This is a genomic window from Mesorhizobium sp. M0340 (assembly GCF_040321535.1).
In the GTDB taxonomy this organism is placed as follows: Bacteria; Pseudomonadota; Alphaproteobacteria; order Rhizobiales; family Rhizobiaceae; genus Mesorhizobium.
The window spans coordinates 55,134-111,725 of the sequence record NZ_JAMYRR010000007.1; the positions used below are offsets into that span (position 1 = coordinate 55,134).

The following is a 56,592-nucleotide window of genomic DNA, read 5'->3' on the forward strand; positions in this document are numbered from 1 at the left end:
ACGCGCGCCGCGCGCCTAGAGCGCCAGAGCCCTTTTGAGATCGTCATGCTCGAAAGCGCTCGCCATCCGGTTGATCTCCGCCGGTCGCGCCCCCACGGCCTTGGCAACATTGCGCCAGGTCGACGTCACCACGGCGACCTCCTTGATGATCGTTCGCGCCTGCGGGAGCGTCAGCGCGAAGAACCCGGCGGCGGTCTCCAGAAGATCAAGCGAACACGTCCCTTCATCGAGATCGATGTTGGTCGTCAGAACCCGCGGCTTGAGATCCGTCGGGACCGGATTGAGATCGTAGGCAGGCGATAGCGACCATCCTGCCTTTCCCAGCCAAAGGAAGCCGTGATTGCGCAGGTGGTCGTCGACGTTGGAAATCAGCACGTTGAAGGCGACACGGCGATAGAGGGCATGCGCGTCGGTCTTTCCTTGCGCGCCATGTTGGGTGAGCGCATCGACCATCTCAGGGTAGCTGCCGCGCTCGCCGTCCCGGGCACCCATCATCGCCATGGCGGACAGGAATGGAACGCGGATCGCGGCTTCACGATCGAAACGCGTCGAGAGCATCACAGGCTTGCCGGCAACTTCGATCAGTTCGTGTCGTGGCGTGGCGATGCCTGCCTGGCCAGCCAGGCGCAACGCGATCTCCTCCCAGGTCTCAATGCTGTAGTCGTCCGTCTCTTTTGGAAACTTGGCGATCGCGAGGTGGCCATGCTGGTCAATGACCGAGGCCTTCGGCCGCGCTCCGCCTAGGGAAGAACCTGGTGCGAAGATCATTTGCAGATCTTCGTCGGTCTCCTCATCGCGTAGAATTCGCTCGGTGATTTGCAGCAGCCGGCCGAGTTGGATGAGGGCAGGGACGCCGTCACGGATCGGCGCCAGGTAGAGCTCGGTGCCGACCAACCGGAAGCGGAGCGCGCCAAGTCGTGTCAGATCCGCCACGCCGAGAAGATAATCGCTCTCGGTGAGAGTGCGAACGGCACGTTTCTCACGTTCAGCGAGACGCCGCTCGGCGCGTTGCATGAGGCGTCGCCCCCAGGTATCAGGCGCCGAGTCGCCGATGGAGCCAAACGTAGCCAGCCCGGCAGGCGGAGCAAAGGCGCCACGGGTGAGAGCCAGAGCCGGCTCCAGGGAAAACCGGTCCGGGTCGTCGAGCCATGCAGCGTCATACTCGAAGAGGATCGTTTCCGCACCGCGGACCCGATTGCTTCTCGCCAGGCCGACAGGGCGGGTGTGGCCGCCAAGATCGATATGGACCTCAAATTCAGCCATCGCGAGACGTCCTGGCCGGCCGCCTGAGGTGCGTGTGCCTTGGTAGATCGGCGCTCGCCAGCGTCTGACCGACAGTGTCGTTGGCGATATCAGCGATCTGGCTCAGGCCATCGAGCAGGCCGAGCGCCTGAAGAACGCCGGCATATATGCCGATGCTAACATTCGTGTCGCCAGCTTCGACCCGTTGCAATGTCGAGCGCGAGGTGAAGGCCCGCTCGGCCACCACCGCCATTGGAAGCCGCCGCCGCCGCCGCGCGTCATGGATATCCGCTCCCAGCTTGCGCAGGGCGCGTCTGACGGTGGCTGGCGGGTTGTGGGGAGTGGGCATTTTGATACCTTCGCGCTACAAATTACGTCAATATGTAGCACGAAGACTACAATTTTTCCAATCAGGTTCAAAAACAACTTACCAGTGCGCAATCTGCTTGCGGGCGGCGGGAGCAATTCCAGCACGTGCGCGGTGATTGTGCGCTCGCTTGGATTGCGTTCTGGCCAAATACAGGGCGGTGTTCGTGTGATCGCGTCGGGCAGCAACTGACGAGAGATATCCGCGGGGCATCGGCGCGCTCATCATCCATTGGAAAGACATTTGCGGTGGATCAAAGCCGGACTCGTCGTCGTGACGCCAAAGATGGCAAGCGGAGCCCCTGTCGAAGCGATCCGTGCCACCGCGCCGCAAGCCGGCGGCGAAGGGGCCCAACTCGGGCCGAGTCGACGCGGTGATGGGCAACTTCTTCCGTGCCGTGATGGAGCTGAACGAGGCCGCGAAGAACTTCCGCATCGTCGGTCCGCACGAGACGGCCTCGAACCGGCTTCAGGACGACTGCGCCTGCTGGAGCCGCTGGCGCCCATCCATAAAGGATCAATGTCGAGATCGTCGCTCTGACCGCCGACCTCCTGCCGTGAGTGCTTCCGGTCGGATGCTTCGACACGGGATTCCATTCGGCCCGACCGCGGCTCGCCAAGATCTATGGCCTCCCACGCGCGCTGACCAAGGCGGGCATGTTTACTATGGTTTTCACAGCCTTTCCTACAGCCACATCGCTTCGAAGCTGCGCAAGCGTTGCGGCCCGGCCGCCGGGGGCCGGGCGATCCTCGCCCATCTCGGCAGCGGTGCCAGCCTGTGCGCCATGGACGCTGGACGAAGCGTCGCCACGACGATGGGGTTTTCGACGCTTGATGGCCTCGTCATGAGCACTCGCTGCGGCGCCTCGGAATGCGCGCGCGCCAATGGCAGCGGCAGCTTCAGGCTTGCAATCGCGGCGAGGCCCGTTGCTGCGGCAGCGGCAGGCGCGCCGAGCATCTGAGATACGATGTGCTGATCGACCGGTGCTGCCCGCGCGGTCGTTTTCATCGGCGGTGGCGTCATCACCTTCGAACTGGGCCACGTCTACGCGCGCCGGCGATCCTCGAAGCGCTGCCGCATCTGCTGGGAACATTCGATGCCGCTGCCGTCATCCAAATCCTTAGCGAGAGAGAGTGCGTTCATAGCCGCACCCTGGCCTGGGTAGAAGGATCGACAAGATCGACGGACGCTGCCGCCGGGCGAAAAAGTCATCAGCGCTGATCCAGGTGGTCGGCTCACTTCTGATGGTTGGTGCCCAATGCTCGATGTAAAGATCCAATTCGTCGGGCTCAAAGACAACCATCCAGTTTCCGCGGTGGTCCCCGCAAGTCGGTATGTCAGTGTGCTGGAACTGAAATCCCGTCCCTGTGTATTATTGCTGACCCTTCCGCAACCGTTTGGGCTTGAAGCGGCAACGCTTATGGTCTGCCACGCGCGCCAAGTGACCAAGTAGCCTCACTCGCTCATCGCATGAAGCACGTCGTGCTTGATGATCTCGATGCTGCGCAGATTGAGCAGGCGGATGATGCCGTTGTCCTTCAGTCGGGTGAAAACTCGCGACACGGTCTCGATGGTGAGGCCGAGATAATCGCCGATATCCATGCGCGACATCGGCAGTTCGATCTGCCGCAACCCGCCCTGCCGCTCCCCCATGTCGACCAGGAACGCGGCGACGCGTTCGATGGCATTTTGGCGGCCGAGGACCAAGAGATGTTCCTGCGCTCTCGTCAGGCCCTTGAGAGCCAGCGGGAGCAGCTGGCGGGAGATATCCGCACCAGTGGCAAAGCGGAAGACGCGGACACCCGTGGCGTTGATGGCTTCGGCGAAGAAATGATGGGTGGTGTCGGCTTCGAAACCGAATGTCTCTCCGGCCAGATGGAAGGCGCTTATCTGCCTGCGACCGTCTGCAAGCAGGCGGTAAACACGCACGGCGCCAAACTCGACCTGATAGAAGGCGCCGGCCTTTTCACCTTGCGCATAAATTTCCGAACCGGAGGGAAAGAAGCTGACCGGCTGTAGCGGAGTCGGATCGAACGCCGCAGGCAGGTTCGACTGCAAAGAATGTGACGGCAGCGAAATTCTGGAGGTCGATTGGGCGTGCATGGCTGTTTCCCGGTTGATCCGTAACACAGCAATCGCGCGAATCCGCAGGCTGCGAAATTCGGTTATGTCCTTACGGGAAACTACGTATCACTGAAGAGGTGATGCTGCGGCTGGGGAAAGGCTTAGTTGATAGTGTCTCGTCCGACGCGGCCTCGATGGTTCCCGTGCGCGAATTGGGATGAGCGGAGGTGAGACAGTATCATCGTGGGCGCTCCACCGAGGTCACCGTCAGGTAGGGGCCGGCCGATACCTTGTTTGGCCCCCAACAAAAACTGCTCCGAGCTGCCGCGGCCGGACAACGCCCGGTGAAGTCGCGCGGCTAGAGCGATCTGCACTCATTGCCTGGACGACCACGGCCGACTTTGCCGTGGCTGATTGGCTAAAGGGCCAGCCCACCGAGCTTGCGTATTTGTTTGATCCACTTTGTCCGCGTTGTATCGCTGGCGCCCGCGACCATGCCGAACAACGTCTCGCGTACCGGGCTAATGCCGGCAAAATAAAGGATGCTGCGCCGCATGGCGGCAATGCCGTGGCCGAGGAACCAGAGCCGGTAAACAACGGAAGGCATACCCATCGTGACCACGACGCGAGCGGAGCGGCCGCGGAGCAGTTTCCTGGGCAAGCCGCCACCCTTGTCAGGGTAGGTAAAGGCAGTTCCCGGCCGCATGACCTGTTCCAGAAAAGCCTTGAGCAGAGCCGGCACGGTCCCGAGCCACAGCGGAAACACAAATACAATGTGCTCCGCCGAGACTATCGCTTCAGCGGCGTCCTTTAGGCTCTCGGGAATCGCGCCGTGCTCGAACTCCTGGACCGTCCGAAGCATTGGAAAATCGAATGCCGCGAGGTCGACCCGGCGGACGACATGCCCCGCCAGTTCCGCGCCCTCGGCATAGGCTTTGGCGAGACTACGGCAGAGCCGGTGCGGCGATGGATCGGGATGGCCGACAACAATCAAGATGCGCCGCGGCATGAGTTACCTCGGAGGTGGCTTGGCAGCAACCGGACGTGCCGGAATTTCGGGGTGAGACCCTTCAAGCTGATCATGGCGTACTCCTTCGCGGAGTTCATAAAGCGGCTGTCCGTTTTGGCCCTTGATCGGCATCAAAAGAGCGCCGCGGCAATTGCGGGAATGCCAACCGAAGCGATCACGCTTGGCTCGACGATAAGAACCACGGCGCAGACGCCTAGCAAAGAAACCCTGCGGCCAGCGACGCCGCGCCAACGAGCGGCAGAGGATTGCCTCTCGACACGGCGTTGCGGGCCAGCGTCAGGGTTACGGCGGTGGAAGAGACGATCGCGCCGGCGGGCGAGCTGACAAGCAGGCCGCGGGTGGTCCACAGGGCGCGAAACGGCGACATAGCCAGCGAACGATATCGACGCCATCAGAACCGTGAGGAACCAGACTTCCCATGGGTTGAAGCCACCCTTAGGATCAGCGCGGAACGAAGCTCGATCCAGGTCAGCCGCTTCAGGAGGCCGTGCAGGATTTCGCGACTAGCAAGGATGGCCGCGCGTGCTGCTCCTCTCTGCCGAAGCGGCGCGGTAATCGCCAGCGACGGACAATGCACCGAGCGTGAATACGCAAAGGGCTGCTACTACCGATCGGGCGCGTCCCATTCCCGCCAGCCGCGCTCCAGTCCGATGAGCAAGCCCATGGTCAGTGCAAGTCCGAGCCGGGCGATGAGCGGATCCACGATTTGAGGACTTCAGGCGCCGGCCATCGGCAGGTGGTCGCGGATCCACCTGACGATCTGCCCCGCCGTCATTGCGCCGGATGTGCGCGCAACCTCATGTCCGCCGTGGAACAGGATCATGGTCGGGATGCCGCGAATGCCGAGCCTGGCTGAAACGGCCTGCTCATTGTCGGAGTTGAGCTTGATCAGCCGAACATGCGGTTCCAGTTCGTTTGCTGCCGCTTCATATGCGGGCGCCATCATCTTGCAGGGGCCGCACCATGGCGCCCAGACATCCACGACAACGGGAAGGCTGCCTCGCTTGAGCTGACGATCGAAGGTTCGTGCGTCGACGTCCTCGGGGTGACCTGAGAACAGCTTTTTCCCGCACATTCCGCATTTTGCGTTTTTAGCGTCGCGCGCTGGCGGCAGTCGATTGATCCCGCCGCATTTGCTGCAAACCACCCGAGTTTCCTGCGCCATCGCCCTTCACCACTGGCTCATTTCTACGTGCGCAGAGAATACCTATCCCCAAGCTGGCCAGCATTTCCATCTTTTTTGCGCGATGGACGATTAGCATGAAAACGGATTGCCGGCACAATCCACGGCGGCTGTGCCCGCAGTGTTCGGACGGGAAAGCACGCTATTCCTTTGCTTCCCGACCCGACGCCTCCTTGACAATGACCCTGAAGAAAACATGCGGAGTGCTGTCCGAAACAGGAGGCGTAACCGGCTTCAGAGCGCCAGGCTCCCACCAGTCGACGTGTTTGCTCAACACCGACCACGCATGGTCGCGCTGAACCTTGTAGCCGATCCGGTCAGGCAGTTCTTCATAGACACCCTCGACAACCACGCTTCTCCATGCCCGCCCTTGGCCGCGTTCGTCGACCTGGACGGACACCAGCGGATTGGCACGCATCCAGTCGACCTTTTTGCCCGGCATGGAAAATGCATAAAGGTGATTGTCGGCGTGGGCATAGTAGAATGGCACGACGTAGGGCTGTCCATCCTTGGCGCATGCCAAGTGACCGACCCGATTGGCCGTCAGCAATTTTGTACATTCCAAAGCAGAAAGCGTGCGGATCAGCAACGGCGCGATCTCCTGTTTTTCGTGACTGCACGGCGGCGTCGGTGCTACACCGACTCTGATATCCGGCATCGCGGATCGTAGACCTGTCGCCAGAGAGGTCATTGATCACGATCAAGGAAGTCGGTCGGCCGACAGACGAATCGACAACCATGGCTGGGCTCGCCGGTGACTCGCATGGCCGCCCATATCAGTTATCAGCGTTCATGCCGGAGCGGGGATTCGGAAAATGATCCAGATCAAGGCGAGGCCTGCCGCTCCCACCCATCATAGAGGATGATGTGGAAGCCGATCTCAAGCGCTCCGTTCGATCGTGAGCTCGAACTGGCCGTCCTCGACGAGGACGGCGAACATGCGCTTATCTTTCCTTGCATAAAAGAGCGAGAAGGCTGGAAGAACGCCGCCACCCGCGTACGGATCGACGTTCACCCGACCCACTGGCGAGACTGGGTGCGGGATAGGGTTCCGCTAAACGACGGGATGTCTCTCCGTGACGCGCTTTAAGGTTTGGATTCCACAACCAACGCCATGCGCACGAGATGCGACAGACTGCTCGCGGCCATCTTGCTCATGACATTGGCACGATGGATCTCGACTGTGCGCGGGCTGATGCCAAGATCGTAGGCAATCGTCTTGTTCGGCAGGCCGGACACAAGGCCGTCCAGCACTTGTCGCTCTCGCTCCGACAGGGCCGCCAGACGATCACGGATTTCCACGCTTTGTGGGTGTGTTGCCTCCGCCCGATTACGATTGTCCAATGCGGAGCGGATCGCTTCGATCAAGACCTCGTCATCAAACGGCTTTTCGATGAAGTCGGCGGCACCTTCCTTCATCGCCTGAACAGCGAGGGCCACATCGGCATGACCCGTCATAACGATGACCGGAAGCGTATGCCCGCGGGTCCGGAGCTGTCGCAGGAACTCGATGCCGTCAATGCCCGGCATGCGCACGTCGGTCACAATGCAGCCGTCGAGATGGGTCGTGGCGTTAGCCAGAAGGGCTGTCGCCGATTCATACAGGCGCACGGCGAAATCGGCCGTCGCCAGGAGAAAACCAAGCGATTTGCGAACGTCGACGTCATCGTCGACCACGTGCACAAGACGGCTACCGGCCATTGGCGACCTCTTCTCTCTCCACGATGCGCAAGGTGAACCGGAACGCAGTTCCTCCACTCGGCATTGCCTCGGCCCAGATGTGGCCACCATGCGACTCGACAATGGTACGGCAAATTGAGAGGCCGACGCCCATGCCCTGTTTTTTGGTGGTGACAAATGGCTGGAAAAGCTGGGCGGAGACTTCCGGCGCGAGACCAGTACCTGTGTCGATCACGCTTACCTCTGCCATGCCGTCGTCGCGGGCCACGGTTATGACTTGCAACTCACGGCGTGGCACGCCTTGCATGGCCTCTATCGCGTTACGCATCAGATTGAGCAGAACCTGCTGAATCTGGATGCGGTCGGTCAAGACCAGTTCGGCGGCGGGATCGAGTTTGTAGGTGACGCGGACATCAATTTCTCTTGCACCGACCAGGGCCAGGGACGCGGCTTCCTCGATCAGTGTGGGAAGGCGTTCGACCTGACGCTCGCTCTCGCCTCTTGCGACGAAGTCCCGAAGATGGCGAATGACGTCTCCGGCCCTCAAGGCCTGTTCCGCTGCCTTTTCCACGGCCTCCCTCAACATCGGCGCGTTCTCTTCTGTGCTTTTTGCGAGAAGCCGGCGGCTGCCTTTGAGGTAGTTCGTGATTGCCGTGAGGGGTTGATTGATCTCATGCGCCAGTGTCGAAGCCATTTCGCCCAGCGCGGTAAACCGCGCCATGTGGAGAAGCTCCTGCTGCTGCTCCTGTATTCTCGCTTCCGCTCTGTAGCGTTCGGTCAAGTCCCGGCAGAAGCCGGTAAAGAAGCGGCCGGTCCCAGGATGCATTTCACCGACGGCAAGTTCCATCGGAAAGGTTGAGCCATCCTTACGCATTCCAGTGACGGTGCGGCCGAGCCCGATGATGCGGCGCTCACCGGTCGATAGATAGCGGTGCAGATAAGCGTCATGCTCTTCGCGGTAGGGCGACGGCATCAGCAGATTGACGTTCTGACCGATGACTTCGCTCGACTGGTAACCAAACAGCGTTTCAGCAGCCGTGCTGAAGGATTGAATAAGGCCTTGTTCATCGATGACGACCATTGCATCGGGCACCGTGGCGAGGATCGAACGCAAATGGTCTTCGCGCAACCGGAGGGCGGCGTTCGCAAAGGAAAGCTCGCTAACATCGGTGCCTTCGACGAAAATAGCGGTGACGCGACCATCGTCGGCCTTGATGGGCTGATAGACGAAATCGAGGATGCGCTCTTCGACCGGCTCGTCATGGCTGTTGCGAAGCGCGACCTTAACGCCCTGACCTCTGTAGGGTTCGCCCGTTTCGTACACCTGGTCCAGCAGTTCGTAGAAACCCTGGCCTTCAAGCTCGGGCAGGGCCTCGCGCACCGACTTTCCTATCACTTGCCTTTGGCCGATCAGGCGCTGATAGGCGGCATTGGTCAACTCAAAGACATGACCCGGCTCACGCATCAATGTCATGAAACCGGGGGCTTGCTCGAACATCTGGGCCAGCCGGTTGTGTTCGGCCGTGGTCTGCCCCTGGCCGCGAACGTCGGTCGACAAGTCACGTCTTTGTCTGTCGTCCAAATCAAGTCCTTTGATCAGGAAACCCGCACCGCAGTCTAGTTATCATTCATCGCTCTTTCTGCACACGCAAAACCATGATGCCAAATAGTCACGATCAAGCCGGTTGGTAATGCACTTTGACGCGCATCAAGGCGCCGCAGGCCAATGCACCTCATGCTGCATTCAACGGCTCCAGCGAAAGGTGCCTCCAGTGTCTTACAGATCGGCCCGCGCGGCCGACCTCATCGTGACCGGCGGCGACAAAGGAGAAGCTGTCTATCGCGCCGCTGATATCGGTAGCCTTGTGCTCGGCACAGGCCGGCCAGTACTCGCCGCTGCAAGCCAAATCGAAGATGTTATGGCAAAAGCCGTGCTGGTCGCCTGGAAGGACACCAGGGAGGCGCGACGGGCGCTGACCGACGCATTGCCCTTCTTGGCCAAGGCCAACGACGTCGTCATCGCCACAATCGACAGCGAGCGCGACGACGGCATTCGTGACAGCCTCGCAGATGTCGCGGTCTTTCTTGAGCATCACGGCATCATGGCGCGGACCGAGTTCATCCGTGGTGACGCTGACGGTGAGCATCTGTTGGCAGTTGCGCGCTCAATCAACGCCGACCTGATCGTCTCCGGCGCATATGGCCACAGCCGCCTGCGCGTATCGAAGAAAGCAGCATCAACCGCTTCATGTCGTATTGACCTCCGGCCGTATCGCAAGTCCGCCATTTACGGCATTCACGCGAGGATCATCGTCCGCAGAGAGCCCGTTGACCGAGATCAATGCAGCGGTCGCCGAGATGACAATGATATTGCGGGAAACGGGAGTGACCGACATGACTTTTCTCGACTACCTGATCCCAATTGACGCCAGGACCGCCTTGATGGGCCGCATGATGCGGAAGCTGGGCGTCGACAAACAATTGAAGATCGTTCCAGACAATGTAGCCGTCACCAATCGGGCGGTGGACCGCTGCCGCGCCTGCGGGCATCAGGACGAATGCTCGACCTGGCTCGACGAGCAGCAGCAAGCCGACGATCCGCCAGACTATTGCCGCAATCGCGACCTGATCGCGCGGCTGCAGCATGCGGCCGGTCAGCGATAGGACGGCCCCGGCCGAATGGCAGTTTGCGTCACTAACGTCGCGTTGGCCTCGTGGCGGTCAACCAAGACGAGACCATAAGAGATTGTCACTCACGGCACCTCGGCCAGCGATGCGCCCAGGATCACGTCCTGGGTCGTTATCCGCGCTCTGATCTTCATCAGTTTCAACGAATAGTGCCGGCGGCATCGCCATCATGCCGGCACCGCGGAACAAGTCAGCTTTCCAGTCTGTCATCTTGGTCGATGAGGATGCGCTCCGCCGCTCCGTCGAGGTCCTCGTATTGCCCGCTCCTCAAAGCCCACAGAAATCCAGATAGCCCAAGAGCACCGAGGAACAGGGCCACAGGTATCAGATAGACGAGCGTCGTCATGACGATCGTGCCAATGCGCCGAGGGCGGACCGTTTGCCGCGCCTGCCCGCCGTCTCTGGTGCGTTCGTCGCAAAGGACGCCAGGCGTAACGCATTTCCGATGACAAGCAGCGACGAGCCGGACATGGCGATTGCGGCGATCAACGGTGTGACGTGCCCCGAAATGGCGATCGGTACGGCGACGGCATTGTAGACAATCGCGATGGCGATGTTTTGCCGGATCAGTCGTCCGGCCTTTCGCGAGACGTCGAGGGCAAGCGGTACGGCCGAAAGGCTTTCGCGCAGGAACACGAAATCCGCTGCCTTGCGGCCGACATCGGCGGCCGTGGCAGGCGCTATCGAGACGTATGCCGCGCTTAGCGCAGGGGTGTCGTTGAGGCCGTCGCCAACCATCAGCACCTTGTGGCCGTCCTTCGCCAGCGTTTCGATATACTCTACCTTGCCCGAGGGAAGCAGCGCCGGAACAAAGTGATGGATGCCCAATGTCGCCGCGACCTCGCCGCAGGCAGCCGCAGTGTCGCCCGACAGCATTTGCGCGGATACCTTCGCGTTGTTCAGTTGCTCGACGGCCGCTCTGGCGTCTGCACGCAACGCGTCCTCGAAGACAAAGGAAGCCACAATGATCCCATCTTTCGTCAGAACCGTTCCGCCATATCTGCTTTGGCCGCCGCCGGTTCGGGCCTTCCATCCGGCCCATCCGCGCCTACCCAGCCGCCAGGTGCTGCCCGCGGCAGTGGCTTCGATGCCGAATCCAGGGTGCTCGCTGACAACCTCGAGCTTTGGCTGGCCGGCGAAACCTGCAAAGTTTGCAATGGCCTTTGAAAGTGGGTGACGGGAATGCGCGGCCATATCGGCTGCGATTGCCAGCATAGTCGGGTGGATGGACGGTGCGTTGAGGAGCCGGGGCTGTCCGAGCGTTAGCGTGCCGGTCTTGTCGAACACCGCGACGTCGATCGCCGCCAAGCGCTCCATGGCGGAACCGTCCTTGACCATGACGCCAGCTTCGAACAGACGCCGCGCGGCGACAACCTGCACGATCGGCGCGGCGAGGCCGAGCGCGCAGGGACATGTGACAATGAGGACGGCGATGGCGATCGTCATTGCCCGGTGCCAGTCGCCGATGGCCACCATCCAGCCGAGAAACGTCACGAAGGCGGTCAGATGGACCACCGGCGCATAGAGCGCCGAAACGCGGTCGGCGATCCGGCGATAATACGCGCGACCGCCCTCGGCCGCTTCCATTAGTCGGACCATCTCTGCCAGGAAAGAGTCTTTTGCGGCGGCTGTCGCCTCGACCGTCAGCGGGCCCGTGAGATTGAGAATGCCTGCCTGCACGGCTTCTCCTGACGCCACGGTTCTGGGAACGCTCTCACCGGAAACCAGCGAACAGTCGAGATCCGAGAAGCCTCGAACAATCTTGCCGTCGACCGGAATCCGCTCACCCGCCGCGATCAGCAACTGCATGCCGGGTTGTATCTCGCCGACCGGCCGGTAGTCGCACGTGCCATCATCACGCATCACCATGGCGCCACGCGCCGCCAGCCGTGACAGGCCGTTCACCGCGGTCCGGGCACGCTCCCGCATCACGTGATCAAGCGTGCGGCCGATCAGCAGGAAGAACAGCAGCGATACCGATGCGTCGAAGTAAGCGTGGTCGCCATGGTTGATGGTTTCGTAGAGGCTCATCGCGTAGGCGAGCGAGACCCCAACAGCAATCGGCACATCCATGTTCATGCGGCCGTGACGCAACGCGTTCCATGCCGAGCGGAAGTAAATGCCGCCGGCTAAGGCGAGGGCAGGGATGGCAATCAGTGCCGAGATCCAATGGAACAGGTCGCGGGTCGCACCTTCAGCGCCGGACCAGACCGAGACCGAAAGCAGCATTATGTTGCCCGCCGCAAAGCCGGCAACGGCGACGGCGCGGATCAGTTCCGAAAGCGTCTTGTCTTTTTCATCAAGCTCGGGCTCGAAAAGATGCGCTGGGTAGCCCAGCCGCTCAAGCGCAGCGACGAATGGCGGTGCCTCATTCCCACGCCATCGGATCGAAACCCGTTTCGTCGACAAGTTGACCCGTGCGTCTTCGAGGCGATCGAGCTTTTCGAGTGCTGTCTCGATCGTCTGTATGCAGGCGCCGCAGTGAACAGTCGGCACTGAGAGATCGGTCTGGTGAAGATCATCGCCAAGCGAGCGGCTCGCCAATTTGACTTCCTGGTTCGACGGCAAGACGGGTGTGACCCCATCGAGGGCCAGCGCCATTTCAGCGCCCGGCGCGCAGCAGCTCATTGCAGCGCTCCTTGGGAAATTATGATCCGACGGACATCGCGATACGGTTCGGCGAGACCAGCATCGGCTTCGACTTCGACGATCCAGACGCCATCTCTCGGCGTGTGCTGCGCCGCAAATTCCTGGCCTGTAGTTGAGGCCAGAGTGACGGACTTGTCCTCCGCCTCGTAAGCGGGGTGGCGAAACAGAACCTTCACAGAATGCAGGGGAATGGGCTTGCCGGCGGCATCGCTGAGGCTGTAGCGGACCTCGCCCCATGCGATGGTGAGTTTGCTGGTCCAGTCGAGTGCGGCCTGCGCGCGCCCGTCCTTGGCCTTCTTGTTGAATTGCTGGCTCGCCACATAGGTGTTTTCAACGACAAGACCAGTCCAGCTCGTGCTGGCCAGCGTGGCCATGGTCAGATTGACCGCGATGACCACCCCGAAGAAGGCAAGGATGGTGAACAGCATCTGCCTGCCGGTGAATTCGCGGGTCTTTTGTGTTCTGGCAGTCATCTGGCAGTCTCCGGCGCGTTGAAGGTGGCGGTGTATTCGTCCGATTCGAAGCTCGCCTTGTCCTCGACACGGAACGTGAAGGTCTGCGGTGTGCCCTGAATTTGATCCGCCGGCTGGCGCACGAAGACCTTCAGCATTTTCAGGCGGTCGGGTTCGACCGGAATAGCGAAAGAACGGCCTGCCGGGATGTCGCCGCCGACCACGCTCATCTCGGCGCCCTGCAAGCCCTGCATCGTAACGACGATCGTCCTTGGCTCGGGGATCATGTTGAGCAGCTTGACGATGTAGCCGTTGCGGATCGAGCCGTCGGACAGCGTGACGAATTGCGGATTGCGGTCGTGCAACACGTTGACTTCGAGCCGATCGCGCGTCAGCAGCGAATAGAGCAGGCCGAGGCCAATCAGCGACCACAAACCCATGTAGACATAGGTGCGTGGCCGAAAGATCTTACGAATATGGAAATGCGCCACGTTGTCGGAGAACAGGCCATCGGCTGTCCTGACCAGCGACGGATTGACCGAACTGGAGCCGCCCGCGGTCGCCAGCATCATATTGGCGTTGTAGTCGGAGAGCGTCGCGTAGGAGATTAGCCCGCGCTCCCTGCCGAGCTTGTCCATGACGCCGTCGCAGGCATCGATGCAAAGCGCGCAGGTGATGCATTCGAGCTGCTGGCCGTCGCGAATGTCGATGCCCATCGGGCAGACAGCGACACAGGCATTGCAGTCGACGCAGTCGCCGACGGGCTGCCCTGCGGCGAGAACCTTCTTGGCGTGACGGGAGCGCGGTTCGCCGCGCCAGTCGTTGTAGGTGACGGTGAGCGAACTTTCGTCGAGCATGGCTGCCTGGATGCGCGGCCATGGGCACATGTAGGTGCAGACCTGCTCGCGCATCAGCCCGCCGAACGTATAGGTCGTCGCCGTCAGTACGGCGACGGTGATATAGGCGACAGGTGCCGCGGTGCCGGTGAAGAGCTCGCCGACCAGCGTCGGTGCATCGGCGAAGTAGAAGATCCAGGCGCCACCGGTCGCCGCGCCTATGATCAGCCAGATGGCGTGTTTCGATACCCTCAGAACGAACTTGCGGGCGGTCCAGGGACCGGCATCGAGCTTGATGCGAGCGTTGCGATCGCCCTCGATAGCTCGCTCGACGACGAGAAACAGATCGACCCATACGGTCTGGGGGCAGGTATAGCCGCACCAGGCACGGCCGACAGTCGACGTGATCAGGAACAGACCGACGCCGGCCATCACGAGAAGGCCGGCCACATAGTAGAATTCCTGCGGCCATATCTCGATGAAGAAGAAGTAGAAACGCCGGTTGGCGAGATCGAGCAGCACGGCCTGGTCCGGGGCAAACGGGCCACGGTCCCATCGCAACCACGGTGTCAGGTAGTAGATACCGAGTGTGATCGCCATCACCAGCCATTTGAACTGGCGAAAGCTTCCCGTTGCCCGTTTCGGGAAAATCTTCTTGCGCGCGGCATACAGTGGCTGGCGCACTTTGGCGGAGTTGACCGCCTCGGCTTCGAGCCGTTCTACCTGCGTATTGTCCAGCACCTGCATCTCCACTCGCGCCGGCGGCAATCCGCCCATGCCTGGGCTGCCGGCGTGAGCAAGTCTTGCCGCAGCCCAGGGCCGGTCGCGTTGATGCAGGTCAAACCCGTTGCCGGAATGCAAGTTGAGGCCCGGCAATGCCGGGCCTCGTCGCTTGGCCGGCGGAGGGCCGGGAATAGGCCCCTCTTCCTATTCCCCGCCACCAAGCGAATGGATGTAGACGGCGAGTTCCTTGACTTTGGTCTCACCCAGGCGCCCGCCCCAGGCCGGCATCACGCCTTGTTTCGGCGCGCGGACCTGGGCGGCGATGGCTGCCTCGCCGGACCCATAGAGCCAGATCGCGTCGGTCAGATCGGGGGCGCCGAGCTCCTTGTTGCCTTTTGCGTTGTCGCCATGGCAGGCGACGCAATTTTCGGCAAAGACCTTGGCGCCGGGTTTGATCAGACTTGCGTCCTGGACCTTTCCCGACAGGCTGGCGGCGTAGGCGCTGACCTGGGCGATCTGGTCAGCGGTTATGATGTCGCCAAAGGCAGGCATTTCCGACAGGCGCGTGTCCGGATCGGATGCGAAGCGGATGCCATGCGTGATCGTCTGCTGGATCTGCTCGGCTTTGCCGCCCCACAGCCAATCGTCGTCGTTGAGATTGGGAAAGCCCTTGGAACCTTGGGCGCCCGAGCCATGACATTGTACGCAATTGACCTTGAAGGCGGCACCACCGGCAGCGACCGCGAATTCGCGCAGGCCATCGTCCGCGGCAATCTCCGAGACGCTCTTGGATTCCACGGCCGCGACATATTTTCCCTTGGCGGCTTCAGCCGCGGTCAGCTCATTCTTGACCTCGTTGCGGCTGGAGTAACCCAGCACACCCTTCGTCGCCGAGTGCAGCAGAGGCCATGCCGGATAGGCGATGGTGTAGCCGATCGCCCAGACAATGGTGACGTAGAAGGTTACGACCCACCAGCGTGGAAGCGGGTTGTTCAGCTCCCGGATGCCATCCCATTCGTGGCCGGTAGTCGAGACGCCGGAGATTTTATCGATGTGCTCGTCGCTCATGATCACTCGTCCTGAAGGGGAATCTGGGCAGCTTCGTCGGCCAGCTTGCGGCTGCCTGGGCGCAAGGCGAAGGCGATGGCACCGACAAAGAAAAGCGCCATGGCGACCAGCCCCCAGCTGTCCGCAAACTCTCGCATGAAATTGTAATCCATGGATAAAACTCCTCAGCGGTAGCCGGCGGCTTCGTCGTAGTTCTTGAAATCGACCAGCGTGCCGAGCATCTGCAGATAGGCGACGAGGGCATCCATTTCGGTGACCTGTTGCGGGTTGCCGTCGAAGTCGCCGATCTTGGCTTTTGGGTAGCGGGCTTCGAGGCCGGATGTATCGGCGCTGGGATCGGCTTGCGCCATCAGGTCGACATTGGCGTGGGCGATCATGTCATCGTTGTACGGGACACCGACACGGCTGTTGGCGACCAGATGTGTCGAGAAATCCTTCACGTCGATCGGCGTGTCTTTCAGAAACGCGTAGCTCGGCATGATCGATTCCGGCACCACCGAACGTGGATCCGTAAGGTGGTCGACATGCCATACATTCGAGTAGCGGTCGCCAACCCTGGCAAGGTCCGGTCCGGTGCGCTTCGATCCCCACTGGAAGGGATGATCGTACATCGACTCGGCCGCCAGGCTGTAATGGCCATAGCGCTCGACTTCGTCGCGGAATGGCCTGATCATCTGGCTGTGGCAGAGGTAGCAGCCCTCGCGCACATAGATGTTGCGCCCCACCAGTTCGAGTGGCGAGTAGGGGCGCATGCCTTCGACCTTCTCGATGGTGTTGTCGAGATAGAAGAGCGGTGCGATCTCGACAATGCCGCCGACAGTCACCACGAGGAGAGAGCCGATGAGAAGAAGCGTGGCGTTCTTCTCAATGAGTGCGTGTTTGTCCATCAAGGCCATTTTCTGGCTTCCTATTCGGCAGGCTGAAGGGCGGGAACGGAGCCGGGCATCGGCTCCTCCTCGCGCTGGTATCCGAGGATGGTCATGGCGACGTTCCAGGCCATGATCAGGGCGCCGGAGAGGTACATGGCCCCGCCGATGGCACGCATGACATAGTAGGGGTGCATGGCGGCCACGGTTTCAGCGAAGGAGTAGACCAGGAAGCCCTGCTCGTCGTATTCGCGCCACATCAGGCCCTGCATTATGCCGGACACCCACATGACGGCGGCGTAGACGACGATGCCGAGCGTCGCCAGCCAGAAGTGCCAGGTGACGAGGCGCAGCGAGTAGAGCCGTTCACGGTTCCAAAGCTTCGGCACCATGAAGTAGATCGCACCGAACGAGATCATGCCGACCCAGCCGAGCGCACCGGAGTGGACATGGCCAATGGTCCAGTCGGTATAGTGCGACAGTGAATTGACCGCCTTGATCGACATCATCGGGCCCTCGAAGGTCGACATGCCGTAGAAGGCGATGGCCATCACCATCATGCGGATGATCGGATCGGTGCGGAGCTTGTCCCAGGCGCCGGACAGCGTCATAAGGCCGTTGATCATGCCGCCCCATGACGGCATCCATAGCATGATCGAAAACACCATGCCGAGCGTCTGTGCCCAATCGGGCAGGGCGGTGTAGTGCAGGTGATGCGGCCCGGCCCAGATGTAGAGAAAGATGATCGCCCAGAAATGGATGATCGACAGCCGGTAGGAATAGACAGGCCGGTTCGCCTGCTTGGGCACGAAATAGTACATCATGCCGAGGAAGCCTGCAGTCAGGAAGAAGCCGACGGCGTTGTGGCCATACCACCATTGCGTCAGGGCGTCCTGGACCCCGGAAAAAGCCGAGTAACTCTTGGAGCCGAGGAACGAGGCCGGCATCGACAGGTTGTTGACCACATGCAGCATCGCGATGGTCACGATGAAGGAGAGGTAAAACCAGTTCGCGACGTAGATGTGCGGTTCCTTGCGCTTCAGGATCGTGCCGAGGAACAGGATGAGATAGGCGACCCAGACGATGGTCAGCCAGATGTCCACATACCATTCAGGTTCGGCGTATTCGCGGCTCTCGGTGATGCCGAGCAGATAGCCGGTCGCGGCCATGACGATGAAAAGCTGATAGCCCCAGAACACGAACCAGCCGAGATCGCCGCCGAACAGCCGCGCGCGGCAGGTGCGTTGCACGACATACAATGACGTGCAGAGCAATGCGTTGCCGCCGAAGGCAAAGACGACGCCCGACGTGTGCAATGGCCGCAAACGGCCGAAATTGAACCAGGGCTGGATGTTTAGATCGGGGTAGGCAAGCTGCAGCGCGATGACAACGCCGACCAGCATGCCGACGACACCCCAGAACATGGTGGCTATGGCGCCGTAGCGGATGGGTCCGTCCATGTAAGCGGATGGGTCGATCGGAGCGGCCACTTCGAAGCTTGTGTTGCGCATTAGGATGGCGACAAAGCCGAGCAACACAAAAAACAGCACCCACATATGCTGCCGGAACGGCTCGTCCACGCCGAAGCCAGCGGCTACCAGAGCCGCAAATGTGAAAAGGCACAAAGCGAAGATTTGAGTGCCGAACTTCATGAGATGTCCCCGACTTCGGATTCTGGTGCGCGGACGCCAATCCGCGTCGACACCAATTCCGCAGTCGCGGTCTCGCCGCCTTGATCCATGTCAAAGCTCAGCCCTTTCGGATTGGGCAGCGTGGTCTTTGCAAACGACCGGAGGCCGCCGTTGAACCGGAAGAAATGGCAGGGATCGTCGCTGTTCGAAGAAGGCGATGAAAAGCCCATACCAGCTGGTCGATCCAGCAGAGAAGCGATCCCGGCTGCCGTTATGAGGCGCGCACACAGGGAAAAGCTGCAACTCTGCGATTCTTTGGAGACAATTGCAGATGCCTTGCCCAGGGTCGACCGTCTGAAGTGCCTCGGCACGGCCAACGCGATCGTTCCGCTGCTGCGCGACATTCATCGATACGAAGAGACGGTCATCTTCCCCGCCTATGAGGAGGCCACGGCAGGCAGCAATGCGAACCTTGCCTCCACCAAGCGGTTGCGGGCCGAACATGTCGAAGATGAATGCTTTGCCGGCGAGGTGACCGAAATTCTGCTGGCCATCGGTCACGGCGAGACGGTCGAGAACCCCGAAGCAATCGGTTTCATGTTGCGCGGCCTGTTCGAGAGCTTGCGCCGGCACATCGCGTTTGAACGCGAGCACGTCCTGCCGATGATCGGGATCGTCGATTGATCCTAGACGCCAGAGCGTCGTTGTAGCCGGGTCAAGTTGTCGACGGTGACTTCCCGATTGTTCTCGATCCGGATCACACCATCTGATCGCAGCCGGGTTAGCTGCCGGCTCACCGTCTCGATCGTCAGGCCAAGGAAATCGGCGATATCGGCACGCGTCAACGGCAGATCGAAACTTGTCGACTGAGCGGCCGGATCGAGGGTGGGATCGATGTTTCTAGCAATCATCAGCAGAAAACTCGCCACTTTTTCCGCAGCGGTCTTGCGGCCCAGCGTGACCATCCAGTCGCGTGCCTCGTCGAGTTCGTTCAGCGTCTGCTTGAGCAGGCGGTGCTCGAGTTCTGGTGACTCTCTCATCATCCTTTCGATAGACGCCCTTGGAAACGAACACAGGGAAACGGACGTTGCGGCTTCGGCGTTGATTGCGCTTTCCACTTTGAAGGGCCGCCCCAGAAAATCGGGGGCGAACTGGAGCCCGACAATCTGCTGGCGTCCGTCCGACAGGCTCTTGGTCAGCTTCACCACGCCGGAAAGCACGTTCGAATAACTGTCGACGGTCTCGGTGTCACCAATCAGTTCTGCGCCCGGTTCAACGGTATGCTTCGATGAGGTTTTGGCCAGACCCACCAGTTGATCGGGATCGAGCGCACCGCATACACCATGGTGGCGCGCTTCGCATGATTGGCAAAGCACGGGAACGCCGGCGCTGTGAACATCCTGACGCACTGTCACCAACGATGGTCCGAGAAATCTGAAGATGCCAGCAGGATATAACATCCGCCCGAAAAAGCCTTGCGGCAGTTTGTCCGCGGCAAGATGGCATTGACCGAAATCAAGGCCGCCGGGCGTCCAATGTGAGCAATGTCGCGCCATGCAAACTGGAGCGGATAGAGACATGCGGCCTGAATTAGTTGCCAGACTTGGTGAGAACGTGCCGCGCTATACAAGCTACCCAACGGCGCCGCATTTTCATACAGGCGTCGATGCTGCAATTTGTCGTGGTTGGCTGCAGGCGCTCAACGATGGCGATGAGATCTCGCTCTATCTGCACATCCCGTATTGCGACAAGCTTTGCTGGTTCTGCGCTTGCCATACCAAGCAGACACGCCACTACGAACCAGTGACCACATATCTGCGCTCACTGCATGCCGAGATCGCCACCATTGCCGATCTTGTCGCAGGCAAGGGCCGCGTGCGTGCCGCCCATTTCGGCGGCGGTTCGCCGACGATGCTCAAACCGCAGGATATCGTGGCGCTGGGAACCGTCCTGCGCAACAGCTTCACGTTTCTCCCCGGTGCAAAGATCAGCGTTGAGATCGAACCCAACGATATGGACGATACCCGCCTCGATGCACTTGCCGAAATCGGTATGACAAGGGCGAGCCTCGGCGTCCAGGATTTCGACCCGAAGGTGCAGAAAGCGATCAACCGCGAGCAGAGCTTACTGCAGACCAAGACGGTTGTTGATGGCGTTCGTTCGCGCGGCGTCGAATCCGTCAATCTCGATCTGCTCTACGGCCTGCCGCATCAGACCAGGGAGAGCATCGCCTCCACGGTTGCACAGGCACTGACCCTGGAACCGGATCGGATAGCGCTTTTGGGCTACGCCCATGTGCCGTGGTTCAAGAAACATCAGACGATGATCGACGAGGCATGGCTGCCGGGTCCGGCGGAGCGGTTTGCCCAGTCGCAACTGGCAGCTTGTCTTATGCTGAACGCGGGATATGAAACCGTCGGCATGGACCATTTCGCCAAGCCCAACGATGCGTTGGCCGTCGCGGCCCGAACCGGGACGTTGCACCGGAACTTTCAGGGCTATACCGAGGATCATTGCGAGACCTTGATCGGCCTTGGTCCGTCATCCATCAGCCAGTTTCGCGAGGGCTATGCACAGAACTTGCCTTCGACCGCCGAATATGGACGCATGGTTGCAGAAGGAGGGCTCGCAGCGGTTCGAGGCATTGCGCTTTCCGAAGACGACCGCGTTCGCGGCTGGATCATCGAGCGACTGATGTGTGACTTCGCCTTTTCGGCGATTGAGCTGGTGCGGCGCTTTGGCGAAGCCGGCCAAAGACATCTCCTCAAGGCGAGTTCCACGGCTCTTCATGGTCCTGCGCGGCTGCTTGAACTTGATGGTGACCGCTTCGTCGTGCCGGCGGAAAGCCGGCCCTTTGTCAGAAGCATCGCGGCGAAGTTCGACAGATATTTCGAAACCGGTACAGCCAGGCATTCCGTAACGGTCTGAACGATCGCCCGTTCAGAAGTGCTCGCCGGCCTTGAATGGGCCAATGCGGGTGCCGGCCGCGATCAGATAGGCGGTCGACCAGCCAATCAGAAGAAATCCGTTCACGCCCTCTAGAGCCGCGAGGACGCGCCATGCGTGAGCGGGCACAATGTCGCCGTAGCCGACGGTCGAGAAGGTGATGGTGGAAAAGTACAGCGCGGTTTCGAAGTCAGCAAAGATATCGAGCAACCGGTATAGTCCTGCCCAGAGCCACACCTCTGTGGTCATAATGGCAAAGAGCCCCATCACCACGCTGATCATCGCAACGATGCGGCTGCGGCGCCCGTGCATGCGAAACCGGGCGACTAGGTGTCCCATCGCATGTGTGACCATCATCAGACCAAAGGTGTGAACCAGGACCGTGAGGCTAATGACGACGGTGCCGATGAGCAGATTGAGGATCATCTTCGCAAGGTAGAGATTGCTGCGGTGCCTTCCTTGCTCGAAATCAAACCGGCAAGTTTCGCCTATGCGGTGCAGATCTTCGACCGTGTCAGGAATCGCTTCTCCCGTCCGTTATCGAGGGAGAACATGCCGCCGCGGCCAGGCACTACGTCGATGATGAGATCGGTATGCTTCCACACCTCGAATTGCGAAGCTCCGATGTAGAACGGCGCCTTACCGATGTGGCCGAGCAACACATCCTGATCGCCGACGATGAAGCCAGCACGCGGATAGCACATCGGCGAAGACCCGTCGCAGCAGCCGCCGGATTGATGGAACAGCACTGGTCCGTGCTCGGCAACAATCTCCGCGATCAGTTCAAGGGCTTCCGGCGTCGCCGTGACTTTTGCATGCATGGTCTAATCCGGTTTCCAGTCATTATGGGCGCGGCCCATCGCGGACCGCGCCTGTAAGACAAAGAGGTGATCAGAAGAAGCCGAGCTTCTTCGGGCTATAGCTGACCAGCATGTTCTTGGTCTGCTGATAGTGGTCGAGCATCATCTTGTGTGTCTCGCGGCCGATGCCAGACTGCTTGTAGCCGCCGAAGGCCGCATGCGCGGGATAGGCGTGGTAGCAGTTGGTCCAGACGCGGCCGGCCTGGATCGCGCGGCCGAAGCGATAGGCACGGTTGCCATCGCGGGTCCAGACCCCGGCCCCGAGGCCGTAAAGCGTGTCGTTGGCAATGCTGAGCGCTTCGTCATCGTCCTTGAAGGTCGTGACAGAAACCACCGGCCCGAAGATCTCCTCCTGGAAGATGCGCATTTTGTTGTGTCCCTTGAACACGGTCGGCTTGACGTAATAGCCGCCCGCCAGATCACCAGGCAGAACATTGCGGGCGCCACCGGTCAGCACCTCCGCGCCTTCCTGGCGGCCGATGTCGATATAGGACAGGATCTTCTCCAACTGCTCGGACGAGGCCTGGGCGCCAATCATCGTCGCCGGATCAAGCGGATCGCCCTGCACGATCGCCTCGACGCGCTTGAGGGCGCGTTCCATGAACGTATCGTAGATCGATTCATGGATGAGCGCGCGGCTCGGGCAGGTACAGACCTCGCCCTGGTTTAGCGCAAACATGACGAAGCCTTCGATCGCCTTGTCGAAGAAATCGTCGTCCTCGGCGACAACATCCTTGAAGAAGATGTTTGGCGATTTGCCGCCCAATTCCAGTGTTACGGGGATGAGGTTCTGGCTGGCATATTGCATGATCAGCCGGCCCGTCGTGGTCTCGCCGGTAAAGGCGATCTTGGCAATGCGCGGCGACGACGCGAGTGGCTTGCCCGCCTCGAGACCAAAGCCGTTGACGATGTTGAGCACGCCCGGCGGCAGCAGATCGCCAATAAGGTCGGCCCACAGCAGGATGGCAGCCGGGGTCTGCTCGGCAGGCTTCAGCACGACGCAGTTGCCGGCCGCAAGTGCGGGAGCAAGCTTCAGCATGCCATCAGCAGCGGAAAGTTCCAGGGGATGATCTGGCCGACTACGCCGAGCGGCTCATGGAAATGATAGGCGACGGTGTCGTCGTCGATCTGGGAAAGGCTGCCTTCCTGGCCGCGCACGGCGCCGGCGAAATAGCGGAAATGGTCGATGGCCAAGGGCAGGTCGGCGGCGGTTGTTTCACGGATCGGCTTGCCGTTGTCCCAGGTTTCGGCGCATGCGAGGAGATCGAGATTCTCCGCCATGCGGTCGGCGATGCGGATGAGGATGAGTGACCGCTCTGCAACGCTGGTGCGCCCCCAGGCGTCCTTGGCGGCATGTGCCGCGTCCAGGGCCCCCTCGATGTCCTGGGCATCCGAGCGCGCCACCTCGCAAAGTAGCTGACCGTTCACCGGCGAGTGGTTCTCAAAATAGCGACCGGCGCGCGGCTCGGTCCACTTACCGCCGATGAAATTGCCGTAGCGCTTGTCGAAGGGCGCCTTGACCGAGCGTGAGAATTCAACCTTGTTCATGCGTATTCCTCCCAAAGCTGACGTCGCGGGATGCGACGCTTCGGAAGAGACTTGCGATTTCCGTCTGTGGTTGTCACCGTACCGGTCACAGTGGCCGGGGACGATGTGTCGCAGAATTGCGACAGTCAGACCGAAAGGTCAGTGCGTCCGGTGAAGGTCAAGGCGGTTGAGCTTGCGGTGAAGCGTCGCGCGGCTAATCCCAAGTGCCTGAGCCGCAGCAGAGACATTTCCGTCCGCCCGTGCCAGCGCACGCTGCAGAGCTGCGCGCTCTGCCTCAGCGAGAATTTTGGAGTCACTCTCAGCCCAGCCGAGCAGATCGGCGGCGGGCATCGGTTTGTCGAGGCACTGCTGCGTAATGCCAAGTGCTAGGCGGGCCGAACGGGTCGCACCGACCACAAGGTCGTCGGCATCGACGGCAATGAGTGCGCCGGAGCCTTTGTCACTCACCGGCGCCAGCAGAATTCGCGCCTTCGGGAACGCCATCCTGAAGTTCTCCGCCTCGATCCGGCGCGCCGCGTCGATCACGGCCATCGAAATGAGATTGGCGAAGGCCTCGGTCAGGTCAGCCCGGCACGAAGACACGTCAAGCGCAGCCACAAGATTCCCGTCATGGTCGTGGATCGGGGCGCTGGTGCAACTGAGTAGCGTGTTGCGCGTATGGAAATGTTGGTCACGGTGAATTGTCAGCGCGCGCCCTTCGACAAGACAGGTGCCAATTCCGTTGGTGCCTTGGCTTTCCTCATTCCAGACCGAGCCAGTCCACAAACCCCAGGAATGAAACGTCTTGTCGTCGACGGGCGCGCCGCGCCGTTCGATCGGCACGCCGGCATGATCGGCGAGAAGGACACAGCATCCGATGCCGCCTACCGCAAGATAGAGACGATCGAGACTTGATTGCGCGGCGTTGACGAGAGGTTCGATGCGTTGCCGGGCCTGCCCCAGTTCGGCCTCTGTCAGATAATGTGGAGGGCTGCGGTCAGACGGATCGAGCCGATGCAAATTGGAAGAGCGTCGCCATGAGGCGACCAGCGCGGACTTCGCGGCGGCGTCCGAAGCGATCGCGGCCTGAATGCGGTCGGCATGACGACCGGACAGATCCTCGCTCATGTTCATCCTCCCTTTCAGCTCCTGGTACAGCCTGCCCTAGAAGAGACAACGTTGGCATAGCATCAGGTTCCGCCTTCAATCACCACGCTGTCAATTCGACAGAAGCACCAGAAGGCACATCCTCATGATTCCCGTCAGTTAGTGATGTTTGGCAGATCGATAGTCATTCCTCGCGACTGCGCCTCTGGGTGTTGGCGCCTCTGGGTGTCGATGCCCCAAAGCCTACAAGCATGAACTATGCATTTCATTGATCTTGGGCAAAGACGAACAACTATATTAAGCCGCGGTACCGTGCGGAACGAGGCCGAAAGATTTCTGATTTTGGCCAAGAAAAAAACCAATTTAAGCAAGCATTGAACGCGCTCGGCTTCGCTAAACCAGATCCGCCGGATACCGCGATACCCAGAACTCTGATTGTCGCTGTTTGATCATAGTCGCCATAGGCCTATTGTGGCCCTGGTTGCCGCGGGTGGGCCTGGGCAGACTGCCCGGTGAGATCGTGGTCGAACGTGAGAACGTGACGCACCATGTCGACAGCCGCACTGGGTTTGAGGTCCTAGGGTGTGAGCTTTCAGAGGGTTGTCCATTCGGACCGCACCGAGGAGACTGGAGTTACCAAGCTTCAGCATCCATCGGAGGGTCCGAATGGACAGCCATAAGAATGCCCGTCTGACGCCGCTGGGTCGAGAGGAGATGGCGCTGTCGGTCATTGAGGGGCGTCTTTCCCAAGCCCATGCGGCGCGCGTCCACGGCGTGTCGGCCAAGATCGTGGCGCGCTGGGTCGAGCGCTACAAGGCCGAAGGGCGGGTCGGTATGGTCGATCGTTCCTCGCGGCCCGCCCATATGCCACAGGCCACCCCAGCGTCGACCGCCGAGCGCATTGTGGCGCTCCGGCGGCAGCGTTGGACCGGCAGTCACATCGCCCATGAGGTCGGCGTCTCGCCGCCACCGTCAGCCGGGTTCTCAAGCGTGCCGGGCTGTCGCGGCTGAGCGACATCGAGCCGGCCGAACCGATCCGACGCTACGAGCGCGAGCACCCCGGCGAGATGATCCATATCGATATCAAGAAGCTCGGCCGCTTCAGCCAAGTCGGCCATCGCATCACCGGCGATCCGCAAAAGGGCAAGTCGCGCGGCGCCGGCTGGGAGTTCGTCCATGTCTGCACTCCGCCGGGCCCGGTTTCCCATCGCTTGTGGCTCCCCGACGCCATTTTGTGAATGAGCTTGGCCGCCTGGCGCGTTTCTATTCCGGCTTACGGTCCGCCTGCGGATCGGCCGCAATTGCCAACTCCGCGGCAACCCAAGCAGCTACGACGCGGCGGACCTCGATCTTCGCCTTGCGTAGTCTTGCCCATAGGGCTTTTGCCCGCTCCTCCGGCGACAGGCCCCGCAGCCGAAATGCCTCTATGTGAGGCCCTGCGGCCCGATGGAGCGTCTCCGCGCGGTCGACGGCACAAGGTCAACAGAGTGCGGTTTGATATTGGCAGCCGTCACCAGAGCGCGTCCATGTCGGCCAGCATAACCGCACGGGCAGCCCTTCGGCGTCGTGGCGGGCGTCGCCGCTCGGCCCTGTGGGCTGGAAACGAAGGGGGCATGGGGGTCTTCGCGAGCCAGTTATCCGATCCCCCGCTCAGAAATTTCTACCAACATTCCTGACGGTTACGGCCCAGCATTGTACGATTCTTACATCCTGTTGATGTCGGTCAGGGAGAGAGTACTGTCCTCTCTTCGGCGTGCCCCTTGGGGATGGTCGGATGAGTGTCGTTCAAATTGTCAGTCCAATTCTATATCAGGCTATTGCTGCACTCCTGAACGGGGCGGCTCGCGGAGACATTGTATCGATCAAGGCTGCAATAGAACGAGTCCGTGTGACTGCGCCTAATCTGCGGGCATCTGACGAAGAGCTAACTGAGGCTATCCTTGAGGTAGCTTCCGCCACTGGCCTGTTCGTGTGTTTCGACGGCCGGGAGTAGCTGTCCAGCACGCGCCTCGCTAATCCGTCTAACGTTCCCGCCCAGCATTCCAGGAATTTTGCTTATCGCGGCCCCGCAAGACGGGCGCGCCGTCCTGCTTGATGTTCGTGATTAGCAGAACAAATCCGCTCGCGGTGCAGTTCGGTCCTCTTAAGCATGCAGGCCCGAACATGGCTGAAATCGAGAAAGCCAAACAGAAGGCTATTGCCGAACTTGTGCGGCGGTGGATCACCTCAGAGGTAATCCGCAATTACCTTCGCAACCTGCTAAATCTGCCTGTAGAACGGGAACTGCCGGCCGAGCAAAGGTATTTGCTGGAGGAACTTGCTAGGGCCGACAAAGAGTGACGTATGGCCCCCCACTGGTTCAACCCTCCGGTCCCCGTCAAGACCGAGCGTACCGGGATCATTCGCAACGTCAACAACGCCGAGACAGCCGGCGAGGAGCTGATGAAGTGGACCAAGCGTGGCCCTTGCTGGGACCTCGCGGTGCGCGTTTGCATGGCCGTGATATTCGACGAGATGGAACCCGAGGAGGCCCGCAAGGCATTCCTGGCTGCCGCGATGGAGGAGGGGACGTTAATTCCCCCAACGGCAAATAGCTAAATTCGGATTGCAATGTCAGTCTCTGTAGCCGAGGGCCCGCCGCCCGTGAGAAAAGCGACGGACCCGACAGCGGGTGCATCCACGAAGACTCGACCGCTGCGAGTTCTAAACCCGCGAGGGTCAGCAACGTTCCCGATTATCGACCCGGCGCTACACTGGGTTGGTCAGTAGGCTCCTGCCGCTCTAAGTTCCCCTCATGGGTCCCCTCTGGTTCTCTCCGCCGGTCTACGTGAAGACGAACCGTCCGGGCATTCGCCATGGAGTCAGCCACGTCGAGGGAGCCGCCGAGGAACTCATGGCGTGGGACACCAAGGGCCCGAGGTGGACTAAGGCTGTCCAATCCTGCGTGGACGCGTTCGAGGGCAGAGTCTCCCCTCAAGAGGTCCGTCAAGCCATCGAGGCGGCTGCCAAGGAGGCCAACGTATCATTGCAACCCATTGGTTGGTCCTTCCGGTGTTCGTGAAGACTGAAACCGGTGTCAGGCATGGCTGCAACAATGCGAGGGCAGCCCTTGAGCAGCTCAAGACGTGGACCCGGAGAGGACCTCGCCGGCAAAGGCGGTGACCCTCTGCCTGTCAGATATGGAGCGCGATCCGATTGACCCATGTTTACCGAGACTGACGCACCCTAGGTGCGGGCCCGCGCGATACTGTTTCGATATCTACAGTAACTGGCCCTCCGCCATCGATCCTGACCGTCACTTTGCCATCCTCGGCATCGATCCGGGTTACAAAGCCGGTGATGTCGATCTTTTCGCCAGCCTTTGCTCCCTTGGGTGTGTCGATCGAAAAGGGAAAGCTGTAAGAGGGTATGCTCACGCTCGACACGCCGTTGTCCAGCACCTTCAGGATTGTCACGGTGAGCGTGACTTCATCGCCGATCTTTACAGCCATGGCCTAGCACTCCATTTCCAGCCGATCGGGCACGTCGGACAGCGCCGTCATTCCCACTAAACATTCAATTTTGCTAAAATGTTCCGGAACCGATTGGCCGCCCTGCGGCTTGAGTCGCTGTTTCCGGGAGTCGCCTAGTGCATGAGTAACGCCGCAGACCGGCTTTCATTTGTTGAGTTTCAAGCGCCCACGTTGGTCGAGAAAGCTCCCGGGGCAGCGAATGGCTTCACGAGATCAAATACGACGGCTACCGGACCCAGCTAATCGTCGAGGGCAACACAGCACGAGCCTTCACGCGCCGCGGCTACGACTGGTCGCACCGATACAAAAGAATTGTGCAGGCCGCGGCGAACCTGCCGGTTCAAGCAGCAATCATCGACGGGGAAGCTGTGGTCCTCGGCGAGACGGGGCTGCCGGACTATCAAGCTTTGGAACGGGAGTTGGGCAACCCAAACTCGCCGAAGCTAATCTTCTATGCGTTCGACCTTCTGCACCTCAACGGTCGTGATCTTCGGCAGCAGCCGCTAACGAAACGCAAGGCCGCGCTAGAAAAACTGGTGAAGTACACCGCACCGACGCTGACCTATGCCGAGCATCTGGAGCTGAGCGGGGAGGACGTGTTCCAACATGCATGCCGGATGGGCTTGGAGGGGATCGTATCCAAGCGAGCGGACGCCCCCTATCGCTCAGGTCTCCAGACGAGCTGGCTCAAAGTTAAATGCATCAAGAGCGACACCTTTCCCATTGTTGCCTTCGTTGAGAAGCTCGGCGCCCATCCGCGCCGTATTGCATCGCTCTACATCGGCCGCCGCGAGGGCGACCGGCTCCTTTATGCCGGGAAAGCCCAGAGCGGTTACAATTTGACTGCAGCGCGGCGTCTTCGAGAGCGGCTTGATCCACTGATCATCGACAAGTCGGCCCTGTCGGAACCCGTCAACAAGCCGAAAGCGACTTGGGTTAAGCCAGACGTTCTAGCCGAGGTGCAATTCAGCGGCATCACAGATCGAGGGATCCTGCGTGAGCCAGTATTCAAGGGGGTGCGCGAAGACCTCGTGACGATACCGGCGAAGCCGCCCGCTCTATCGAAGCGGCGACAGACGGTCCGGGAACACGGTGTCCCCCGCGACAATATCCTTCAGCTGCTGCCAGACGCGGTCTCGCCCTCCAAAGAGGAGCTTATGCGCTACTGGGAGCGGGTTGCCGAACAAGCGCTAGTCCATCTCGGTCAGAGACCGCTAAAGCTGGTCCGGCACACCCAAGGGGTCACTTTTTATCACAAGGGCGCGTTACCGAGGATTCCGGCAGCCGTGCATCAGTTGCGTGTCCAGAAGCGCGAGGGGGGCGAAGGCGTTCGGGTATGGGTGGACGACCTTGCCGGTTTGCGCGGGCTGGTCGAGATGGATGCCGTAGAGCTGCATCCTTGGAACGCGACCATTGACGATATCGAGCATGCTGATCGCGTCGTTCTGGACCTCGACCCGGGCGAGGGTGTCGAGTGGGCGGAAGTAATCGAGACCGCGTTGGCGCTCCGCGACATCATGGAAGCGGCAGGCCTGGAGAGTTGGCCGAAGGTGACGGGCGGCAAGGGCATTCATTTGATGGCCCCGCTTGAGACAAAGATGACCCACGACAGCGCCCGGCAACTGGCGAAGTCGCTCGCCCAGTGCCTCGTTGATGCACGCCCCGATCGCTATCTACTCTCCGCCGCTCCGGCAGCCCGAACAGGCCGCATCTTTCTTGATTACCTTCGTAACGGGCGCGGCAACACTGCGGTGGGAGCATTCTCGCCACGTGCCCGACCGGGCTTCCCAATCGCTCATCCTGTAACCTGGGGCCAAGTCGAGCGGGGCATTCGGCCCGACGGCTTCACCGTCGATCACCCGTTCCGGGCGGCTGCCCGAAGGGCCGCGTAGGCGGGACGGCGTCCGAAGTTTTTAGTGCTGCCGGCCGGCGCGGATCCTTGCTCTGTCATAGCAGCATCGAATAACTTACTGTCTACGATCGTGATCCCATTCGATCCTCCCCAACCTCAATCCGCTGGCTGGGGTCGGCGGGCTTTTGCGTTGGTGTCCGGTGAAGCGGCTCGCGGTTCGGCTGTGCGGCAGTGGGAAGGCCTGCCTTTTCCGCGAACCAAACCGGAGGTAATCGTTTCATACTTAAGCGATCTCGGCCGCATGTTTCCAGCATCCCGGCAGGGGACGAGGTCGATAACTTTCTCATCCTGCCGCCAATAGGAGCTCGGTCCGAAGAGGTGTTGCGCGAGTTCGAAGCATTCTTAAAGGGCTGTTTTCCGGAACACGATTTTCTTGCAAATGGCTGCGCCATGCCGTTCGGCGACGACTACCAAGTTGTGCCGATCCGCTGCGTTCACGGCGACGAACCGGGTACGCTGCGCGTGCTCCAGTGCCCCGACCAGTCGGTGATGATGGGCATCGCTGCCGCCTAGAAAAGTTTCAGGCCTGGCGAGCCGCCGGCGTTTAGCTAGCCGCCCGGGACAAGTTGCCCATGACCGCCAAGCCGACCTCTTCCCCGCAGCGACTGCTCCGGTGCGCTGATATTTCCAAGGTAGTTCGACTTGAAACCTGTCGGGCGCATTTAATCCGCGCAATGCTGGCATGGGGCCCCGGGCCTCCCTCGTCGCCGACGTACACTAAATCTGTACATCAACCTAAATTAGGGACCTCGAACTAGCGTCGCCTTCGGCCTGATCAAACGCGAGCTCCACCTTACTTCCGGAACAAATCCAGAATGCTAATTTAGCCAAAAGATCCCTCATGGGTGAAGTTCCGGGAACAAAACGTGAATATCAACCTCTATCGGGCAATGTTCAACTAAAATAATAAAATTATTACCGAAACGAGTGTACACTATCTTTTGAGAAGAAGTAGTCGTTTATAAACTTGAGGAATTGGTGGGAACTTGTTTAATCGCAATCCAGTATTGTTGCTGCCCAGCGAACTTAAGCAAGGAGACTGTTATGGCTAAAATCAAACGTTCACCAGCATGTTGGCAGGCAATGCAATGATTTCATGCGACGCGCCCGGTCGTCCACACATAGCCGTATGTGGAGGGCACTCCTTCCTTGTTCAGACGAACCGATATGCCGGCCATGCTCTGCCCTTCAACAACAAACATGTTGAAGATGCGCCTCACAAGCTCGATTTCGTTTGGCGGGCCGGGCACAAGGAGAACGCGGTCGCCAGCGAGCCCTTTCTGTTCTCCAGGGCCGAGAAGGCATCTGGGCTCGCCATCTTTATCCAGCAACAGTCGCCTGACGCCGTAGGGCACAGGTCCGCCCTGGCTGAATCCGAGACGAGCCTGCTGCAGGTGCGCTCTGGAGACCTTTGCAGATAGCTCGCGGCTGTATTCGCTTGCCATCACCCGTTTCATATTCTTGAGGATCGCAGAGACCATGCTGCCGTCGTTCTCGAATTGTTCGCCGCAATATTCCACCGCGACGCCTGCATCACGACAGAGAAACTCGTAATGAGCGGACTGGTCCGTATCTGGAAAGCGGCCCCAGCGGCTGACGTCAAGGACGAGGATTGCCGAGAAAGTCTTTTGGCCGGTCACGACATCGGCCAGTAACTGCTTCAGTCCGTCGCGACCTCTTATGCTCAAGCCGCTTTTCCCAGCGTCTTTGTAGGTTTGGACGATAGTGTATCCGCGCCGCTCCGCGTACTCTGTAATGGCCATCGCCTGGTTCTCCAGCGAATAGCGTTGAAGTTCAGTGGACATGCGAAGGTAGGTGGTTACGCCTCCGCGCCGAGCGCTCTCTTGTCGGCAACGGACCAGTTGAGCCGTTTACCCGATGACGTCCTTGGCGACATCGGCATCTCACGTGACGAAATCATGTGCGATTTGCGAAGCCGCGCCATCCGTCATGCGGAGGCAGGCGCGGCCGGCACGACGATCGAGCGCACCAGGATCGCTTCGGCCTCGATCCCGAAACGGTTGGCCGCCGGCAGTGGCTACGCCTCGGCCGAGATCCCCTTTGGCTGGTCCACGAGCGCGCGATCGAGCCTTAGATCGAGGCTTCGACAAGCAGCGGCGCGCGGATGGGACCTTCGAACGGCACTACACCTGCGACCCCAAGGACTGGATGTTGACCGACGGGAGCTGGGGATCTCAAAATGATCATGTCAGTTGTTAAGTCCCTCGCGCCTGTGACGCTCGGCACCGTGCTGATCGCAATCAGTCCGGCTTCATTGTCGGCTTCTGACGCTCAGGGCCTCGCGTTCGCTCACGCTGACATGCCAATCAAACAGCTGAAAGACGTCTATTTGGATTGCGGGGAGGCCGCCGGTGCGCGGGGGCGCTCCGCATCTGCTGGTTACTGACGATGAGCTGGTCTACCTTATAGTCGGTGCGGCCCCGGCCTTCCGACTGTCAGTCGCGTTCGACCACCACGAATAGCCTCGCTTGGGAGCGTGTTGGCGTTCATGTTAAACCCATCGCCACGGCTAAACCCACGACAAGCGAAATGGCCAGGGCGACAAATACTGGAAGATGATGCATAACGGCTTCGTACCGACCGCCAAGACAACGGTCGACGAACGTTTGGAAACAGTCCCATCACGGTCCCACACATGGCTAACAAAAGGTTAACCATCTCATCGCTAGCGGGCTAGTGGAGAGGAAACTCGCTAGCCGCCCCTAAGGCCCCTCACGTCTCGTCACTGGTTCAGCCCTCCGGCTGCCCCCGTCAAAACCGAGCGTCCCGGATCATCCGCAACGTCGACAACGCCAAGACAGCCGGCGAGGAGCTGGTGAAGTGGACGAAGCGTGGCCCTGGGTGGGACCTCGCGGTGCGCGTTTGCATGGCCGTGATATTCGACGAGATGGAAACTGAGGAGGCCCGCAAGGCATTCCTGGCTGCTGCAAAAGAGGAGGGGACGTTACTCCCCCAATGGCAACTAGCCAGGAAAGCGGTTGAAATTTGGGAGGGACGATGCGGTCGCGCTCTCCCACGGTGGGTACGTCCTCGGCTATGTAAGTGGTGACCTCGATGAGAGCGCAGCTTGCCTCGATCGCGCGCTCGCTCTCAACCCGAACTTGGCAGCTGCCTTGGGCCCCAACAGCTGGGTGAAGGTTTGCTTGGGCGAGCCAGACAGAGCCGTCGAACACGCCGCGCGTGCGATGCGGCTGAGCCCATTTGATCCGCGCCTGTTCGCTTGGCAGTTCAACACTGGGCTCGCTCATTTCTGTGCTGGCCGCTACGGCGATGCCGTCGCGTGGGCTGGAAGGTCGTTGCGGCACCAACCAAACTACGCGAGCGCGATGCGCGTAGTGGCGGCGGGCCATGCCTGGGCGGGGCGGCTCGCGGAAGCCAGGGAAATGATCGCCCGCTATGCGCGTTCGACCCGGCGCTGCGGCTTTCGAATCTTGTCGACGTATTGCCGCCGTTCCGGCGATGGACGATCGGAATAGGTATACCGAGGGCCTTCGTAGGGCGGGACTTCCAGAGTAACACGTATCAGTTTAAAGGGCGTCGTTGCGTCCACATTGATCGGGGCGATTTAAGGTGCCCGCATACGTGTGGATCTTCGCAATGTGGCAGGCACCTCAGCCTTGGTTGGTGCGAACGATGACTGCCCAGTCGGTTGAGGACGGGCGGGCCTCTATCCCAAATGAACGAGACATGGTCTGATCTCCTGCGGTTTCGGTTGGCACGCCTTCTCGGCGCTTGCGGGTGATCGCAGCTTTGCGGGGAAACAAGCGTTTGAAGGCCCGTCGTTTCGCTGGATTGCGGATCTGGCGCTGTTCACGAGGCTAGTGCAAAAAACCTCTCGATTTCCCACTGCCGTTCCCACTGCACATCAAACGCTGACGGCCGAGGTTTAGCCGTCCGGGGCGATCCCGGTCGCGCAACATCCGAACTCAGGAGTGAATGACATGCAGGACGACACAATGGTCATGGAAAAGGCTTCCATGAAGAAGGCGCCGCGGGAGCCGAGGAACGGCGTTGACACGCCCACCCTTCTGGCCACCATAAACGCCGTCGCGGGCCAGCCGGAGCTTGCCAAGTTCCAGTTCCGTGCCAAAAGCCGGTGGATTGCGGGCACCCACAGCAGCAGCACGATGACCAACTTCTTCGGAGCCGGCGCCGAGCAGTCCCACGCGATGGCCTACCAGGCTGATAGCGACCATCCAGCGGTCCTGTGCGGCGCCGACAACGGCCCGACGCCGGTCGAATATCTTCTCCACGCGCTTGCTTCATGCCTTACAGCCGGTATTGCGAACATTGCGGCCGTGCGTGGGGTGACGCTTCATCAGGTGGAAGCGACAGTGAAAGGCGACATCGACCTTCGCGGCATCCTCGGCATCTCGAATGAAGTCCGCAACGGCTATCAGGGCATCCGTGTCTCCTTCAAAATCAAGGGCGATGCTCCTGCCGAGAAGCTCGAGGAGATCGTAATGCAGTCGCGTGCCCGTTCCGCGGTGTTCGACGTACTGACCAACGGCGTGCCGATCTCGGTTGCCGTGAAAGGCTGATCTCTGATCGAAGCAACATCGCCGGCTTCGTCCAGGAAAGGATGGCGCCGGCGATCTGGTGCCCCGCTATATAAGGTGCAGATTCCATGCAGCGCACAGACGTGGCCGTCATCGGCGCCGGACAGGCGGGTCTCGCCATGAGCCATTGTCTGAGCGAAAGCGGCATCGACCATGTCGTGCTGGAGCGCGGCCGGATCGCTGAGCGCTGGCGCAGTGAAAGGTGGGATTCCCTTCGCCTGCTCACGCCCAACTGGATGACGCGCCTGCCCGGCGGCAGCTATCGCGGTGCCGACCCCGATGGCTTCATGACAACGGCCGAGACCGTCGCATTCCTGGAGAATTACGCGCGCTCGACAACTTCACCGATAGAGGACGGTGTGGAGGTGCTCTCGACCAAAAGGATCGACAGAGGCTTCCGGCTGCTGACCAATCGCGGCCAATGGAGCGTGCGTGCGATCGTGGTCGCGACCGGATACAGCGACAGGCCACGCATTCCGTCAATAGCGAGGCAGATCTCCCCCCGTATCAGGCAGATCGTGCCGCGGGGCTATCGCAATCCTCAGCAACTGCCTCAGGGTGGCGTTCTCGTGGCCGGGGCCTCGGCGACCGGCATACAACTTGCGGAAGAGATCAATCGCTCCGGGCGCCCGGTGACCCTGTCGGTCGGCAGTCATACACCCCTACCGAGGCTTTACCGCGGGCACGACATCATGTGGTGGCTCGACCGGCTGGGAATGCTCGCCAAGCCCGTCGCTGAAGTTCCGGATCTTGATGCAGCAAGACGGCAGCCCTCGTTACAGCTGATAGGCACACCCGAACGCAGGACGCTCGACCTTGCCGGTCTCGAGGGGCAAGGCGTTCGTCTTGTCGGTCGAGCGGCTGCCGCTGGCGATACACGCATTCGGTTCGACGGCGATCTCGCTGACACGACCACGGCGGCGGAACGCAGGCTGAGGCGGGTGCTGGCCAAGATCGACCGCGCGGCCGTCGGCGAGGGCCGCTGCCCAATCGATCCGCTTCCCATTCCGAACCTGATTCTGAACGCCGAGCCGACCGAAATCGATCTCATCGACCAGGGTATCGAGACCGTCGTATGGGCCACCGGCTATCGCCGGGAATACCCATGGCTGAAGCTGGATGTTTTCGACGCCCAGGGGGAAATTCTGAACGATGGCGGCGTCTGTCCGTACCCGGGACTTTACGTGCTCGGCCTCAATTTCATGCGTCATCGAAGCTCCAGCTTCCTTGACGGTGTCGGCCGCGATGCCGAGGCGCTGACGGCGCACCTGGCAATGTTTCTCGCTGCTCCGCACCGAGCCGCGGCCTGACCGCCCAATACAACGCTGGCGCGGCAAAAATCCACGCTGCCTTCAACGATGAGGCACACGGCGGACCCCGACAAAGGTCCCCACTGGCGCCGCAGTCAGCGGCCCGCAACCAATGGAGAAAACAATGAGTGCAATGGTAAATCCATCCGGGTCCCTCACCACAACGCGAGGTTTGCGCGGGGCCGGCGGAACAATGTTGGCCGCAGTCTGGCGTTTCATTCGCATCCACGGGGATCGTCGGCAGCTTTACGAGGTTGCCAGACTACATCTTGCGCGACGTCGGCGTCACCCGCTTAGAAATCAACTCGATCACCTCGTTTGGCAGGCGTGATACCAGCCGTCGGATGCGTCCTTCGAAGGAGGAGGAGGGCGGGGCTCGGTGACCGCCGCATCGACGTTCAATGTCTTGCATGAGGCGTGCAACGCACCGCTTGTAATCGCCCTGCACTGTTCGGGCGGCAGCGGACGACAATGGCGCGCATTGTTGGAGCGGCTCGACGACACGTTCCGGTTCAGCGCACCCGATCTGATCGGCGCGCCGGGCGGCGGAACCTGGACTGGTTCCGCCGCTTTCCGTTTGGCTGACGAAGCCGCTGCCATCATAGAAATGATCGATCGCCATGAGGGACTTGTGCATCTTGTTGGCCATTCCTATGGCGGTGGATTGGCGCTGCATATAGCTGCGAAGCGTCCACATCGAATAGCCAGCCTCTCGCTTTATGAGCCCTCTGCCTTTCACCTGCTGCGCGAGCTGGAATCGGAGGGGCACGAGGCATTGGGTGAGATCTTGGGGATCACAGGCGCCGTTCAAGACGGCCTGATCAACGGCCGTTACCAGACCGCGACAGCTCGTTTTATCGACTATTGGGGTGGGGACGGCGCATTCGCTGCGATGAAGCCGGAACTGCAGGTGGCGCTTGTGCGGTTTCTGCCGAAGGCCAGCCTGGACTTCCAGGCATTGATCCATGAATCGACGCCAGCAAGCGAATATGCCCGGTTTGGCTTTCCGGTCCTGGTATTGCGTGGCGAATTTGCGCCAGTTCCAACGCAGCTCATCGCCCGGGAACTCGTTTCCCGTGTTCCGACTGCGATCGGGGCGATTGTTCCTGGCGCCGGACATATGGGGCCGCTGACCCACGCAAATCTGGTGGCGGATCGTTTGGTCCGTGGGATATTGTTGCACGACACCGCACGATCGCGAGCCGCGTGACCGCGACTTGCTTGCCCTAAGGGCAGCGCAAACCTTCGAAGCAGATCCTTGGGTGCGGGGGATCACACCGTAGCGGTTATGCGATCGCGCGCGATTTTTCCGGCCGGGACCTCTGTGTCGGAAAAATCCTCCGCATCTGCATTTCTGAGTAGAGCCTGCCCGCTTCCGCGAGAGCGGCATCCGCGCTAGCGATTTTACCGCGACGCTTCGCGAGGCCGAGAGCCAACAAGGAGCGGGCAAGCTCCGGCCGCAATTCAACCCGCCTGGCAAGATTGCAGGCCTGTTCGAGCCAGCTCATGGCTGATCTGGGAGGTTTCAGCTCGGCAATACCGCGCAGTACGATGATCTCGCTCCACGGATCGCCACGTCCCCGTGCAAGCTCGAGCGCATGGCCCAGATTGGCCGCAGCTTCCGGCTCACACAGGCGCGCACGCACGCATGCGAGCACCGCGCGCGCGTGACATTCGAACTGGGCAAGATCGAGCCGCTCAGCCTCGGTCACCGCCATTTCCAAGGTGGCGCCCGCGTCGTAGTTGCGGCCGAGCAGGAATTCCGCGTGCCCAAGCATCGTCAACAGCCATGGCCGCAGAAGGATTGATGCGCTGGTCGCAGCTTCGGAGGACCACAACTGCAACGCCTCGACAAGCTCCGGCTCGGGCCCGCGCAGGACACCCACCACACCGGTGAAATAGGCGGCAGCGCAGCTGTCGATCGGGCGCGCCACTTCGGCGGCGACCTTCTGGAGTTCGGCAAGCGAACGCTCCGCATCGTCGAAACGGCCAAGGCGCGCTTCGGCCTGCGCGCGATGTCCCAGGTACCAAACCGCTCGCGCACCGAGCTGTCCGAAACGCTCCAGACGCCAAGCTTTGGTGAACCTCTCCTCATGCGGAACAAGCCGCTCGAGCACCTGCCGCGCCTCGCTGCGGATCAGAAGCGCCTGTGAGGCGGCCAGATCCGACTCGCTTATGCAGCGCTGCACGCCATTTGCCGTGGCGCCGCGCTTGAGTGTGTCGGCCGGTTCCAGCGCCTCCTCGTAGCGGCCATGGGAGCTGTTGAGATAGCTCAAATGGAGCAGCACCTCGGAGATGAGTTGCGGATCGCCCAGTTCCATGGCCAGTTCGCGCGCTTCCAACAGCTGCGGCAGCGCCTTCCGATAGGCACCCAGGGCGCCGTAGGCAGGCCGCATCCGCACCCGCAGGGCTATTGCTTGGGCGAGAGTTTTCGGATTTCGGGGCAACGCGGCGACCGCCTTGCGGGCGCGTTCTAGGAACTGGACGGCGGCGGAATAGGCCGAGCGTTCCTCAGCCCGACCCGCCGCTTGCAGCAGATAGTCCGCGGCAGGTTCCCACGCCTCGGCACGAAGCGCGTGCTCCGCCATTTCCTCGACGTGATGGTTCAGCGATCCGGCATAGAGCGTGTCCATCGCAAGCAGTGCACCCCGATGCAGCCTTTTTCGGTCCTCCGCCAGCAGGGATTCGTAGGCCACCTTGAGCGTCAAGGCGTGCTTGAACGTATATTCCACGTTAGGATAGCTCTGGACCTCGAACAGGAATTCCAGACTCTGCAGTTTGGCCAGGCATGATTCCAGTTCGGCATCCGGCAGCGGCGAGAGCGCGCTCAGCAGCGGATATGGAACATTCTTACCGATAACCGAAGCGACTTGGAGTACCTGCCTTTCCGAGTCACCCAGCTGCTGGATACGTGCGGCGATGAGCGACTGAACCGTCGAGGGGATGGTGATGGAGTCCACCGGCGTCTTGAGCTCGTAGCGGCCCGAATGGCCGACAAGTGCACCGTCCGCAACCAGTCGGCGCACCATTTCTTCCAGAAAGAGCGGTGTGCCCTCGGCCCGCTCGGCAAGTGTTTTCCGCAGTTCACCCAGGCTGGGATCGGATCCCAGTAATTCGGTGAGGAACTGGTCCATTTCGTCCCGCGCGAACCGCTCCAGCCTCATCTGCTGAAAATAGCCGCGGCGGTTCCATTCATGCCGGTACTGCGGCCTATAGGTGGCGAGAAGCATGATGCGGTTGGCGCCCATCACTTCGACCAGCCTGTTGACCACGGCCTCGCTCTCAGCATCGATCCAGTGCAGATCCTCTATAAGCATGGCGACGGGCGAGGCTCGGCTCAAAGCAACCAGAAAAGCGCTCATCGCCTCGGATACCCGTGAGGTCCGCTCCCGCGCATCGAGATGCCGCCACGCAGAATCGTTGACCGGCAGGTCCGCGAGGAATGAAAGCGGCGCCGCATGACGTGGATCCAGGTCCAGTTCCGCCTGCTTAAGGGCAAACAGGCGCTGGGCGTCCGCCAAGCCGTCCTCGCCGCGAATGCCACAAGCCGAGAGCAACAGCTTCTTTACAGTGCCCAGAGCGACCGATGAATCAAACTCCAAACCGCCGCATTCAAGGACAGTAAAACCAGCAACCTCGTCGAGGGAGAGAAATTCGTGGGCAAGTCTCGACTTGCCCATGCCGGGATCGGCGACGATCCCAATGATCTGGCCGTGGCCCTCCCTGACCCGGCGCCAAGTTGCAAGAAGCATTTTGAGCTCAAGCTCGCGCGCCACCAATCCGGTAAGGCCGCGGTTGGCCCTCAGGTGCCAGCGCGACAGAGCGTGGTTCTCGCCCAACAATTCGTAAATACGTTCGTCACGGCCAAGTTGCGGATGCTCCGAATGCGCTAAGCGGTGCATCTGCACATAGCCTCCGGCGGCTGCGCGCGCCCGGGCCGTTGCGGCGATCGTCGCACGGTGCAAGGCACGCATCAGCCGGTTGGCTGCACGCGGCGCGGCGCCGGCCAGTTCAACCTTGCTGCCTTCGCTCGTCCATTGTTGCCGCACGATGACCTCGCCGGTGTCTATTCCGGCCCTCAACCGGGTGCCGCCGTGGGAGAGCTCCTCCACGGCTAGCTTAGCCGCAAGCGCGGCGCGGCACGCAAGATACGCGTGATCCTCTGTGGCGCGAGCAAGGCCGAATGCTGCCGTGATTGTCCCGTCAGCAGACGATGTGATGGTACCGCCATGGCTCTCCACGACCTGTATCAAGCGATCCTCGAGGGGCTGGAATTCGCGGATCGCCACCTCCGGATCTTCTGTTTCGAGGAGATGCATGGGACTGACCACTTCCGCGGCAAGCACAGTTATGTACTGCCGAGAGCGGTTGATTCCCAAGGACGCCGGAGGACCCGCGAGTTGCTGCGTCTGTTCGGGGTCCGCAAGAAAACGACGCGTTTCATCCACAAAGGTTGCGAACGCCGGTTCGTGACCAAGCAGCACGTGATTGGCGCTATCGAGCGCCACGAAACGCGCGCCGGGGATTTTCCCAGCCATTGCCTGACCATGATCGAACGGAATGACGGCATCCTCAATGGCATGCATCACCAGGGTCGGAACGCGAACTCGGGGCAACAGGTCGTCCACATCGATGACGGCGCCTTCCTCGAAGATTCGATGGGCAATCTCCGGCGAGACGGTACTGCGTTGCAGCTCATTGTACCAATTCTTCTGTTCCGGCGTTGCTTCCGGAATGAAGAGGGAGGTGAACATCTGGCGGAATACCGGGTCGTCTTGGCCCCAGCCCTCCTGTATCAGCGCTCCCATGGCTTCGCGACGCGCTATTTCGCGCTGATTGCCTCGTTTGCGCCAGCCCTTGGTAAATCCGCCATACAGCACCATTCCCGCCACGCGCTCAGGATGCCTTACGGCATAGGCGATCGAGACGGCACACCCTTGGGAAATGCCAAGCAGGGATACGCGGCGCAGACCAGCGGCATCGATGATGCTCTCCAAGTCGGCGACCATGGCATCAAAGGAAAGGTCGGCGGGATACCGGTCTGATAGGCCGTTGCCGCGCTGGTCGTAGCGTATCAGCTGGTAGTGCGCGGAGAGGCCCTCGATCCAATGCTTCCACACCGGACTGTCCCATTCGAGCTCGAGATGGGACATCCAGTGGGCGGCCCTCACCAAAGGGGGACCTTGACCACTCAATGCGTAGGCCAGGCGCGCGCCGTCGGGTGTCGTGCACCGGCGGATCTCCTGCGCAAGCACCACTTCCGGCGGAGAAGCAAGCTGCATCTCCGGCGTAGGCAGAACCTGCGTCGAAGTGACGGTCTCACCCGCGGGAGCGATCTGAGTGTCCGTTCTCGTGGCGCTGCTTTGGACCATGGCGGACTGCCGTGCAGCCTCGCTTAGACGGCGGATGTCGGCTCGAAGTGCGCCGTCCTCGGGCTCCAGCGCCTGCAGGTCATGCGCGTACGGAAGCGCCCGAGCAGGGTCATCATCCGCCAGCCGGTCGACGAGCACGCGAAGGATGCGCAGACGCGTCACGTGTAGTTCGTCGGCAGTCGCAATGCGCCAGGCCTCGAATTCCGGACAGCGCGGCAATGAAAGGTCATCCAGGAAACGTCCGCGAAACGCTCGGGCGAGGGCCTCCAGTTGCTCCCGTTCAAGGGCCTCTATGTCGCGAGCGCCGAGGCCCCGGAGAGGCGCGATGTCCAGCGTCATTTGGCTGGTGTTCAGGCGAACTGCGTTGCGGTCGGCTTGCAGGATCTCGCCCTGCCCGAGGTCGACGACCTGCCGTATCTTGGAGAGACTCCAGCGAAGAGCGCCGCGAGGGTCGTCCGGTACCTCCCAGAACATTTCGCAAAGGCGCTCGCGCCGCTGCGGGCGCTCGACAAGCGCAAGATAGGCCAGCAGCGCCCGCGTCTTTTTCGAACGCGGCAAGGAAACGACCTCGCCATGGCGAAGGACGGTCAGATCTCCGAGGAGGCGAATTTCGAGCGACACTTTGCCGATCCCAGTGCGCCTGCTAAATTAGCGGTAGATTGTATCAAGTTCGTGCCGCTGCCGAAACCGTTCGTTTCAGAAACGCGAGCGATCTGACTTGCTCCTCGCTTCGGGGAGGTCGGCACGGAAAAGTCTACATGAAGCCGAGCCGTAAGCGGATGGCGTCCGTGTTGGCTCGTTCTGGGTTGGTAGCGACGATGCGTCTCACGCCGCCGCCCGCATCCATCGGGGCAGCAGGCTGTCGGGATTTGCACATGCGCCGGGTGTGTAGTTTGCGCCAATAGACTCCAGCCGGGCGCCGAGCGTGCCGTCTCGCCATGCTGCAAGTGTATCCAGGCAGCCACCGAGATGCTCGCCGCCGACAAAGACCTGCGGAATTGTAGGCGAGCCAATCCGGGCTCTCAGGGCCTTTCGGATTTCTCCGTCCAGGCCGATCTTCTGGAATTCCGGGGTATCGATGTCGATGGACTTGTAGGCGATTCCGGCACGATCGAAGAGCTTTCTTACCGTCCAGCAGAATTCGCACCATGTCAGAGCGAACATGACTACCGGGTGCTCCAAATCATTGATCGCCTCATCAATAAACTCATGCGCCGACGGATCGATTTGGATGTCGTTCGCGGGCGCCGATGACAGCGCGAAGGATGGCGGCCGGTCGAAGCGGTAGCCGGGTGTAGAGTGAGAGATCGCCTCCTCGGCCTCCGACATTTCGTCGCTGATATGATCGAACAGGATCGTGCTGAGATACCGCTCGCCTGTGTCAGGCAACATGCAGAGCACGCTCTGGTCCGGGCCGGCGCGCCGAGCGATTTCCAGTGCCCCGCTCAAGGTTGCTCCGCCGGAGATGCCCGCCAATATTCCTTCTTCCTTCGCAAGCCGGCGTGCGACTTCTAGGGCGCTGGCACCTGAAACGGGCAGGATCTCGTCCACAAGGTTGTCGGCCATGGCATTGCCTACAATTTGCGGAATGAAATCTGGGCTCCACCCCTGCATCGGGTGTGGCCGGAAGCGGGTGTGCGCTCGTGTCGGCAGTCCGTGGTCGTCAAAGCTTTGGGGAATGCCGCTCGACAGCAGTGCCGAATTATCGGGCTCGCACACGATGATTCGCGTTTGCGGCCGCTCGCGCCTGAGCACTCGCGCCACACCGGCAAGAGTTCCGCCGGTCCCTGTGCCGGTGACCCAGTAATCGAGTGGACGGTCCTGGAAAGCCGCGAGAATTTCGAGCGCTGTCGTGCGGGCATGAATATCGGCGTTGACGGGCGTCTCGAATTGCCGGCAGAGGAACCAGCCGTGCGTTTCGGCCAGCTCGATCGCCTTGGCCAGCATGCCGCTGCCACGCTCGACGGCAGGTGTCAACACGACCTTGGCACCGAAGAAACGCATGAGCTTGCGGCGTTCGAGGCTGGCGTTTTCCGGCATGACGATAACAAGAGGATAGCGTTTCGTGGCGCAAACCATGGCGAGCCCAATGCCTGTGTTGCCACTCGTCGCCTCGATCACGGTCTGGCCAGGTCGAAGTAATCCAGAACGCTCCGCTTGTTGGATGACGGCGGCGGCAAAACGGTCCTTGACCGATCCGCCAGGATTGAACGCTTCGATCTTGGCATAGAGCGAGGCGGCGCCGTTGTTTATGCGCGAAAGGCGCACGACCGGCGTGTCACCGATCGTGTCGAGAATGCTGTCGTGGATTGGGCTCATCTCAGTTGGTCCTTGTTTAGCGACGGCGGCATTCCGTCCCTTTGATCTCTGAAATTGGCAGGAAAGCCGAGGTTTGCAGCGTTTGACCCAACGTGGAATTCAGCGATTCCAACGCTTGAATCAGTGGCCCACTGCAGGATCTGGAAGTCCGCCGCCGCATGGGGCCAGCGCTCTCGCACCGAACGACGCCAATACAGCCAGCACGGCCAGATTGGCTGCGCCCGCGGCAGATGCAATTAGGAAAGCGGGCCTATAGCTGCCGAAGTGGTCATAGACGAAGCCGCCGAAATAACCGGCCATGCCCATGCCTACCCAGGCGATCAGCATGACAGTGCCGAGTGACTGGCCAAAGCGTTCGGCTGGCACAAACTGGCGTACGCAGAGGATCAGGCAGGTCATGTTTCCAGCAAAACCAAAACCGAAGACTGCCGACAGCACCATGAGGCTCAGCTGCTGGTCTAGCGCGGGAAAAATCGCAACGCATGCGGTCTGAATGAAAGATGCCAGTGCATAGGCAGCAAGGTTGCCTGCCCGGTCGGCGAGGAGCCCGAATGCGATCCGCCCGGCGGCGCCGAACAGCATCGCGATCAACAGGCTGAGCGATCCGACATCCGAAGATCCGCACACGGCCGTGACGAAGCTCGTGAGGTGCATCAGCGGGACCCCCATGCAGGCGCAGCAGAGAAAGGCTGCCGCAGACAGGAGCGCCACGGGAGAAATCCGGCCACCTTGGAAAGCTGGCTCTGTTGAAAAACGCACGGGGACGGGAAGAACGTCGCCGAGGGGCGGCCTTTGAACCGCAGGCAGAAGGATCGCCAGCGCAGCCATTGTCGCCGCCGCCATCACCGCATATGCGAAGCGCCAGCCGACGCCATCAATCAAGGCATTCGCGGCGTACGGCAGTATGCCTTGACCTAGGGCTCCTCCTGCTGTGACGGTCCCCACCGCGAGGCCCCGGCGGCGGTCGAACCAGAGCCCGGTTACCGCAAGTACCGGCGCATAAAGACAGGCAAAGCCGAGCCCGCCCAGCGCGAAATTGGCGGCATAGATCTGCCAGAGCGAAGTAGCGAAGGACATCGCGGCAAGCGCTATCACCATACCTGCCGAGCCGATGAACAGCAGGTTTCTGGTATTCAGGCGATCGGACAACCGGCCCCAGAACAGCCCGCCCAAGGCCATGCCGACGCTTGACAGCGTGTAGGCAAGGCTAATATCGGCTCGCGACCAGCCAAACTCCGCCTCAAGCGGCCTGATAAAAACGGATGTCAGCGCTAGGCTACCAAATCCGAACGCCATGGCAGTCGTAGCACCGGCCGCAGCCAACAGGCCGCGCAGCCGCATTGTGTTACCCCGAACCTCGCTGTTTCCAGCCGGTGGTGATTGACGATTCGACATGTTTCTGCCCTCAGAACATCTTCGGAGCTGTCATCGTCCAGCGGTATGGAAGCAGGCGTGTGCATCAGCGTAGAAACTCCGGACCCGGCCGTGGAAACGGCCCACTTTGGACCTGCAATCTACCCGACAGGAGGGGCTGATACCGAGATCAGGCCTAATCGAGAATGGTAAATCCCCAGAACCAGACGAGGCGGGCAGTGATCGGATAGCCGGCGCCGTCTGACAGACGTTGCAGATGTGCGGTCTCTGATGTAATTTAGCACTTGATCAAGTGAGAAATATGCCCGCTGCCGCGACGGCTTTTCTCCCTTTTTTGTCCCGGCAGATTGCATGCTCTCTAACGGACCTGGCTACCCCATGCGGTGTTCTTGTGGTCGCGAGGTAACAGCGTTTATGGGGTTGCCATGCTCCGACTTTGCGCAATCGTCGCAGCCTTCCTCCTTGCGAGCTTCACGACTTTTGACGCTTGCGCCGACCGAAGGGTCGCTTTTGTCATCGGCAATTCGGACTACCGACAATTCCCCGCGCTCAAGAACCCGGTCAAGGATGCCGAGGACGTGTCGAAAACATTTCGACTGGCAGGATTCGAGGTCTTCGTCGCAAGCGATCTGACGAAGCTGCAATTCGAAGAACAGTTCCGCAACTATCTTGCCGCCGTTGACGGCGCCGACCTGGCGGTCGTCTACTATTCCGGCCACGGTTTTCAGATCGGCGGCGAAAACTTCCTGATCCCGGTCGATGCCTCCTTGAAGGAGGCGGCGGACATCGAGGTCCAGGCCATCAAGCTCAACGATGTGCTGGGACAATTGCGTTCGAAATCGAAGATCCAGGTGATCATCCTTGATGCCTGCCGCAACAATCCGTTTCCGCGCAAGAACTACTGGCTGAGAGACCAGCTCATTGCCACCGGTAACGCCGGGCTCGCCCAGGTCAGAAGCTCGCTGAACACACTGATTGCATTTGCCACCGAACCCGGGGCGGCGGCGTATGACGGGGCCGGCGAACTCAGCCCGTTTTCGGCGGCGTTTTCCCGTCGCGCGCTAGCGCCTAACCAGGAAATCCGCACCGTAATGGCGGCGGTACGCCGCGATGTGGTGGAAGCTACAAACGGCCTCCAAGTTCCCTGGGAGAACTCATCACTGATTGACGAAGTCGTGCTGATGCGCCGCAGCAGTCGCCCCGCACTGCCGCCGGTGCTGGAGAAGGTCGTGCTGTCGGGTGTTGGACCCGTCGGCTTGGGTCTGCCCGAACCGGTAGACGTCGACGGCGGCACGATCACCCTGAGCATTGAAAGACCGCCTGCCCTGGGGCGCCTGATGCTGGACGGCAACCCCGTCGAGGTGGGCGTGCCGATTCAGGGCAAGGACCTCCCGCGCTTGCAGATGGACGTTCCCAAGGGTGTCGCTGCGCAGGAAGAGGTGGATATGCTGGCCTATGCCACGCATGACAATTGGGGCGGTCAAACCCAGGGCATTCTGGTGTTTCGGGTCAAGAGCGGCGAAGGCCCACAGGGTAAACAGATCATGGCCTCGCTCGAGGCCGAGCAGAAGCAGAAGGTATTGCAGCGTGGCATTCATATCACCGGTGCGGCAGAAGCGATCGAAAACCGCGACATCGATGTTCCCATGGGCGTCGGTCCGGTCTCCCTGAAGCTTGATTTCCCGACCGAAGATCCCGCTGTCACGCTGAAAGTTTCGAAATATCCGACAACGGGAACGCTCTCGCTGCCCGATCGAACCCTGTCGCCCCAGTCGAGCCTGATGGCCGCAGAGGTCGATCGACTGCGCTACGAGCCACAGATCGGAGCCGAAGCCACGGTCGAGGTCGGCTTCGAGATTCGGGCGGACAGCAGCTCTTCAAAGCCAGCCACGATGAAACTCTCGCCGATAGTCGATCCGTGCGATACGGCTGCCGGCGAACCTCTGGACCTGCAAGGCGTCGTCCCCGGCCTGCTGCCGAACGAAATTGGCGCCAGCGCGGTAGAGCTTTGCGAGACCGCCGTGAAAGCTTATCCCGACGTTGCGCGCTTCCGCTATGAACTGGGGCGCGCGCTCCTTGCGGCAGGCAAGGTCGATGAGGGCAGGGCAGCCATCGAGCAAGCCGCCAAGAAGGGACACGTACGTGCCGTGTTCGAGCTAGGCTACATGTATGCGACCGGAACCGGAATGGCTGTCGACCGCGCACAGGCCAACGCGCTTTACGCCGCTGCGTCCGACAAGGGGGATCCCTACGGCATGACGTCGTGGGGTCGCGCCTTGTTCAATGGGTATGGCGTCAAGCCCGACACGGCCAAGGGGTTGGACCTGCTGCTCAAGGCAGCGGCGATGGGGCATACCTATGCAATGAACGATCTGGCCGCGATCTTCACCGAGGGCCGCAACGGCGTGACCGCTGACCAAGCCCGCGCCGTTGCGTTCCTGCAGGCCGGCGTCCAGCGGCAGGATATGTATTCTATGAACCTGCTCGGCCGCAATTACTTGTCTGGGCAGGGCGTTGAGAAGGATCCGAAGACGGCGCTGGCGCTGTTTCAGCAGGCAATCGATCTCGGCCAGCCCTATGCGCCCGGCAGCCTCGCACGCATGTATCGGGACGGTGTCGGTGTGGAACGGAGCCTCGCGGAAGCGCAGCGATTGTTCGAAATCGGGATCGCACGGGGTGACCCGTTCGCAGCTTACGATCGCGCGGCTCTCGAAATGCAAAAAGGCGACAAGGCCGATCAGGGTCATGTCGTGCGTTTCCTTGCGTTTGCGGCTGCGCTCGATGTGCGCAAGGAACTGCCGGACGCCCAAAGAGCGCTGGCAAAGTTCGGTCCGAAGCCAAAAACAGCGGCCTTGAAGCAGCTGCGCCAGGAACTGAAATCGAATTTTCCCCGGTCGGGTTCACTGGACACGCAACTGGTTAACGCGGCCAGACGGGCTTGGGAAGAAGCCAATCCGCGTCGGGACTTGTTTTGACTGAGGAGGAGGCAATGGCAGGCAGAGTATTGAAACAGGCAATACTTGGAACAGCGTTATCCGGCATCATGGTGGGCCTCATGGGTTGCACCTCCCTGGTCCCTAGGGTTGAACCGACGCCGCTGGTCGCCACGCCCGCGCCAAAGGTTCTTCGCAGAGTTCCCCCGCCAAAGGTCGTCCGCAGGGTTGCTCCGTCAAAGGTCGTCAAGCCTGCTCCCAGGAGGGCCGCCAAGAAAGTGATCATACCGGTTGAGGAGGAGCCTGTTCCTGCGCCTGTGTTCATTCCTCCTTCGGGCGGGAGCGGCGGGAGCGGTGGGAGCGGCGGGAGCGGCGGCGGGGGAGGCGGCTGGGGAGGATGATCAGCTCAAGTTGTGAGGGCCAAGAAGGATCGCAGAGCCCAGAAGACAAGCTGCCTTGTGTTTGGAAAATCTGCGACGGGTTGTTTTTCCCGTTCATCAAGGACGAAAGAAACGCGAAGGCTGGCATCTGATTGAGGGTCGGAAAAGCGCGGCGCGCCGGTTGTCGCACATCACTAGGCGGTCTCGAGCCGGCTGAACCGAACCGGAATGAGTTTCCGGGTCTCGAGCTGCCCTGCCGCATCCTTGTCGATGACAGTCAGAAACTGTGCTTCTTTAGATCCCAAAGGCAGTACCAGCCGTCCCCCCGGCTTGAGTTGCGTCAGAAAAGCCGGCGGTGTCTGCTCAGCCGCCGCCGTGACCAGGATTTTGTCGAGCGTGCTCGGGCCAGCCGCGAGACCCGTCTCCGACACGAATGCCGACATTGGATAAGCCGAGGTCATGCAGGAGAGCCTCCGCACGGCTTGCGAATTCCTCGATGATTTCTACGCTCCAAACTTGCCCGGCGAGTCCCGCGAGGATTGCGGTTTGGTAGCCCAGGCCGGTGCCGATCTCGAGCACCGCCTCGTGCTGTTGGGGAGCAAGAAGATCGATCATGAGGGCGACGATGAACGGTTGCGAGACGGTTTTATCGAAGCCGATCGGCAGCGGCATGTCCTGGTAGGCGTAAGGTGCAACCGAAGCTGGCACGAAGAGATGCCGCGGCAATCGCCGCATTGCTGCCATCACCCGTTCATCGAGCGCCGCCTTGCCGAGTTCTTCGCTTGCAAGGTCGGTATGGATTGCAATCATCTCGACCATGTGCCTGCGTAGGATGGCCAGGTGCTCTTCGTTCATAGGCTTCATGACGGTGGGACTTTCCTCAACCAGCTTGCTGCCAGAGAGCCTTATATCCTGTTCGTCACAGTAGCGCCCGCTATCGTTTCCAACACGGGTGTCCAGGGCAGGGGTGGGTGACCGTCTTAGTAGTTCACGTCCCTGTCCGGGTTATCCTCGGAGAGAATGGCCGGGCGACTTGTGCTGAAAATTCATGGCGAGTGTCAGAAAAGGTTCGTCTTGCCGTGGGTCAACCGTAGTGAAGTTTCGGTTTGGGCTCGGTGCCGGTGAATTTGACGCCGATGCGGTCGTTGCGACGCCAACGAACTTCCGATCTATAGGCAACTCCATCGACCGACACGTAGAGCAAGAAGCGATCGGGAACCCGAGCTTCGGGCGCGACCTTCAGCTCGGCGCCCCCCTCATGCTGATTGCGCAAGGTGCAGCTGATCTCGGAATTCTGGATCCCGGTGATGATCGTCCCGCCCTTTAGCACACGTGGGCGGCGCTCGCGCCGATGCTCGTCGGAACTCTGATCAAGTGGATTGGCGGTGTTTGCCATCGATAAAATGCCAGATCTGCCGAAATTCACCCTTAAGTATAAAACACCGAACACAGACGCACAGCAATGGGCGATCATGTTGCTCAGGTATGTGGCATTCTAGGACATGCTCAGGTAATATCTAGCAAAGGTTCCGCGTTGCCGACGTGTCGATCAGCACGGTTTCCAAGCTTCTGGTCGACGCCGGCCCCGTAGCCGTCGAACTCCACCTCCTGAATCCAAGCATCGCCGTGGGGCGGCTTCTCGATCAGGGTCGGCATCAAGGCTCAATGAACTCTAGCCGGCCGGTGCTGGCGTGCGGTGCCAGACGCATCGACCATTCCGGGGCGCCTTACAGCTTCTACACAGCGGAATTGCCGCCACGTACTTCATTCGCATGTATCATTACATTAGATCTAGCTCATATACTCACAGTCAAGCGAGCACTCCCAAAGGCTCGCTGGTCAGGCCCAGCGGTCTACCCTCACCGCAAGCCGCTGGGCCGCTAGAACGAGCGCAACGGATGGCGCCGACTTCATGACGAGGATTAAAATCGGGGTCAATTGAATGTGTACGTTTGCTGCAAATGTTCCGGGCCGGAGCCCTTGCTCGTTCGAGGGTTCGAATGCTGGAGATGCAGGCGTGGCCAAGAAGCCGTCTATTGCCGGTTTAGCCAAAGACTTGTCTAATGTTGCGCTCACATTCAATTGTCCGAATTGCTCGCATCCGGCGGTAAGGAAAGGCTCTGCACTAAGAACGATTGCGCACTTCAGATGCCACGGGTGCAACGCCAAGGTGCGGATCACTTATCAGCAGAAGCTAGCAATCTTCGAAAAGCACAGGCTATCGGCCGCCCGAGGCGCGCTGCGACAACTCAACTCTGCTTTGCGGTAAGCCTAGCGGCTTCGCCCAACGTCATGTGCGGCACGGCGCTGTCACCCCAATCTGATCCCAAAAGTCCAGCCGCGAGGCGTTGCGTAGACCCTCGTCGCCGCGCAGTGCTTACGCGGCCAATCAGTCCCGGCTTGATCCATTGAGTGGCTGGGCGCTTCGTGCACTTTGGCGACGGCCCGGCATGCTCATGCACCCGTTTCCATAGCTCGCGGATCATTCGGGGTCGAATTAAGAGGCGAATGCGGGGCTTGCCAAGCTCGCGCTCAATGCCGAGCAGTTGGCCGAGCGCGGCCGCCGGACTTGTGCCCGTCGGGGCCAAAGAGCGCGCATATCAAATGGAGTGAAATCCTTAAGCGAGGGCCTTCATACGGGGAGCATCAGGCGGAGCTGCGTTGGAGTTCGCGCTGATCGCCCCTGTTCTGATAATGGTCTTGATCGGCGTCTTCGCATTCGGCTGGGCCTTGAATGCCATGTCCAGTGTTCGGTATACGCTGGAAACGTCCGCGCGTGCGCTGCAGATGAAGAACTCGCTGAGGCAGGCCGAGATATAAGCCATAGCCACGGCAAAATTGCTGACTTTGGGATTGAAAGACGTAGACGTAACAATAGCAATCGACGCCCCCAGCGGCAGCTTTCGAATGGCACATCTCACGGCCAGGTATGCTTTCGTCATCGAGTTCCCATATTTCGACCGGTATCCGATGAATTACGCTACGACAGTCACAGTTCCCTTGGTTGGAACTTAAGGCTCATTCTGGTCGCACGCCGCCGGTAGTTCTCAATAAAAAAAACCTGCAGCGAAGCTCTTCCGTCGCGCGCTTTTCCTGGGCCGCAGGGCCGTTGCTCCCCCTGTTGTCGACGCGATGTAGTCGTGGATCATGATAACCCAGGGGCGCAAAGAGCAACGCCTCATGCTGGTGGGAGGATAAAAATGCGCCGCTTGTCATCGATGCGAAGCCTCAACCCATTTCAATTGATCCCGCTAGCGCTGCAGTTCTCGTCGTAGACGCAGCCGGCGCTTGCCGCTCTCTTTCGGCCCTGCGCACAAGGCTAGACTTGTTGTCAGGTGCATGATGCGAAACGTGAGATGCAGCGCCAGTTTTGGCGATGGCAGGCGCGCTGCATTGTTGATATCATCCGCACAGAACAGGCGCGCAAATGACATCGGATTCAGAGAAGGCTGAGGCGGTCGAGCAGCTGCTTGATACACCTGACCTTGCAACAGCACTCGAAAGCGAACAGTTCAAGAAATTCCTTGACCAGGTGCCGATCGCCATAGCCGTTTCGGACCTTGCCGGTGAAGAGCGCGTGGTCTACGCCAATCCGGAATTCGAGAAACTGTCAGGCCTGACGGCCGCCAGGCTCACCCGAGAAAACTGGGCGGCCCTTCTAGGCACAGGCGTCAATCAGCAAAAGGACAGGCCGCTAGCCGAGGCCGTGGTCGAGGGAACCGATCTGGTCGGCACCTTCAGGCTGGAGCGCAGCGAGGATAAGCCGGCGATCGTCGACGTTTATTCCAACGAGATAGAGGACGACAACGGCAAGGTCTGTTTCCGACTGGTGGCTCTGGTCGACGTATCGGCTCACGGCGAGGCGGGAGAGCAGCGCTCGGCCGAGGAGCGTGTCAGCGAGAAAGACACACTGCTTCGCGAACTGCAGCACAGGGTGAAGAACAACCTGCAGATGATCACCGCACTGATCCGGCTGGAAAGCCGCAACGCGACCGAGGCCGACCGGAGACGGTTTGAGCGGCTCGCCGGTCGCGTCGACGCATTGGCGATCCTCTACCAGACGTTAACGGCCGACGAGCCGAAGGAGGAGGTCGACCTTGGTGTGTATCTCAGCCAGATCGCGTCCGCGGTCATGAGCTCGCATGCGGTCGAGGGGATCCGGCTGGATATGAAGGTGGATACATATCCGGTGTCAATAAACGTCGCCATGCCGGCGGGACTGGTCGTAAACGAATTGCTGACCAATTCGCTTAAGCATGCGTTCCGGGGCCGCGACGGCGGCACGATAATGCTGCACAGTGTCGTCGATGGCGATGGCTGCCGGGTTACGGTGGCGGACGACGGAATCGGCCTGCCGGAAGGCGAGATGTGGCCCAAGCCAGGCAAGCTCGGAGCGCTGATCGCGCGATCGCTGGCCGAGAACGCCAAGGCGCAGTTAGCTGTCGAGTCCAGCGCCAACAAAGGGACGAAGGTGACCATCGTTTTCAAGCGGTCGGCGGCAGCAAGCTGAACGATTGCCGTCCAACATAGCAGGCTGGAGGCTGGCTCACGTCGCGGCTTTGAGCAGGTGGCTGCAAACACGCCCCAGACGCCCTGGGGGGGCGAGAAGGAGTATTGCGGCGCAACTCACCCAAACGTCGATCCGCCCGAACCCGCGACGACCGGGTGCCGGCCTTTCTCCGCTTGTTCGACTTGTGTTCGGGCGACTATCGATGGTTCTATGCATCGGTTCAAAGGCTCGGCGCGTTAGATAAGGCTCACCGCGCCGAAGCGCTTGCGCGGCCAGATGCATGTCATGGAGCCATTCAAAGCTGACGGCCGAATCGGTGATTATTTGGGCGTGAACCGACTGAGAGCTTTCGGGCGGATGCGCAGCTATCGTGGACACCAAGTCGCGAGGGCAGTGTTCTCTTCACCCGGCCCCGTCGCTCGGCGGGAGTGGCGAATTATTCTCCAGCAAGATCGAATATGCAGTGGAAGCCACTATCCGCTGCCAGGGAGACGTTCATCCTGCGGCCAATCGGTTAGGCCTTCCAGGCTTGTTGTTCTGCGCCATCGGTATCATATGCCTGGAGACCACCAGGCAGGGAAACTTCTATTTCGCGTAGCTCGGCAGCGTTTAGAAATGCCTGGCGCGCTACCGCGATCTGTTTTCTCGCCCTGCAGGGTATCCATGAAAGCGCCGGAGTTCTGGGCTTCTTCGTGATGTTTCCCGCTATTTTCCTGGCGTCGGTACTGTTTGATCGAGGTTCAGGGCTTACTCCGCCGTGCTGGGCACGGTTCTGCTATATTTTGAGGTGAAACCAGCTGGTACCTTTCTACTGCCCGCGGGATTGGTGCTGCCAATGGTTATCTTCGTCGTGGTGGCATTGGGGCTGGCCGTCATTAGCGAAGGGCTACGTACGGCCTATCAGAGAGCGGCGGAAGCGGAACGCGCGAAGGATCTGCTCCTGCAAGAATTGTCGCATCGCACTAAGAACAACCTCGCGATGGTCAGCTCTCTGCTGTCGCTGCAAGCTCGGATGAAATCGAGTCCAGAGGCCCGCGAGGCACTGGGACTGTCAGGAATTCTGTGCGCGAGGCCATGATAATGGAAAGGAGAGAATCATCACATGGCTATTGAGAAGGAACTTCTGGACCAACTGCTTGCGGGTCGCGATCCGAATGAGGTTTTCGCCAGAGACGGGCTGCTCGACGATCTGAAGAAGGCGCTTTCGGAGCGGATTCTGAACGCCGAACTGGACGAGCACCTCGATGAGGAGCAGGCCGACGGCAACGCCAATCGCCGCAATGGCCATTCGCGGAAATCGGTGCTGACGGGCACATCGAAGATGACGCTGACTATCCCGCGCACCGTGCCGGAACCTTCGATCCGAAGCTGATCGCCAAATATCAGCGCCGCTTTCCAGACTTCGCGATGGACGTGTTCGAAACTGCGGCCAAGCATCTCGACAATGGCTATGACCGGCCGGCATTTGCTGCGGCGGCAGAGTAGCAGATGTCAGGCGTTCAAGATTTTCGCTTCCTTGGCGGCGGTCAGAAATGCCGCGCGGGCTACCTCCGGGGCGCTTCCACCGCCGAGCACCTTCATGCAGGCCATTCGTGCCTGGATGCGGCGCCCCGTCTCTCCAATGGGCCAATCATACAGCAGCATTTCGCCGGCCTCGCGGGTGCTCGAAACACTGACTTTGCCCGAGGACAGCAACAGGGTCACGGGCTTTTCGAACGTGCCGACGTCTCGTTCGCTGGTCATGTTCTGGTTTCCTTTCGCGGTGTCCCTACGACCCTACGGGCGACCACATTTCGTTGCGTCACGATTGACCCGGTGCGCGAACATTCGGTGAGAAGCTCCTTGCGACTGCATGCCCTTGGGGCATTCCTGCCGGCATTGCCGAGGGGTGAGAATGTTAATCCTCGGCCTCGACATCGCATGCGCTTGGTATGAGCCCGGCTCATCGCTCTCGATCAAGACTGGCCTGATCAAAGCCATCGGCGAGAACGCCGAGGAGCAGGGGATCGCTCGGTTGCCAGCTTCGCGCCATGATCAAGGGCAACAGGCCCGACTTTGTGTCGATCGAGCAGCCGATGGCCAACGTGGTCTCATTCAAAACGTGGTCTCATTCAGGAAGACCGCCAGACGCTTACGCCCCCAGCGACGAGCAAACTGCTAACCCGATCGCCTTGCAGCGCGAGGGGCTGGCCTGCGCCGCTGCGGCCATCATCAGCGACGGCTACGGTATCCACTGGGAAACAATCCCTTTGTCGACGCAGCGGAAGCATTTCCTTGGCATGGGCTGCTCGCCCGGCTTTGACCACGCCATGTGGAAGCGCACTGCGGTCGAGCGCTGCCGGCTGCTCAAGACGAAGAATGCGGACGCCGCATAACGACGGCCAGCGAAGCGTGTCAGGGGTTCAAATTGCGAGAGCGCGTCACCTACATCGACTCGCCGCCGCCGAGGGGAGGGCTGCTCGTAAAGGCCGGTTGCGAATGCGCCATGTGCTGATTCCGGTAATGGAATGCGGCCTTGTCCGGATCCTAGACACGCTGCTCAATGTCGGCGCAAACAAAGGATTGGGCTGCATTTGCCGGCGTGTCATTGCCGACCTTGCCGTAGCTTCCAAGGACAGTCTTGACGAGCGCTTCTCGGTCGAGGACGTGTTCAGCGCCACGCGCAGATCGTTGTTGTTGTCAAAGGGCTGTCGCAGCGGGCTACCATATAGTAGTGCGCGCACCTGTGACTTGAAGGTAAGCTGCTGCGATAAGAGACATGGCTTGAGGCGGGCGTACGGGCACGGCCTGGCGCTTCCTCAAGGATTGAGATGATCGTTCATTTAGTAGACGGCACATACGAGTTGTTTCGCCACTTCTATGGCCAACGCCGGTTCAACAACGGCCAAGACAGGCCGTTTGGCGCCGTCGTTGGCGTGCTGAACACACTGCTGGAGATGATCGAGAATGGCGCCACACACATTGGGGTAGCGACAGATCATGTAATCGAGTCGTTCAGAAATCAGCTCTGGCCCGGCTACAAGACCGGGGATGGCATCGAGCCGGCATTGCTCGCGCAGTTCCATCCTCTTGAGAAAGCCCTGGCGGCCATGGGAGTGGCGGTCTGGCCGATGATCGACCTAGAAGCCGACGACGCGCTGGCATCCGCGGCACGGAGCGCGGCTGCCGATGAGCGCGTGCAGAAGGTATGCATCTGGACGCCGGACAAGGATCTCGCGCAGTGCGTGCGAGGTGACCATGTGGTCCAGGTAGACCGAAGGACCCAGAAAATTCGCGATGCCACCGGCGTACGCGAGAAGTTCGGAGTTGAGCCGGCCCTGATTCCAGATTTCCTAGCGCTCGTCGGTGATGCCGCGGATGGCTACCCGGGTCTCGAGGGCATCGGCCTGGTGTCGGCCGCCCGGCTGCTTGGCCGCTATGGCCCTCTTGAAAGCTTTCCGCCTGAAGCCCTCGGCCGGCGTAGAGAGCTCG

50 protein-coding genes and 6 pseudogenes (2 of these 56 running past the window's edge) are annotated in these 56,592 nt (G+C 60.6%); 24 read left to right on the plus strand and 32 right to left on the minus strand.

Annotated features, from left to right (window positions below; genetic code table 11):
* Nucleotides 1-19, plus strand: partial view of a LysR family transcriptional regulator gene (locus NKI79_RS12685; RefSeq protein ID WP_352801915.1) — the final stretch only. 881 nt of this gene lie to the left of the window's left edge; only the last 19 of its 900 coding nucleotides appear in the window; the start codon falls outside the window, past its left edge; its stop codon occupies nt 17-19.
* On the opposite strand, the gene NKI79_RS12690 is transcribed toward NKI79_RS12685, so the two are convergent.
* Entirely contained in the window at nt 16-1,263 is a 1,248-nt protein-coding gene (locus tag NKI79_RS12690) for a type II toxin-antitoxin system HipA family toxin (RefSeq protein WP_352801918.1), read from the minus strand. The two genes, NKI79_RS12685 and NKI79_RS12690, sit on opposite strands and share 4 nt — an antisense overlap.
* Complete coding sequence (locus tag NKI79_RS12695; RefSeq protein WP_352801919.1) at nt 1,256-1,591, minus strand: helix-turn-helix domain-containing protein; 336 nt, start codon at nt 1,589-1,591, stop codon at nt 1,256-1,258. Before NKI79_RS12695 ends, NKI79_RS12690 begins: the two co-directional genes overlap by 8 nt.
* A gap of 394 nt (nt 1,592-1,985) precedes the next feature.
* On the opposite strand from NKI79_RS12695, the gene NKI79_RS12700 reads away from it, so the two are divergent.
* A complete protein-coding gene (locus tag NKI79_RS12700; protein ID WP_352801920.1) occupies nt 1,986-2,570 on the plus strand; it encodes a hypothetical protein in 585 nt (194 codons plus the stop codon).
* A 494-nt stretch (nt 2,571-3,064) separates the two neighbouring features.
* On the opposite strand, the gene NKI79_RS12705 is transcribed toward NKI79_RS12700, so the two are convergent.
* The 7 genes and pseudogenes from NKI79_RS12705 to NKI79_RS12735 all read right to left on the minus strand — a co-directional run bounded on the left by NKI79_RS12705 (nt 3,065) and on the right by NKI79_RS12735 (nt 9,064).
* A complete protein-coding gene (locus tag NKI79_RS12705) occupies nt 3,065-3,712 on the minus strand; it encodes a helix-turn-helix domain-containing protein (protein WP_352801922.1) in 648 nt (215 codons plus the stop codon).
* A 379-nt stretch (nt 3,713-4,091) separates the two neighbouring features.
* A complete protein-coding gene (locus NKI79_RS12710) occupies nt 4,092-4,682 on the minus strand; it encodes an NAD(P)H-dependent oxidoreductase (RefSeq protein WP_352801923.1) in 591 nt (196 codons plus the stop codon).
* Nucleotides 4,683-4,819: 137 nt separating this feature from the next.
* Nucleotides 4,820-5,406, minus strand: a pseudogene (locus NKI79_RS12715) (DUF4010 domain-containing protein); the annotation flags it as partial.
* A gap of 12 nt (nt 5,407-5,418) precedes the next feature.
* Nucleotides 5,419-5,868 carry a thioredoxin TrxC gene (trxC, locus tag NKI79_RS12720; protein WP_352801925.1) on the minus strand — a complete coding sequence of 150 codons (450 nt, stop codon included), beginning with the start codon at nt 5,866-5,868 and terminating at the stop codon, nt 5,419-5,421.
* Between the two features lie 160 nt (nt 5,869-6,028).
* Nucleotides 6,029-6,475 carry a pyridoxamine 5'-phosphate oxidase family protein gene (locus NKI79_RS12725; protein ID WP_352801927.1) on the minus strand — a complete coding sequence of 149 codons (447 nt, stop codon included), beginning with the start codon at nt 6,473-6,475 and terminating at the stop codon, nt 6,029-6,031.
* 497 nt (nt 6,476-6,972) lie between these two features.
* Complete coding sequence (gene fixJ / locus NKI79_RS12730) at nt 6,973-7,587, minus strand: response regulator FixJ (protein WP_352801929.1); 615 nt, start codon at nt 7,585-7,587, stop codon at nt 6,973-6,975.
* Nucleotides 7,577-9,064, minus strand: a complete 1,488-nt coding sequence (locus NKI79_RS12735; RefSeq protein WP_352802094.1) for a PAS domain S-box protein — start codon at nt 9,062-9,064, stop codon at nt 7,577-7,579. The genes fixJ and NKI79_RS12735 overlap by 11 nt, the downstream gene beginning before the upstream one ends.
* 274 nt (nt 9,065-9,338) lie before the next feature.
* Here NKI79_RS12735 and NKI79_RS12740 point away from each other — a divergent pair, with 274 nt between their 5' ends.
* Nucleotides 9,339-9,992, plus strand: coding sequence for a universal stress protein (locus NKI79_RS12740; protein ID WP_352801930.1), 654 nt, complete (start codon nt 9,339-9,341; stop codon nt 9,990-9,992).
* Nucleotides 9,961-10,230, plus strand: coding sequence for a DUF6455 family protein (locus NKI79_RS12745; RefSeq protein ID WP_352801932.1), 270 nt, complete (start codon nt 9,961-9,963; stop codon nt 10,228-10,230). The genes NKI79_RS12740 and NKI79_RS12745 overlap by 32 nt, the downstream gene beginning before the upstream one ends.
* A 214-nt stretch (nt 10,231-10,444) precedes the next feature.
* On the opposite strand, the gene ccoS is transcribed toward NKI79_RS12745, so the two are convergent.
* The 8 genes from ccoS to ccoN form a co-directional block, all read right to left on the minus strand.
* Nucleotides 10,445-10,600 (minus strand): cbb3-type cytochrome oxidase assembly protein CcoS, encoded by a 156-nt coding sequence (ccoS, locus tag NKI79_RS12750; RefSeq protein WP_352801934.1) that lies wholly within the window; start codon nt 10,598-10,600, stop codon nt 10,445-10,447.
* Nucleotides 10,597-12,882 carry a cation-translocating P-type ATPase gene (locus NKI79_RS12755; RefSeq protein WP_352801935.1) on the minus strand — a complete coding sequence of 762 codons (2,286 nt, stop codon included), beginning with the start codon at nt 12,880-12,882 and terminating at the stop codon, nt 10,597-10,599. Before NKI79_RS12755 ends, ccoS begins: the two co-directional genes overlap by 4 nt.
* On the minus strand, nt 12,879-13,376 hold the full coding sequence (locus tag NKI79_RS12760; RefSeq protein WP_352801937.1) for a FixH family protein: 498 nt from the start codon (nt 13,374-13,376) through the stop codon (nt 12,879-12,881). Before NKI79_RS12760 ends, NKI79_RS12755 begins: the two co-directional genes overlap by 4 nt.
* A complete protein-coding gene (gene ccoG, locus NKI79_RS12765; RefSeq protein ID WP_502909817.1) occupies nt 13,373-14,938 on the minus strand; it encodes a cytochrome c oxidase accessory protein CcoG in 1,566 nt (521 codons plus the stop codon). The genes NKI79_RS12760 and ccoG overlap by 4 nt, the downstream gene beginning before the upstream one ends.
* 180 nt (nt 14,939-15,118) lie before the next feature.
* The gene (gene ccoP, locus NKI79_RS12770) at nt 15,119-15,982 is read right to left on the minus strand and encodes a cytochrome-c oxidase, cbb3-type subunit III (protein ID WP_352801939.1); all 864 of its coding nucleotides are present in this window, start codon (nt 15,980-15,982) and stop codon (nt 15,119-15,121) included.
* Between the two features lie 2 nt (nt 15,983-15,984).
* On the minus strand, nt 15,985-16,134 hold the full coding sequence (locus NKI79_RS12775; protein ID WP_352801941.1) for a cbb3-type cytochrome c oxidase subunit 3: 150 nt from the start codon (nt 16,132-16,134) through the stop codon (nt 15,985-15,987).
* Nucleotides 16,135-16,146: 12 nt separating this feature from the next.
* Complete coding sequence (gene ccoO, locus NKI79_RS12780; protein ID WP_352801943.1) at nt 16,147-16,878, minus strand: cytochrome-c oxidase, cbb3-type subunit II; 732 nt, start codon at nt 16,876-16,878, stop codon at nt 16,147-16,149.
* A gap of 11 nt (nt 16,879-16,889) precedes the next feature.
* Nucleotides 16,890-18,500 carry a cytochrome-c oxidase, cbb3-type subunit I gene (ccoN, locus tag NKI79_RS12785; protein WP_352801945.1) on the minus strand — a complete coding sequence of 537 codons (1,611 nt, stop codon included), beginning with the start codon at nt 18,498-18,500 and terminating at the stop codon, nt 16,890-16,892.
* Nucleotides 18,501-18,752: 252 nt separating this feature from the next.
* Here ccoN and NKI79_RS12790 point away from each other — a divergent pair, with 252 nt between their 5' ends.
* Entirely contained in the window at nt 18,753-19,163 is a 411-nt protein-coding gene (locus tag NKI79_RS12790; RefSeq protein ID WP_352802098.1) for a hemerythrin domain-containing protein, read from the plus strand.
* A 2-nt stretch (nt 19,164-19,165) separates the two neighbouring features.
* Here NKI79_RS12790 and NKI79_RS12795 read toward each other — a convergent pair whose 3' ends face one another.
* Entirely contained in the window at nt 19,166-19,894 is a 729-nt protein-coding gene (locus NKI79_RS12795; RefSeq protein WP_352801946.1) for a Crp/Fnr family transcriptional regulator, read from the minus strand.
* A gap of 163 nt (nt 19,895-20,057) precedes the next feature.
* Between NKI79_RS12795 and hemN the strand changes: the two genes are divergently transcribed.
* Nucleotides 20,058-21,407: an oxygen-independent coproporphyrinogen III oxidase gene (hemN, locus tag NKI79_RS12800; RefSeq protein WP_352801947.1), complete on the plus strand. Its 1,350-nt coding sequence runs from the start codon at nt 20,058-20,060 to the stop codon at nt 21,405-21,407.
* Between the two features lie 12 nt (nt 21,408-21,419).
* Here the strand turns inward: hemN and NKI79_RS12805 are convergent, their stop codons facing one another.
* The 4 genes and pseudogenes from NKI79_RS12805 to NKI79_RS12820 all read right to left on the minus strand — a co-directional run bounded on the left by NKI79_RS12805 (nt 21,420) and on the right by NKI79_RS12820 (nt 24,940).
* Nucleotides 21,420-21,851, minus strand: a complete 432-nt coding sequence (locus tag NKI79_RS12805; protein WP_352801949.1) for a potassium channel family protein — start codon at nt 21,849-21,851, stop codon at nt 21,420-21,422.
* 62 nt (nt 21,852-21,913) lie between these two features.
* Nucleotides 21,914-22,246, minus strand: a complete 333-nt coding sequence (locus NKI79_RS12810; RefSeq protein ID WP_352801950.1) for a DUF779 domain-containing protein — start codon at nt 22,244-22,246, stop codon at nt 21,914-21,916.
* A 70-nt stretch (nt 22,247-22,316) separates the two neighbouring features.
* Nucleotides 22,317-23,833 (minus strand): annotated as a pseudogene (gene adh / locus NKI79_RS12815) (aldehyde dehydrogenase).
* A 138-nt stretch (nt 23,834-23,971) separates the two neighbouring features.
* Nucleotides 23,972-24,940 carry a GAF domain-containing protein gene (locus NKI79_RS12820; protein ID WP_352801951.1) on the minus strand — a complete coding sequence of 323 codons (969 nt, stop codon included), beginning with the start codon at nt 24,938-24,940 and terminating at the stop codon, nt 23,972-23,974.
* Between the two features lie 424 nt (nt 24,941-25,364).
* Between NKI79_RS12820 and NKI79_RS12825 the strand changes: the two genes are divergently transcribed.
* From NKI79_RS12825 to NKI79_RS12845, 5 genes and pseudogenes are all read left to right on the plus strand, one after another.
* A complete protein-coding gene (locus NKI79_RS12825) occupies nt 25,365-25,613 on the plus strand; it encodes a DUF2905 domain-containing protein (protein ID WP_352801952.1) in 249 nt (82 codons plus the stop codon).
* Nucleotides 25,586-26,103, plus strand: a pseudogene (locus tag NKI79_RS12830) (helix-turn-helix domain-containing protein); the annotation flags it as partial. The gene NKI79_RS12825 and the pseudogene NKI79_RS12830, both read left to right, overlap by 28 nt.
* Nucleotides 26,104-27,082: 979 nt before the next feature.
* Complete coding sequence (locus NKI79_RS12835; RefSeq protein ID WP_352801954.1) at nt 27,083-27,259, plus strand: hypothetical protein; 177 nt, start codon at nt 27,083-27,085, stop codon at nt 27,257-27,259.
* Between the two features lie 3 nt (nt 27,260-27,262).
* Nucleotides 27,263-27,517 (plus strand): DUF982 domain-containing protein, encoded by a 255-nt coding sequence (locus NKI79_RS12840; protein WP_352801955.1) that lies wholly within the window; start codon nt 27,263-27,265, stop codon nt 27,515-27,517.
* Nucleotides 27,518-27,713: 196 nt separating this feature from the next.
* Nucleotides 27,714-27,980, plus strand: a complete 267-nt coding sequence (locus NKI79_RS12845; RefSeq protein ID WP_352801957.1) for a DUF982 domain-containing protein — start codon at nt 27,714-27,716, stop codon at nt 27,978-27,980.
* 145 nt (nt 27,981-28,125) lie between these two features.
* Here NKI79_RS12845 and NKI79_RS12850 read toward each other — a convergent pair whose 3' ends face one another.
* Entirely contained in the window at nt 28,126-28,410 is a 285-nt protein-coding gene (locus NKI79_RS12850) for a hypothetical protein (protein WP_352756632.1), read from the minus strand.
* A gap of 141 nt (nt 28,411-28,551) precedes the next feature.
* On the opposite strand from NKI79_RS12850, the pseudogene ligD reads away from it, so the two are divergent.
* A pseudogene (ligD, locus tag NKI79_RS12855) lies at nt 28,552-30,323 on the plus strand (DNA ligase D).
* A 341-nt stretch (nt 30,324-30,664) separates the two neighbouring features.
* Nucleotides 30,665-30,856, plus strand: a complete 192-nt coding sequence (locus NKI79_RS12860) for a hypothetical protein (protein ID WP_352801959.1) — start codon at nt 30,665-30,667, stop codon at nt 30,854-30,856.
* Between the two features lie 581 nt (nt 30,857-31,437).
* On the opposite strand, the gene NKI79_RS12865 is transcribed toward NKI79_RS12860, so the two are convergent.
* Nucleotides 31,438-32,148 carry a recombinase family protein gene (locus tag NKI79_RS12865; protein ID WP_352801961.1) on the minus strand — a complete coding sequence of 237 codons (711 nt, stop codon included), beginning with the start codon at nt 32,146-32,148 and terminating at the stop codon, nt 31,438-31,440.
* Nucleotides 32,149-32,543: 395 nt separating this feature from the next.
* Here NKI79_RS12865 and NKI79_RS12875 point away from each other — a divergent pair, with 395 nt between their 5' ends.
* The 5 genes from NKI79_RS12875 to NKI79_RS12895 all read left to right on the plus strand — a co-directional run bounded on the left by NKI79_RS12875 (nt 32,544) and on the right by NKI79_RS12895 (nt 37,443).
* The gene (locus NKI79_RS12875) at nt 32,544-32,750 is read left to right on the plus strand and encodes a hypothetical protein (protein ID WP_352801963.1); all 207 of its coding nucleotides are present in this window, start codon (nt 32,544-32,546) and stop codon (nt 32,748-32,750) included.
* 387 nt (nt 32,751-33,137) lie between these two features.
* Nucleotides 33,138-33,413, plus strand: a complete 276-nt coding sequence (locus NKI79_RS12880; protein WP_352802102.1) for a DUF982 domain-containing protein — start codon at nt 33,138-33,140, stop codon at nt 33,411-33,413.
* Nucleotides 33,414-34,305: 892 nt separating this feature from the next.
* The gene (locus tag NKI79_RS12885; RefSeq protein WP_352801965.1) at nt 34,306-34,905 is read left to right on the plus strand and encodes an OsmC family protein; all 600 of its coding nucleotides are present in this window, start codon (nt 34,306-34,308) and stop codon (nt 34,903-34,905) included.
* An 86-nt stretch (nt 34,906-34,991) separates the two neighbouring features.
* On the plus strand, nt 34,992-36,233 hold the full coding sequence (locus tag NKI79_RS12890; protein WP_352801967.1) for an NAD(P)-binding domain-containing protein: 1,242 nt from the start codon (nt 34,992-34,994) through the stop codon (nt 36,231-36,233).
* A gap of 379 nt (nt 36,234-36,612) precedes the next feature.
* Complete coding sequence (locus NKI79_RS12895; protein ID WP_352801969.1) at nt 36,613-37,443, plus strand: alpha/beta fold hydrolase; 831 nt, start codon at nt 36,613-36,615, stop codon at nt 37,441-37,443.
* A 76-nt stretch (nt 37,444-37,519) separates the two neighbouring features.
* On the opposite strand, the gene NKI79_RS12900 is transcribed toward NKI79_RS12895, so the two are convergent.
* The 3 genes from NKI79_RS12900 to NKI79_RS12910 all read right to left on the minus strand — a co-directional run bounded on the left by NKI79_RS12900 (nt 37,520) and on the right by NKI79_RS12910 (nt 45,265).
* Nucleotides 37,520-42,226 carry an alpha/beta fold hydrolase gene (locus tag NKI79_RS12900; RefSeq protein ID WP_352801971.1) on the minus strand — a complete coding sequence of 1,569 codons (4,707 nt, stop codon included), beginning with the start codon at nt 42,224-42,226 and terminating at the stop codon, nt 37,520-37,522.
* A gap of 204 nt (nt 42,227-42,430) precedes the next feature.
* Complete coding sequence (gene cysK / locus NKI79_RS12905) at nt 42,431-43,924, minus strand: cysteine synthase A (protein ID WP_352801973.1); 1,494 nt, start codon at nt 43,922-43,924, stop codon at nt 42,431-42,433.
* Nucleotides 43,925-44,044: 120 nt separating this feature from the next.
* Complete coding sequence (locus tag NKI79_RS12910; RefSeq protein ID WP_352801975.1) at nt 44,045-45,265, minus strand: MFS transporter; 1,221 nt, start codon at nt 45,263-45,265, stop codon at nt 44,045-44,047.
* Between the two features lie 458 nt (nt 45,266-45,723).
* Here NKI79_RS12910 and NKI79_RS12915 point away from each other — a divergent pair, with 458 nt between their 5' ends.
* Nucleotides 45,724-48,273 carry a caspase family protein gene (locus tag NKI79_RS12915; RefSeq protein ID WP_352801977.1) on the plus strand — a complete coding sequence of 850 codons (2,550 nt, stop codon included), beginning with the start codon at nt 45,724-45,726 and terminating at the stop codon, nt 48,271-48,273.
* Nucleotides 48,274-48,805: 532 nt separating this feature from the next.
* Here NKI79_RS12915 and NKI79_RS12920 read toward each other — a convergent pair.
* The 4 genes and pseudogenes from NKI79_RS12920 to NKI79_RS33225 form a co-directional block, all read right to left on the minus strand.
* A pseudogene (locus tag NKI79_RS12920) lies at nt 48,806-49,475 on the minus strand (protein-L-isoaspartate(D-aspartate) O-methyltransferase).
* 220 nt (nt 49,476-49,695) lie between these two features.
* Complete coding sequence (locus NKI79_RS12925; RefSeq protein WP_352479185.1) at nt 49,696-50,007, minus strand: PilZ domain-containing protein; 312 nt, start codon at nt 50,005-50,007, stop codon at nt 49,696-49,698.
* Nucleotides 50,008-50,117: 110 nt separating this feature from the next.
* Entirely contained in the window at nt 50,118-50,267 is a 150-nt protein-coding gene (locus tag NKI79_RS12930) for a hypothetical protein (RefSeq protein WP_352479186.1), read from the minus strand.
* A 962-nt stretch (nt 50,268-51,229) separates the two neighbouring features.
* Nucleotides 51,230-51,553 carry a hypothetical protein gene (locus NKI79_RS33225; protein WP_502901880.1) on the minus strand — a complete coding sequence of 108 codons (324 nt, stop codon included), beginning with the start codon at nt 51,551-51,553 and terminating at the stop codon, nt 51,230-51,232.
* 485 nt (nt 51,554-52,038) lie between these two features.
* Here NKI79_RS33225 and NKI79_RS12940 point away from each other — a divergent pair, with 485 nt between their 5' ends.
* From NKI79_RS12940 to NKI79_RS12950, 3 genes and pseudogenes are all read left to right on the plus strand, one after another.
* Entirely contained in the window at nt 52,039-53,121 is a 1,083-nt protein-coding gene (locus NKI79_RS12940) for a sensor histidine kinase (protein WP_352801980.1), read from the plus strand.
* An 835-nt stretch (nt 53,122-53,956) separates the two neighbouring features.
* Nucleotides 53,957-54,199: a histidine kinase dimerization/phosphoacceptor domain -containing protein gene (locus tag NKI79_RS12945; RefSeq protein WP_352479188.1), complete on the plus strand. Its 243-nt coding sequence runs from the start codon at nt 53,957-53,959 to the stop codon at nt 54,197-54,199.
* A gap of 24 nt (nt 54,200-54,223) precedes the next feature.
* Nucleotides 54,224-54,525 (plus strand): annotated as a pseudogene (locus NKI79_RS12950) (transposase); the annotation flags it as partial.
* An 87-nt stretch (nt 54,526-54,612) separates the two neighbouring features.
* Here the strand turns inward: NKI79_RS12950 and NKI79_RS12955 are convergent.
* Nucleotides 54,613-54,864, minus strand: coding sequence for a DUF982 domain-containing protein (locus tag NKI79_RS12955; RefSeq protein WP_352801981.1), 252 nt, complete (start codon nt 54,862-54,864; stop codon nt 54,613-54,615).
* Between the two features lie 287 nt (nt 54,865-55,151).
* On the opposite strand from NKI79_RS12955, the gene NKI79_RS12960 reads away from it, so the two are divergent.
* Nucleotides 55,152-55,496: a hypothetical protein gene (locus tag NKI79_RS12960; protein ID WP_352479190.1), complete on the plus strand. Its 345-nt coding sequence runs from the start codon at nt 55,152-55,154 to the stop codon at nt 55,494-55,496.
* A 435-nt stretch (nt 55,497-55,931) separates the two neighbouring features.
* Nucleotides 55,932-56,592: the 5' portion of a 5'-3' exonuclease gene (locus NKI79_RS12965; protein ID WP_352479191.1), read on the plus strand. 164 nt of this gene lie beyond the right edge of the window; only the first 661 of its 825 coding nucleotides appear in the window; it begins with the start codon at nt 55,932-55,934; the stop codon falls past the right edge of the window.

What these genes read in the sequence shown, in the direction of transcription:
- NKI79_RS12810 (WP_352801950.1), bottom strand. Translation starts at nt 22,246, where the DNA reads ATGCATGCAAAAGTCACGGCGACGCCGGAAGCCCTTGAACTGATCGCG.
- NKI79_RS12755 (WP_352801935.1), bottom strand. Translation starts at nt 12,882, where the DNA reads ATGAGCTGCTGCGCGCCGGGCGCTGAAATGGCGCTGGCCCTCGATGGG.
- NKI79_RS12760 (WP_352801937.1), bottom strand. Translation starts at nt 13,376, where the DNA reads ATGACTGCCAGAACACAAAAGACCCGCGAATTCACCGGCAGGCAGATG.
- NKI79_RS12805 (WP_352801949.1), bottom strand. Translation starts at nt 21,851, where the DNA reads ATGATCCTCAATCTGCTCATCGGCACCGTCGTCATTAGCCTCACGGTC.
- ccoO (WP_352801943.1), bottom strand. Translation starts at nt 16,878, where the DNA reads ATGGCCTTGATGGACAAACACGCACTCATTGAGAAGAACGCCACGCTT.
- NKI79_RS12775 (WP_352801941.1), bottom strand. Translation starts at nt 16,134, where the DNA reads ATGGATTACAATTTCATGCGAGAGTTTGCGGACAGCTGGGGGCTGGTC.
- NKI79_RS33225 (WP_502901880.1), bottom strand. Translation starts at nt 51,553, where the DNA reads ATGACGAAAGCATACCTGGCCGTGAGATGTGCCATTCGAAAGCTGCCG.
- NKI79_RS12875 (WP_352801963.1), top strand. Translation starts at nt 32,544, where the DNA reads ATGATCATGTCAGTTGTTAAGTCCCTCGCGCCTGTGACGCTCGGCACC.
- cysK (WP_352801973.1), bottom strand. Translation starts at nt 43,924, where the DNA reads ATGAGCCCAATCCACGACAGCATTCTCGACACGATCGGTGACACGCCG.
- NKI79_RS12710 (WP_352801923.1), bottom strand. Translation starts at nt 4,682, where the DNA reads ATGCCGCGGCGCATCTTGATTGTTGTCGGCCATCCCGATCCATCGCCG.
- NKI79_RS12820 (WP_352801951.1), bottom strand. Translation starts at nt 24,940, where the DNA reads ATGAGCGAGGATCTGTCCGGTCGTCATGCCGACCGCATTCAGGCCGCG.
- NKI79_RS12940 (WP_352801980.1), top strand. Translation starts at nt 52,039, where the DNA reads ATGACATCGGATTCAGAGAAGGCTGAGGCGGTCGAGCAGCTGCTTGAT.
- NKI79_RS12845 (WP_352801957.1), top strand. Translation starts at nt 27,714, where the DNA reads ATGGGTCCCCTCTGGTTCTCTCCGCCGGTCTACGTGAAGACGAACCGT.
- NKI79_RS12910 (WP_352801975.1), bottom strand. Translation starts at nt 45,265, where the DNA reads ATGCGGCTGCGCGGCCTGTTGGCTGCGGCCGGTGCTACGACTGCCATG.
- NKI79_RS12695 (WP_352801919.1), bottom strand. Translation starts at nt 1,591, where the DNA reads ATGCCCACTCCCCACAACCCGCCAGCCACCGTCAGACGCGCCCTGCGC.
- ccoN (WP_352801945.1), bottom strand. Translation starts at nt 18,500, where the DNA reads ATGAAGTTCGGCACTCAAATCTTCGCTTTGTGCCTTTTCACATTTGCG.
- NKI79_RS12700 (WP_352801920.1), top strand. Translation starts at nt 1,986, where the DNA reads ATGGGCAACTTCTTCCGTGCCGTGATGGAGCTGAACGAGGCCGCGAAG.
- NKI79_RS12850 (WP_352756632.1), bottom strand. Translation starts at nt 28,410, where the DNA reads ATGGCTGTAAAGATCGGCGATGAAGTCACGCTCACCGTGACAATCCTG.
- NKI79_RS12735 (WP_352802094.1), bottom strand. Translation starts at nt 9,064, where the DNA reads ATGTTCGAGCAAGCCCCCGGTTTCATGACATTGATGCGTGAGCCGGGT.
- NKI79_RS12885 (WP_352801965.1), top strand. Translation starts at nt 34,306, where the DNA reads ATGCAGGACGACACAATGGTCATGGAAAAGGCTTCCATGAAGAAGGCG.
- NKI79_RS12925 (WP_352479185.1), bottom strand. Translation starts at nt 50,007, where the DNA reads ATGGCAAACACCGCCAATCCACTTGATCAGAGTTCCGACGAGCATCGG.
- trxC (WP_352801925.1), bottom strand. Translation starts at nt 5,868, where the DNA reads ATGGCGCAGGAAACTCGGGTGGTTTGCAGCAAATGCGGCGGGATCAAT.
- NKI79_RS12890 (WP_352801967.1), top strand. Translation starts at nt 34,992, where the DNA reads ATGCAGCGCACAGACGTGGCCGTCATCGGCGCCGGACAGGCGGGTCTC.
- NKI79_RS12745 (WP_352801932.1), top strand. Translation starts at nt 9,961, where the DNA reads ATGACTTTTCTCGACTACCTGATCCCAATTGACGCCAGGACCGCCTTG.
- NKI79_RS12705 (WP_352801922.1), bottom strand. Translation starts at nt 3,712, where the DNA reads ATGCACGCCCAATCGACCTCCAGAATTTCGCTGCCGTCACATTCTTTG.
- hemN (WP_352801947.1), top strand. Translation starts at nt 20,058, where the DNA reads ATGCGGCCTGAATTAGTTGCCAGACTTGGTGAGAACGTGCCGCGCTAT.
- NKI79_RS12955 (WP_352801981.1), bottom strand. Translation starts at nt 54,864, where the DNA reads ATGACCAGCGAACGAGACGTCGGCACGTTCGAAAAGCCCGTGACCCTG.
- ccoS (WP_352801934.1), bottom strand. Translation starts at nt 10,600, where the DNA reads ATGACGACGCTCGTCTATCTGATACCTGTGGCCCTGTTCCTCGGTGCT.
- NKI79_RS12840 (WP_352801955.1), top strand. Translation starts at nt 27,263, where the DNA reads ATGGCCCCCCACTGGTTCAACCCTCCGGTCCCCGTCAAGACCGAGCGT.
- NKI79_RS12915 (WP_352801977.1), top strand. Translation starts at nt 45,724, where the DNA reads ATGCTCCGACTTTGCGCAATCGTCGCAGCCTTCCTCCTTGCGAGCTTC.
- NKI79_RS12945 (WP_352479188.1), top strand. Translation starts at nt 53,957, where the DNA reads ATGGTTATCTTCGTCGTGGTGGCATTGGGGCTGGCCGTCATTAGCGAA.
- ccoP (WP_352801939.1), bottom strand. Translation starts at nt 15,982, where the DNA reads ATGAGCGACGAGCACATCGATAAAATCTCCGGCGTCTCGACTACCGGC.
- NKI79_RS12835 (WP_352801954.1), top strand. Translation starts at nt 27,083, where the DNA reads ATGGCTGAAATCGAGAAAGCCAAACAGAAGGCTATTGCCGAACTTGTG.
- NKI79_RS12960 (WP_352479190.1), top strand. Translation starts at nt 55,152, where the DNA reads ATGATCAAGGGCAACAGGCCCGACTTTGTGTCGATCGAGCAGCCGATG.
- fixJ (WP_352801929.1), bottom strand. Translation starts at nt 7,587, where the DNA reads ATGGCCGGTAGCCGTCTTGTGCACGTGGTCGACGATGACGTCGACGTT.
- ccoG (WP_502909817.1), bottom strand. Translation starts at nt 14,938, where the DNA reads ATGCAGGTGCTGGACAATACGCAGGTAGAACGGCTCGAAGCCGAGGCG.
- NKI79_RS12790 (WP_352802098.1), top strand. Translation starts at nt 18,753, where the DNA reads ATGAGGCGCGCACACAGGGAAAAGCTGCAACTCTGCGATTCTTTGGAG.
- NKI79_RS12865 (WP_352801961.1), bottom strand. Translation starts at nt 32,148, where the DNA reads ATGTCCACTGAACTTCAACGCTATTCGCTGGAGAACCAGGCGATGGCC.
- NKI79_RS12690 (WP_352801918.1), bottom strand. Translation starts at nt 1,263, where the DNA reads ATGGCTGAATTTGAGGTCCATATCGATCTTGGCGGCCACACCCGCCCT.
- NKI79_RS12930 (WP_352479186.1), bottom strand. Translation starts at nt 50,267, where the DNA reads ATGCCGACCCTGATCGAGAAGCCGCCCCACGGCGATGCTTGGATTCAG.